Origin of the sequence: Streptomyces sp. NBC_00704 (assembly GCF_036226605.1) — a bacterium.
In the GTDB taxonomy this organism is placed as follows: Bacteria; Actinomycetota; Actinomycetes; order Streptomycetales; family Streptomycetaceae; genus Streptomyces.
Genome location: NZ_CP109000.1, coordinates 6,958,153 through 7,015,823, shown reverse-complemented (window position 1 = coordinate 7,015,823; position 57,671 = coordinate 6,958,153). Strand labels below are relative to the sequence as shown.

Annotated in this window: 42 protein-coding genes and 1 pseudogene (2 of these 43 only partly in view); 23 read left to right on the top strand and 20 right to left on the bottom strand. The window is 73.6% G+C overall.

Features of this window, described 5'->3' with window-relative positions; genetic code table 11:
• Positions 1-177 carry the final stretch of an amidohydrolase family protein gene (locus OG802_RS30430; RefSeq protein ID WP_329415660.1) on the top strand. The gene continues 756 nt to the left of window position 1, outside the view, so only the last 177 of its 933 coding nucleotides appear in the window; its start codon lies off the left edge, out of view; the stop codon is at positions 175-177.
• Between the two features lie 4 nt (positions 178-181).
• Here OG802_RS30430 and OG802_RS30425 read toward each other — a convergent pair whose 3' ends face one another.
• Positions 182-670 (bottom strand): helix-turn-helix domain-containing protein, encoded by a 489-nt coding sequence (locus OG802_RS30425; RefSeq protein WP_329415659.1) that lies wholly within the window; start codon positions 668-670, stop codon positions 182-184.
• Positions 671-807: 137 nt separating this feature from the next.
• Here OG802_RS30425 and OG802_RS30420 point away from each other — a divergent pair, with 137 nt between their 5' ends.
• From OG802_RS30420 to OG802_RS30400, 5 genes are all read left to right on the top strand, one after another.
• Positions 808-1,650, top strand: a complete 843-nt coding sequence (locus OG802_RS30420; RefSeq protein WP_329415658.1) for an alpha/beta fold hydrolase — start codon at positions 808-810, stop codon at positions 1,648-1,650.
• Between the two features lie 592 nt (positions 1,651-2,242).
• Positions 2,243-3,067, top strand: coding sequence for an alpha/beta hydrolase family protein (locus tag OG802_RS30415; RefSeq protein ID WP_329415656.1), 825 nt, complete (start codon positions 2,243-2,245; stop codon positions 3,065-3,067).
• Between the two features lie 196 nt (positions 3,068-3,263).
• Positions 3,264-4,502, top strand: a complete 1,239-nt coding sequence (locus OG802_RS30410; protein WP_329415654.1) for a glycoside hydrolase family 5 protein — start codon at positions 3,264-3,266, stop codon at positions 4,500-4,502.
• Between the two features lie 184 nt (positions 4,503-4,686).
• The gene (locus tag OG802_RS30405) at positions 4,687-4,851 is read left to right on the top strand and encodes a hypothetical protein (RefSeq protein ID WP_443055474.1); all 165 of its coding nucleotides are present in this window, start codon (positions 4,687-4,689) and stop codon (positions 4,849-4,851) included.
• Between the two features lie 151 nt (positions 4,852-5,002).
• Positions 5,003-5,191: a hypothetical protein gene (locus tag OG802_RS30400; RefSeq protein WP_329415652.1), complete on the top strand. Its 189-nt coding sequence runs from the start codon at positions 5,003-5,005 to the stop codon at positions 5,189-5,191.
• A gap of 270 nt (positions 5,192-5,461) precedes the next feature.
• On the opposite strand, the gene OG802_RS30395 is transcribed toward OG802_RS30400, so the two are convergent.
• Together OG802_RS30395 and OG802_RS30390 are read right to left on the bottom strand one after the other, a co-directional pair.
• On the bottom strand, positions 5,462-6,544 hold the full coding sequence (locus OG802_RS30395) for a hypothetical protein (protein ID WP_329415650.1): 1,083 nt from the start codon (positions 6,542-6,544) through the stop codon (positions 5,462-5,464).
• 84 nt (positions 6,545-6,628) lie between these two features.
• Entirely contained in the window at positions 6,629-8,914 is a 2,286-nt protein-coding gene (locus tag OG802_RS30390; RefSeq protein WP_329415648.1) for a CCA tRNA nucleotidyltransferase, read from the bottom strand.
• Positions 8,915-9,216: 302 nt separating this feature from the next.
• Between OG802_RS30390 and OG802_RS30385 the strand changes: the two genes are divergently transcribed.
• Complete coding sequence (locus OG802_RS30385; protein ID WP_329415646.1) at positions 9,217-11,193, top strand: N-6 DNA methylase; 1,977 nt, start codon at positions 9,217-9,219, stop codon at positions 11,191-11,193.
• Between the two features lie 121 nt (positions 11,194-11,314).
• On the opposite strand, the gene OG802_RS30380 is transcribed toward OG802_RS30385, so the two are convergent.
• From OG802_RS30380 to OG802_RS30355, 6 genes are all read right to left on the bottom strand, one after another.
• Positions 11,315-12,193, bottom strand: coding sequence for a carbohydrate ABC transporter permease (locus OG802_RS30380; RefSeq protein WP_443055404.1), 879 nt, complete (start codon positions 12,191-12,193; stop codon positions 11,315-11,317).
• Complete coding sequence (locus tag OG802_RS30375; protein WP_443055403.1) at positions 12,130-13,032, bottom strand: carbohydrate ABC transporter permease; 903 nt, start codon at positions 13,030-13,032, stop codon at positions 12,130-12,132. The genes OG802_RS30380 and OG802_RS30375 overlap by 64 nt, the downstream gene beginning before the upstream one ends.
• Positions 13,033-13,051: 19 nt before the next feature.
• The gene (locus OG802_RS30370; protein ID WP_329415640.1) at positions 13,052-14,278 is read right to left on the bottom strand and encodes a sugar ABC transporter substrate-binding protein; all 1,227 of its coding nucleotides are present in this window, start codon (positions 14,276-14,278) and stop codon (positions 13,052-13,054) included.
• A 375-nt stretch (positions 14,279-14,653) separates the two neighbouring features.
• On the bottom strand, positions 14,654-17,416 hold the full coding sequence (locus OG802_RS30365; protein ID WP_329415637.1) for a helix-turn-helix transcriptional regulator: 2,763 nt from the start codon (positions 17,414-17,416) through the stop codon (positions 14,654-14,656).
• 274 nt (positions 17,417-17,690) lie between these two features.
• Entirely contained in the window at positions 17,691-18,755 is a 1,065-nt protein-coding gene (locus tag OG802_RS30360) for a helix-turn-helix domain-containing protein (RefSeq protein WP_329415634.1), read from the bottom strand.
• 172 nt (positions 18,756-18,927) lie between these two features.
• Positions 18,928-19,764: an alpha/beta fold hydrolase gene (locus tag OG802_RS30355; RefSeq protein ID WP_329415631.1), complete on the bottom strand. Its 837-nt coding sequence runs from the start codon at positions 19,762-19,764 to the stop codon at positions 18,928-18,930.
• 444 nt (positions 19,765-20,208) lie between these two features.
• Between OG802_RS30355 and OG802_RS30350 the strand changes: the two genes are divergently transcribed.
• Both OG802_RS30350 and OG802_RS30345 read left to right on the top strand, forming a co-directional pair.
• Positions 20,209-20,910 (top strand): SDR family oxidoreductase, encoded by a 702-nt coding sequence (locus tag OG802_RS30350; protein ID WP_329415628.1) that lies wholly within the window; start codon positions 20,209-20,211, stop codon positions 20,908-20,910.
• Positions 20,911-20,932: 22 nt separating this feature from the next.
• Entirely contained in the window at positions 20,933-21,832 is a 900-nt protein-coding gene (locus OG802_RS30345) for an alpha/beta fold hydrolase (RefSeq protein ID WP_329415625.1), read from the top strand.
• Between the two features lie 352 nt (positions 21,833-22,184).
• Here the strand turns inward: OG802_RS30345 and OG802_RS30340 are convergent, their stop codons facing one another.
• A complete protein-coding gene (locus OG802_RS30340; protein ID WP_329415622.1) occupies positions 22,185-23,198 on the bottom strand; it encodes a LacI family DNA-binding transcriptional regulator in 1,014 nt (337 codons plus the stop codon).
• Between the two features lie 499 nt (positions 23,199-23,697).
• Between OG802_RS30340 and OG802_RS30335 the strand changes: the two genes are divergently transcribed.
• The 6 genes from OG802_RS30335 (at position 23,698) to OG802_RS30310 (ending at position 29,205) form a co-directional block, all read left to right on the top strand.
• Positions 23,698-24,663, top strand: coding sequence for a glycoside hydrolase family 6 protein (locus OG802_RS30335; protein ID WP_329415620.1), 966 nt, complete (start codon positions 23,698-23,700; stop codon positions 24,661-24,663).
• 392 nt (positions 24,664-25,055) lie between these two features.
• Complete coding sequence (locus tag OG802_RS30330) at positions 25,056-25,226, top strand: hydrophobic protein (RefSeq protein ID WP_329415618.1); 171 nt, start codon at positions 25,056-25,058, stop codon at positions 25,224-25,226.
• A 267-nt stretch (positions 25,227-25,493) separates the two neighbouring features.
• Complete coding sequence (locus tag OG802_RS30325; protein ID WP_329415616.1) at positions 25,494-26,348, top strand: UbiA family prenyltransferase; 855 nt, start codon at positions 25,494-25,496, stop codon at positions 26,346-26,348.
• Between the two features lie 190 nt (positions 26,349-26,538).
• Positions 26,539-27,624: a type III polyketide synthase gene (locus OG802_RS30320; protein WP_329415613.1), complete on the top strand. Its 1,086-nt coding sequence runs from the start codon at positions 26,539-26,541 to the stop codon at positions 27,622-27,624.
• A complete protein-coding gene (locus OG802_RS30315) occupies positions 27,621-28,139 on the top strand; it encodes an isoprenylcysteine carboxyl methyltransferase family protein (protein ID WP_329415609.1) in 519 nt (172 codons plus the stop codon). The genes OG802_RS30320 and OG802_RS30315 overlap by 4 nt, the downstream gene beginning before the upstream one ends.
• A gap of 10 nt (positions 28,140-28,149) precedes the next feature.
• Complete coding sequence (locus OG802_RS30310) at positions 28,150-29,205, top strand: NAD(P)/FAD-dependent oxidoreductase (RefSeq protein ID WP_329415607.1); 1,056 nt, start codon at positions 28,150-28,152, stop codon at positions 29,203-29,205.
• A gap of 527 nt (positions 29,206-29,732) precedes the next feature.
• Here OG802_RS30310 and OG802_RS30305 read toward each other — a convergent pair.
• Positions 29,733-31,634: an ABC transporter ATP-binding protein gene (locus OG802_RS30305; RefSeq protein ID WP_329417535.1), complete on the bottom strand. Its 1,902-nt coding sequence runs from the start codon at positions 31,632-31,634 to the stop codon at positions 29,733-29,735.
• A 354-nt stretch (positions 31,635-31,988) separates the two neighbouring features.
• On the opposite strand from OG802_RS30305, the gene OG802_RS30300 reads away from it, so the two are divergent.
• Positions 31,989-32,888, top strand: coding sequence for a lysylphosphatidylglycerol synthase domain-containing protein (locus tag OG802_RS30300; protein WP_329417533.1), 900 nt, complete (start codon positions 31,989-31,991; stop codon positions 32,886-32,888).
• 251 nt (positions 32,889-33,139) lie between these two features.
• A complete protein-coding gene (locus OG802_RS30295) occupies positions 33,140-34,237 on the top strand; it encodes a mechanosensitive ion channel family protein (RefSeq protein ID WP_329415602.1) in 1,098 nt (365 codons plus the stop codon).
• 16 nt (positions 34,238-34,253) lie between these two features.
• Here the strand turns inward: OG802_RS30295 and OG802_RS30290 are convergent, their stop codons facing one another.
• Positions 34,254-35,795 (bottom strand): M1 family metallopeptidase, encoded by a 1,542-nt coding sequence (locus OG802_RS30290; RefSeq protein WP_329415600.1) that lies wholly within the window; start codon positions 35,793-35,795, stop codon positions 34,254-34,256.
• A 207-nt stretch (positions 35,796-36,002) separates the two neighbouring features.
• Here OG802_RS30290 and OG802_RS30285 point away from each other — a divergent pair, with 207 nt between their 5' ends.
• Positions 36,003-38,222 carry an NADP-dependent isocitrate dehydrogenase gene (locus tag OG802_RS30285; RefSeq protein WP_329415599.1) on the top strand — a complete coding sequence of 740 codons (2,220 nt, stop codon included), beginning with the start codon at positions 36,003-36,005 and terminating at the stop codon, positions 38,220-38,222.
• A gap of 97 nt (positions 38,223-38,319) precedes the next feature.
• Here OG802_RS30285 and OG802_RS30280 read toward each other — a convergent pair whose 3' ends face one another.
• On the bottom strand, positions 38,320-38,661 hold the full coding sequence (locus tag OG802_RS30280) for a DUF5713 family protein (RefSeq protein WP_329415597.1): 342 nt from the start codon (positions 38,659-38,661) through the stop codon (positions 38,320-38,322).
• Positions 38,662-38,748: 87 nt separating this feature from the next.
• Here OG802_RS30280 and OG802_RS30275 point away from each other — a divergent pair, with 87 nt between their 5' ends.
• The gene (locus OG802_RS30275) at positions 38,749-39,546 is read left to right on the top strand and encodes an N-formylglutamate amidohydrolase (protein ID WP_329415595.1); all 798 of its coding nucleotides are present in this window, start codon (positions 38,749-38,751) and stop codon (positions 39,544-39,546) included.
• Positions 39,547-39,631: 85 nt separating this feature from the next.
• Here the strand turns inward: OG802_RS30275 and OG802_RS30270 are convergent, their stop codons facing one another.
• From OG802_RS30270 to OG802_RS30260, 3 genes are all read right to left on the bottom strand, one after another.
• On the bottom strand, positions 39,632-40,156 hold the full coding sequence (locus OG802_RS30270; RefSeq protein ID WP_329415594.1) for a hypothetical protein: 525 nt from the start codon (positions 40,154-40,156) through the stop codon (positions 39,632-39,634).
• A gap of 5 nt (positions 40,157-40,161) precedes the next feature.
• Positions 40,162-40,737, bottom strand: coding sequence for an RNA polymerase sigma factor (locus tag OG802_RS30265; protein WP_329415591.1), 576 nt, complete (start codon positions 40,735-40,737; stop codon positions 40,162-40,164).
• 70 nt (positions 40,738-40,807) lie between these two features.
• Positions 40,808-42,232 (bottom strand): S8/S53 family peptidase, encoded by a 1,425-nt coding sequence (locus OG802_RS30260; protein ID WP_329415589.1) that lies wholly within the window; start codon positions 42,230-42,232, stop codon positions 40,808-40,810.
• A gap of 359 nt (positions 42,233-42,591) precedes the next feature.
• Here OG802_RS30260 and OG802_RS30255 point away from each other — a divergent pair, with 359 nt between their 5' ends.
• Positions 42,592-45,171 (top strand): CHAT domain-containing protein, encoded by a 2,580-nt coding sequence (locus OG802_RS30255; protein ID WP_329417531.1) that lies wholly within the window; start codon positions 42,592-42,594, stop codon positions 45,169-45,171.
• Between the two features lie 106 nt (positions 45,172-45,277).
• Here OG802_RS30255 and OG802_RS30250 read toward each other — a convergent pair whose 3' ends face one another.
• The 3 genes and pseudogenes from OG802_RS30250 to OG802_RS30240 form a co-directional block, all read right to left on the bottom strand.
• The gene (locus tag OG802_RS30250; RefSeq protein WP_329415588.1) at positions 45,278-46,123 is read right to left on the bottom strand and encodes a glutathione S-transferase C-terminal domain-containing protein; all 846 of its coding nucleotides are present in this window, start codon (positions 46,121-46,123) and stop codon (positions 45,278-45,280) included.
• A gap of 663 nt (positions 46,124-46,786) precedes the next feature.
• Entirely contained in the window at positions 46,787-47,716 is a 930-nt protein-coding gene (locus OG802_RS30245; RefSeq protein ID WP_329415587.1) for a carbohydrate kinase family protein, read from the bottom strand.
• Between the two features lie 206 nt (positions 47,717-47,922).
• Positions 47,923-48,585 (bottom strand): annotated as a pseudogene (locus OG802_RS30240) (class II aldolase/adducin family protein); the annotation flags it as partial.
• Positions 48,586-48,643: 58 nt separating this feature from the next.
• Between OG802_RS30240 and OG802_RS30235 the strand changes: the two are divergent.
• Both OG802_RS30235 and OG802_RS30230 read left to right on the top strand, forming a co-directional pair.
• Complete coding sequence (locus OG802_RS30235; RefSeq protein ID WP_329415585.1) at positions 48,644-49,294, top strand: TetR family transcriptional regulator; 651 nt, start codon at positions 48,644-48,646, stop codon at positions 49,292-49,294.
• A 121-nt stretch (positions 49,295-49,415) separates the two neighbouring features.
• On the top strand, positions 49,416-49,751 hold the full coding sequence (locus OG802_RS30230; RefSeq protein WP_329415584.1) for a hypothetical protein: 336 nt from the start codon (positions 49,416-49,418) through the stop codon (positions 49,749-49,751).
• 121 nt (positions 49,752-49,872) lie between these two features.
• Here OG802_RS30230 and OG802_RS30225 read toward each other — a convergent pair whose 3' ends face one another.
• Positions 49,873-51,069: a serine hydrolase domain-containing protein gene (locus OG802_RS30225; RefSeq protein ID WP_329415582.1), complete on the bottom strand. Its 1,197-nt coding sequence runs from the start codon at positions 51,067-51,069 to the stop codon at positions 49,873-49,875.
• Between the two features lie 687 nt (positions 51,070-51,756).
• Here OG802_RS30225 and OG802_RS30220 point away from each other — a divergent pair.
• Positions 51,757-57,671 carry the 5' portion of an SDR family oxidoreductase gene (locus tag OG802_RS30220; protein ID WP_329415579.1) on the top strand. 1,261 nt of this gene lie beyond the right edge of the window, so the window shows 5,915 of its 7,176 coding nt (coding positions 1-5,915); the start codon lies at positions 51,757-51,759; its stop codon lies off the right edge, out of view.

Sequence of the window (57,671 nt, the reverse complement as noted above, 5' to 3'; positions counted from 1 at the left end):
CCCTACGACCAAGTCCTCTCCGTCGCACGCGAGTTGACGGCCCCGCTCACCCCCGCGGAACGCCACCAGGTCTTCACCGCCACCGCGAAGCGGACCTACGGCCTGCCCCGGGTCACGAACGGCCACCCCGTCAACGGCTCCGGACCGCCGGCACCGGGCCTGTTCTCCACGCCGTGACGGCTCACGGCGCCTGACGTCGTCGGGCGGCCTGCTCTCGCGAGGCCCCCGGCCCCGGCCGAGGCGTGAGGTTGCGGGCCAGGACGTCCAGCGCTTCCATGACCTCGGCCAGCCGCCCGGGATCGTCCGACCCCAGGGCCGCGGCGACGGCACCACCGGCGTCGACGGCGCGGACCTGCGCCACCCGCGGGGAGACCTCGGGGTTCGGGCGCACCAGCATCCTGCGCCGGTCGGCCGGGTCGGGGGACGTCTGCACGGAGCCCGCTTCCTTGAGCCGGGCCACGGCCGTCGACACCTGACTCTGCGGCAGACCGGTGCGAGCGGCGATCTCGCCGACGGTGGTGGCCTGTCCGGCGGCGATGTCGCTGGCCACGATGAGCACCGTGCGAGCGCCGCCCGCGTACCGCCCGGCCCCGTCCGGAGGCTCGGGCAGGGCCTCTTCGCCGATCTTCATCAGGGTGCGTCCCAGCAGGAACAGCTCGACTCCGTCCACACCTCCAAGCTACATCGAAACGGATCCATCGAACTCAATCCATCTTTCTTAATGCATCTAGATTGATACATCTGGATCGATGGACTACGTTCGAGCAGGAGCCGACGGACGGGCCGTCGCCCACGAGGGGGATCACCATGTCCACGACCGCGACCACCGGCACGCTCGCCGTCCCCGGCGCGAGGCTTCACTTCCAGATGCGCGGCACCGGCCCGCTGCTGCTGATCTCGCAGAGCGGCGAAGGCGACGCCGACCGCAGCACCGATCTCGTCGCCCGTCTCGCCGACTCCTACGCAGTGGTCACCTACGACCGACGCGGGCTCTCGCGCAGCCGGCTCGACGACCCCGAGCGGGGAGTGACGCTCACCGAGCACGCCGATGACGTCCACCACCTCCTGGCCTCGCTCACGGACAGTCCGGCGCTGATGCTCGGCTGTAGCCTCGGCGCCGTCATCGGCCTGCACGCCGCCACGCGGCACCCCGGGCAGATCGGCGTCCTCATCGCCCACGAACCCGTCGCGCCGCGCCTGCTGCCCGACGCCGAACGCGCCCGCCACGAACACGAACTCGGCGCCCTCCAGGACCTCTATCTCCGCAAGGGCCTCGGCGCCGCCCTCCCGGAGATCGCCCGGACCCTGGGCATCGACCCGGGGAACGGGGACGCCGAACCGGACCTGACAGCCCAGCCGATGAACGCCCGGCGCACAGCCAACTTCGACTTCTTCATCCGGCACGACTTCACGGCGGTCGTCCACGACACGCTCGACGTCGCCGCCCTGCGGAGCACCGGCACACACATCATCCCGGCGGCCGGCCGCACCACACCGCGCACCGTCTTCGACTACCACTGCGCGACCGCCCTCGCGGCGCGACTCGACCGCGAACTTCAGGAACTGCCCGGCGGCCACAACGGGAACACCAGCCACCCGCGGGCCTACGCGACACGCATCCGGGAACTCCTGAAGACCGACGACAGGTGAGGGCGGCAGGTGAGCGGCGGCAGATTGCGAACACACTCGGAAGTCCGCCGACGGCACCATAACGCCCCTCGTCCGCACGCGATTCGTCGAATGCGCGTCGAAGACGACCGAGTTGAGCGCCAATGATTGACAGACCGGCACTCGATCGGGAATCTGACTGTTGCACGTCGCGTGGGAACGTTCCCAGAGGCGAGGAATCCGAAGAGCGAAAGGAATGGCACCTCACCTCTGCACCCCTTCCACGGAATTTCCCTGCACTCCGTCAGCGAGGCCCCGCGATCGGTCGGCGGGCGGACGTGAAGAGCGTATTCCGTGCGGAGTTCACGGTCGGCCGACGGTTACGGGCATGCCGTCCCGCTGTCCCCCGGCTCGCGCAACGCAGTGCAACTCAACGCAGTGCAATGCAAAGCAGTGCAGCACCCCACGGCATCAGCCAGTCACCGCCACCGGGCAGGGTCGCAGCGCCCTCCCCTGTGTGACAGGCCGGCTCGGCCATCCCCCACGGCACCCCACCCCCACACCTGGAGTCCTCATGTCCATGCAACGGCGTAGCTTCCTGGCCCTGAGCGCATTAGGCGCCGCGGGTGCAGGCATGTCCCTGCTCGGTGCAGGCCCGGCACACGCCGGCGTGCGCGCCCCGGCTCCGACGCGGCGATTCGCGGTCGGTGTCCGCCCGTACACCTGGAGCCGCGGCAGCCGCCGGTGGACCACCTACGTCTACTACCCCGCCACCGGTACTCCCGGCGGCTCACCAGTCACCAACGCCCCCGTCGCGCAAGGCGTTTTCCCGGTCTGCGAGTTCATGCACGGCTTCAGCAGCAGCCCGCAGAAGTCCCTGGCCATCATCCGTCCGCTGGCCGAGGCGGGCTTCGTCGTGCCGGCCCCCTACTTCGCCAACCTCAGCGGCCAGGACGTCTACAACGGCAACCAGTCCAAGGACGTCTCCGAGGTCATCACCCGCACCCTCGCCCTGAACACCGCCGCCGACCCGCTCGCGGGCCACCTCGACACGGCGGTCGGCGTCGGCGTCTCCGGCCACTCGATGGGCGGCATGACCACCCACGGCCTGCTGACCGCCTGGCCGGACGCGCGGATCACCGCCGCCGTCCCCATGTCCTGCGTGGACATGGGCAATCCGAGCCCTTCGGTGCACGCCAAGGTCCTCTTCACGCATGGCGACCGGGACACCACCTGCCCCCTCTCCTCGGCCCGCCAGGCCTACCGCGAACTGCCCACCCCCAAGGCCTTCCTCACCTTCAAGGGCGCGGGCCACAGCAACTACTTCGGCGACTCCCGGACGGTCGCAACCATCGTGGACTGGATGCGCTTCAGCCTGCACGGCGACACCGCCGCCCGCGACCGCCTCCGCACCGACGCCAGTTCCAGCACCACCACCTGGGAAGCCGCGCTCGGCTGAGGAACTCCTCGGACCGCCACAGGCGGGTCCGAGGCCATCACGAGCGACTGCGCACGCTCGCAAGACGAGGCGTGCCCCCGGGGCGGGTCGTGCTCCCGGAACGGGCTGTGCGCCCGGGGCGGGGGGTGCTCCCGCGGAACGGACGCACTCCCGGGACGGGCGCATCCTCACGGCTGGAAGAACGAAAGGAAAGCACATGGTTTCATCAGCGGGGAAGATCAGATCCGCGTTCCTCGCCGTCCTGTTGGCACTCACCGCGTCGGCGTACGGCGCGGTACAACAGGCGTCGGCCGATTCCACAGCACAGTCGGGCGCCTCGCAGATCGTGGCCGACATGGGTGCGGGATGGAATCTGGGGAACCAACTCGAGGCCACCGCCAACGGTTATCCCAGCGAGACGGCTTGGGGCCAGCCGACCGTGACGCAGGCCCTCATCGACAAAGTCAGGGCGGCAGGATTCAGGACGATCAGGATCCCGGTCTCGTACCTGGGATCCATCGGAGCCGGCCCGGACTACACGATAAGTCCCTCCTGGCTGACCAGAGTCCAGCAGGTCGTCGACTACGCCTACAACAGGGGCCTGCATGTGCTGATCAACATGCACGGCGACGGCTACAAGAGCGTCAACGGCTCCTGGCTGATCTGTGATTCCTCCTCCCAGACGACGATCAAGGCCAAATACCAGAAGGCTTGGCAGCAGATCGCGAACAAGTTCAGGAACTACGACGACCGGCTGATCCTGGAATCCATGAACGAGGAGTTCGACGGACAGTACGGCAACCCCACCCAACCGTGCTACTCCAACATCAACAGCTACAACCAGATCTTCGTGGACACCGTGCGGAAGACGGGCGGCAACAACGCCTCGAGGTGGCTGCTCGTCGCAGGCTGGAACACCAACATCGACTACACGGCCGGAAACTACGGCTTCACGCTCCCGTCCGACCGGTACCGCGCATCGACCGTCCCCGCCAACGAGCGGCGCATCATGATCTCCGTCCACTATTACGCCCCTTGGGACTTCGCCGGGGAAGAAAGCGGCACCATCACCCAATGGGGACGAGCGGCCACCAACCCGTCGAGGAAATCGACCTGGGGACAGGAAGACTATCTGGACGCGCAGTTGAAGGCGATGTACAACGCCTTCGTCACGAAGGGATACCCGGTGGTCGTCGGTGAATTCGGCGCCATCGACAAGTCGTCCTTCGATTCGTCGAACAACAGGTATCGTGCGGACTTCGCACGGGCCGTCACGGCCACGGCCAGGAAATACGGCGCGGCCCCCGTCTACTGGGACAACGGCGCGACGGACCGCTACGGGTTCGGGCTGTTCGACCGGCGCTCCCTCAAGGTGACGCAGCAGGGCATCATCGACGCCATCATGAGCGGCGTCTCCGGCCGTACCGCGGCCCCGGCCCTCACGCCCGGCGCATAGCCGCATCGGAGCCCCGGCGACGGAGGCGGCCTGCGGTGGGCGCGCGGCCGGCCGAGCGGAGGCAACGCCGGTCGGCGTGAGACCTCGGACTCGTCCGGCTGCGCGCCCCTCGCGGTTCTGGGCCGACGCCGGGCAGTGGCGGCGGCCGGGCAGCGGACCGGATCACCGCCCGGTCCGGCCCGGCTTGACCCTCTTCCTTGTCGAGGGCTCAGAGTTCCGGCGCGCCCGCCGCCGGGCCCGCGACCAAGTGATCTCGGACCTGGGCGCGCCCACGGCCCCACTCGCCATCCGCCGCCCCGACGACGAGAACACCTTCTCGATCCTGATGCCGGTCCGGTTGGAGAACTGAGGACCCGTCCGGGCGATCTCCGTGACGCGGTCGACCGCCTGGACACCTCAATCCGGGAGTCGAGCGGAACCCGGCGCCGGGCCGCGGCGTTGTCAGTCCCCGCCGGTATCGTTCGCGCGTTCACGATCTTGATCTTCAGGGCGGCGGCTCGATGGGTGCCGGCGGATGGGATTACGTCACCGGGTACGACGGCGATGTCGAGGCCGCCTTGGCGACGTTGCGGGCCAGGGTGTTCCAGGAGGAGTACGGCGATGGTGCCCGATACGGAAGCCTGGAGGACCTCTACGAGGACGAGGAGTTCATGGGGAGCGAGGGCACCCACTCAATCCTCGACATCTAAAGGGTTGTTGCCACGGATGACCCGTCGACGCGCTCCCGAGGCACTCGCCGCTGCCGCCGATGAGGCGGTGATCCATGAGGAGCACGAGCAAAGCCTGCTCGGCGAGTGCCGGATGCGGTGGACCGGTCACTACGTCGTCCTCTGCTCCGGCGACAGGCCGACTCGCCTGGGAATCTTCGGATTCTCGGGAGACCAGGACCGACTCGAGGGCCGGCCACCCATCAGCCGTGCGAACAACCCAGCGGGCCGATTCGGTCCGATGGTTCAGTGTCAGCAGGTCAGTTGACCTGAGGCGCCGGGGTCGTCGGCGCCTGTGGAGAGCGAGATCCGCCTGACCTGTCCCGTGTAGTCGCCCACGGCTCCGTCCTCGGTGGCCCCTTCCGAGTAGTAGACGGCGGACGCCCACGGCTCGGCGTCCTTCTTCAGTCCCTGGGTCAGCCTCTTCATCGTCCCCGTACGGAAGCCGATGTGCACACAGCCGCCGTCCAGGTACGACCAGTCCGGGTTGGCGCCCTGCTTCGGTTCCGTCGGCTTCGCGTCGCTGGGCAGCAGGGCGAGCGCGGCCTTCAGCGCCCGGTCCTCGTCGACCTGGGACGAGAAGACGACGTCCACGCTGATGAGGTGGTTCTTCAGCGACGCGGCGGGAGGGAGGGCGGCGCAGACGACCTCGTCCTTCGCCAGGCGGTAGGCCACGGGGTCCGTGTCGGGCATTCCCAGCCGCGGCGCGCACTCCTCGGCCCACGAGACGCGTGGATGGCGTCGGTCCCACCAGGTCACCGGCGAGGCGAGACCCCGGCCGCCGAGATCGTCCTCGGGCGGCCCGCCGAGGGTCTGTACGGGAAGAGCGGCCTCCTTCAACGGTGCGACGTGGGGGCAGAAGTCCGTCCGCAGGAAGTCGGCCATGGCGGCTGCCTGGTCCTCGGTCGCGCCGCCCGCCTCGTCCGCTCGCCGGACGCCTTCCCAGGTCCGGTATCCGACGGCCACGTCGCGGCAGGTGGTGACCTGGAGCGTCGCGAGTCCTCGACGGTCCTCCAGGCCGGTCTCGACGCCCGTTCCGAGACCGTAGTTGTTGGCGTCACCGACCTCGCCGAGCCGTTTGACCAGGGTGTCGTCGATGCCGGCCGCGGTAAGGAAGTCCTCGATCGAGGTGTCGTCGCCGGTCGCCGCGGCCCCGGTCGACGCGGGGTCCGTGTCCGCCCCGTCGGCCGGTGCGGCCGGCTCGGTCCCGCTCGCCTCCTCCGTAGCGGCCGGGGTGTGCGCCGTGGAGGGGTCGGTGTCGCTGCCGCAGCCGCCGACGGCGAGGACGGCGGCGACGAGCAGGGCGGTGCCGGTGGCACGGCGGGGTCGGGGCATGAAGCAACTCCGTGAGCGGTCAGAGGTCAGCGATCAGTGGGGCCGGGGACGGTGGTGTGCCGGCTGGTCGGCGGCCGGCCCGGGTCAGCTGTCGCCCCGGGCTCGCCATTCCAGCAGCGCGTCCTTGGCCGTCTCGAAGTCCATCGGGCCCTTCTCGATGCGGAGGTCTCGCAGATACGCATAGGCGCGTCCGAGTTCGGGCCCGGGACGCATGCCGAGGATGTCCATGATCTGGTGGCCGTTGAGGTCCGGTCGGGCGGCCTGCCGTGCGTCCTCGGTGTCAAGGCGCTCGATGCGTTCCTCCAGGGAGTCGTAGGCGCGGGCGAGCGCACGGGCCTTGCGATGGTCACGGGTGGTGCAGTCGGCACGGGTGAGTCTGTGCAGCCGGTCGAGGAGCGGGCCGGCGTCGCGGACGTAGCGGCGCACGGCGGGGTCGGTCCACTCGTCGTCGAGATAGCCGTGGAACCGGACGTGCAGTTCCACCAGGCGGACGACGTCCGCGATGAGCTGGTCCGGGCAGCGCAGGATCCGCAGTCGCCTGCGGGCCATCTTGGCGCCCACCGCCTCGTGGTGGTGGAAGGTGACCCGGCCGTTGCGTCCGGTACGGCGGGTGCGTGGCGTGCCGATGTCGTGGAGCAGCGCGGCCCAGCGCAGGGTCAGGTCGGGCCCTTGCGTTTCGAGGGCGATGGCCTGGTCCAGGACGGTCAGCGTGTGTTCGTAGATGTCCTTGTGGCGGTGATGCCCCGCGCTCTCGAACCGCAGGGCGGGCAGTTCCGGCAGGACGTGCCCGGCGAGTCCGGTGTCGACCAACAGGCGCAGTCCGGTTTCGGGACGGGCCGCGAGCAGGGTGGCGGTGAGGTCGTCCCGCACCTGTTCGGCGGGGACCTGGGTGACCCGGCTCGCCGCCGCGCGCATCGCGTCCTTCAGTTCCGGGGCCGGTTCGAAGCCGAGCAGGGCGGCGCGGCGGACCACGCGGAGCATCAGCGCCGGGTCGTTGACGGTCGCCGCCCTGGGCTCCCGTGGGGTGCGCAGGACGCGATGCTCCAGGTCCTCGAGGCCGCCGAAGGGGTCCGTCAGGGTCACGTGCGACAGTCCGAGCGCCATGGCGTCCACGGTGAAGTCGCTGCGGCGCAGGTACTTCTCCAGCGCCTTGTGGTGCTCGGCTCGCCGTGCGGGATAGGACCGGTCGTGCGAACGCGCCGGGCGCGGGTGGATCCGCAGGGTGTGGTCGGCGCCGTCCGACTGCTTGCGCAGGGTGACGGGGCGGTCTGCGTCGTCTTCGCGGGCGGGGAGTTCGTGTGCCCAGCCCGCGACGAGCTGCCGTATCCGCCCCGCGTCGGAGTCCGTGACGAAGTCGAGTTCCTGTCCGACGGCGCCCACCAGGGCCCGGCGCACCGACTCCCCGACCAGGCTGAGCGTGAACCCGGCGGCGGTGAAGCGGTGCAGGAGGTCGTCGACGAGCGGCGGGAGCGCCGCCCGTGCGGCCGTCGCCCGGGGATCGACGGGACCCTCCTGCGCGGATCCGGCCGGTCCCTCCGGCGGGGGCGCAACGGCCGGCTGCTGGCGCCGACCTCGTGCCTCGCTCCGTGCGGTCGCCTGCCGGGGAGGCGGAGGCGCCGGCGTCGTGGCCCCCGGCGTGCTCTTGAGACGCAGTGCGTCACCGGCCCGGGCCCGTTCGAGGAACGGCGTGACCAGTCCGAGGTCGCTGAGGCGGCACCGGTCGAGGGTCGTCCACCGAACGTCGTGATCGGGCGACTGCGTGCCGATCGACACCTCTCGTGTGCCATCGCGCGTCTCGCAGCGGAAGCGCAGGGCGTGGCCGGTGGCCTGCACCTCGTAGGGGGCGAGTTCGCTCTCCGGCCCGTAGGCGCGGATCACCGGGCTCTCGCCGGGCGCTGCTTCGAGCCTCCTTCCGTCGTCCTTCCACTGGGAGAACGAACGGCGGACCATCTGTACGTGCAGGAGGCGGCGCCGTCCCCCTTTCGGGCCGAAGCGGATCTCGATCGAGTCGCTGCGGGCCTGGGTCTGCTGGACGTAGGCGACCGTGACGTTCGGACGGCCCTGCCCGCGCAGCCAGTTGACGAGGGCCTCGCCGATGTACAGGTGGTCCGCGCTGCTCTCCCCCACGGCGGTTCGGCGGCACCGCACGGGCGGGCGGTGGGCGAAGTGGGATTTCCTGTCACCGCAGGCGCGCAGGGTCAGCACCTGTCCGCAGCCTCCGAGGAGGACGCCGCAGCTGAACGCGTCGGCGCCGCGCAGGTTGCGCAGGCGTTGCGCGGCTTCCTTCTCGAAGGGGAGGAAGACGGGCCGATGGCCCTGGGATCCTCCCAGGACGGCGGTCTGTACCTTGCGATTGTCCTCTTCGGTCACGGCCGAGGCCATCGTCACGCACCCTCATGTCTCCCGCGAAGGTGCGTCCGTCGCCCCTCGCCCCCGTCGGACCAATGCCGCCTCCCGGCGCCGGGTCCCGCATGCCGTCAGTATCTGCTCCATGCACTTAGTTCACAAGACGGGGTGCGTGAACGCGGGCGTCGCCGTCTTGCGGTGGCGCTCGCTCAGGGTGCCGCAACTACCCGCTGTGAACTCAGTCAATAGGAGTAGTAGCCTTCCCGCATGAACGGCCGCTGGGAACGCCGACCGGGCCGGCCGCCCAGGATCTCGGAGCCTGAACCATGAGTGCCCATGAAGCCGTCCCCGTCAGCCTGGCCGAGATCGCCCGGATCGCCGGTGTCGGCCGGGCCGCCGTGAGCAACTGGCGCCGCCGGCACGACTCCTTCCCCGCCCGCATCGGGGGCACCGACGTCAGCCCGCAGTTCTCGCTGGCCGAGGTCGAGCAGTGGCTGCGCGACAACGGCAGGCACAGGGACGTCGGTGGACGCGAGCTGCTGTGGCCGCGGTTCGAGGCACTCGGCAGCCGGACGGAGTCGGGGCTGGCCATCGCCGCGGCGGGCCGCCGGATGCGCTTCCCCAGGTCGCGCACCACACCGCCCGAACTCTCCGCGCGAGCACGTGATCTGGTGGCCGACGCCGCGAAGGTGGGACGGAGGGAGGGGCCGCGGGAGACCTTCGAGTTCCTGCTGCGACGATGGCTGGAGACCCACGTCCGGCAGCTCAGCACCACGCCGCCGCAACTCGCCGCGTTGATGGCCCGGACTGCCTTCGCCGTCCGCCTCGGCCCGGCAACGGACGTACTGACCCTCCTCGATCCCGCGTGCGGCACCGGGCACCTGGCCGCCGCGGCCGTGCGGGAGTACGAGGGCTCCGGGCTGGAGGTGCTCGCGTGCGAGAAGGACCTGGCACCGGCCGCGTTGACGGCCGGCCGGCTCGAGTTCCTCGCGGAGGACCACGACATCCGGACAGAGATCGTCTGCGCCGACTCGCTGCGGGACGACCCCTTCGCCGGAACGAAGGCCGACATCGCGCTGTGCCACCCTCCGTTCAACGAACGCGACTGGGGCTACGCGGAGCTGGCCACCGACCGGCGCTGGGCGCACGGCCTGCCGTCGCGCACCGAGCCCGAACTGGCCTGGGTGCAGCACCTGTTGGCCCACCTCAAGCCTGGCGGCGCCGCCGTGGTCGTCCTCCCGCCGGCCGTCGCCGCACGCAAGGCGGGCCGCCGTGTCCGCGGCTCCCTGCTGCGCACGGGCACGCTGCGCGCCGTCGTCTCCCTGCCCCCCGGCAGCGCCCGACCACACAGCGTGGCGCTCCAGTTGTGGATCCTGCGCGCGGCACCGGACGGCCCGGCGGCCGCTCCCCCGAGCCAGGAAGCCCTCCTGGTGGACGCCACCCGCTTCGCCTCGGAGGGTGCACGCGAACCCAGCCCCGACTGGGACGGCCTCGGTTCGTTCGTGCTCGCCGCGCTGGCGACCCTCGACCGGCCGGACCGGGAACCGCCGCAGGGCGCGGCACGGGTGCCCCTGCTCGGCCTTCTCGACGACGAGGTGGACGTCACCCCGGGCCGCTACACCGCGGCGGCAGCCGGGCCGTCCCGTGAGGAACTCGCCGCCGGGTGGGACGAGTTCGGGACCCTGCTCATCGATCTGGCCGAACATGCACGGCGGCTGTCCGCCCTCGCGTCGGAGGCCGAAGGCGCGCAGACCGCCACGACGGTGGGCGACCTCGTCACAGCGGGAGCGCTGACACTGCGCACCGGCCGCCAGCCGACGGCACCGGCCGGCGGCGCGGCCGTTCCGCTCCTCACCGTCGCCGATCTCCTGAACGACGGCACACCCGGCGCGACGGTCCCGATCGGCTCGGCCCAGGCCGTCGCCGAGGAGGGCGACGTCGTGGTCGCCGGGGTGGCGCGGGCGTTCCGGGCATGGGTCCACGAGGGACCGCCCCTGGCCCTCGGCCCCCAGCTCTACGTCCTGCGCGTGGCCGTGGGAGAACTGGAGCCCCACTTCCTCGCCGGGTGCCTGAGCGCGCCGGCCAACGGGCGTCAGGCCGGCACCCACGCCTCCAGCTCGTCCAGGGTCGACATCCGGCGTCTCCAGGTCCTCCGGCTTCCCCTGGAGCAGCAGACCGCTTACGCCGAGGCCTTCCGCCGGCTGCGAGTCTTCGAGGCACTGCTCACCGCGGCCGGCTCGGCGGGCGAGGAGCTGGCGAACGACATGAGCGACCGACTCGCGACGGGCGGGCCGACCACCTGACCCGCCTCCGGCGGCCACCGGCTCCGGGGTCAGGGTCGAGGCCGGAGCCGTGCTCGGCCGCTCGTGGCCTGTGTCGGTGCCGAAGTGGACGGCGCGCCGGTCGGGGTGCCGGCCGCGCCCCTCACCTGACGGCTCCGTCGGCGGCGCCTGCGGCGATGCGGCGCTGGGCGAGCACGAGCAGCACGGCCGCCGGTACGGAGGCCAGGACCGCGGTGGCCATGACGGCGTTCCACCGGTTCGTGTGGGCGCCCAGGTAGTCGTAGATCCCCAGTGTGATCGGCCGGACGGTCTCCGTGGTGGTCAGCGTGAGGGCGAAGAGGAAGTCGCTCCAGGCGAGGAGGAAGGTGAAGATCGCGGCGGTGATCAGCGAGTTCGCGCTCATCGGGAGCACCACGGAGCGGAAGGTGCGCCACCTCCCGGCGCCGTCCACGCGCGCGGCCTCGACGGTCTCGCGGGGGATGGTCCGCATGGATGTGCGCAGAACGATGATCGCGAAGGGCACTCCGGCGGTCGAGTCGGCGAGGATCAGGCCCGGGTAGGAGTTGAGGAGACCCAGCTCCTCGTAGGCGCCGTAGAGGGCGTTGGCGACCGCGATGCCCGGCACCGTCTGCGTCACCAGGACGCCGAAGAGCACGACGCCCGCGCCCCGGAGGGGCAGCCAGGCGAGCGCGTAGGCCGCCGGCGCGGCGAGCGCGAGGCTGAACACGACGCTGCCCAGGGCCACGACGAGGCTGGTGACGAGGTTGCGTCCTTGGTCGCCCAGCGCGGTGGCGTAACCGCCGAAGTCCGGGTGGGAGGGGAACCATCCCGTCCGCAGCAGTGCGCTGCCCGCCGGCTGGAGGGAGGCGTTCACCATCCAGTAGAGCGGGAAGAGCATCACCGCGAGCAGGACGATCCCGATGACGGTGGACAGCAGGTCGCGTCCGGGTGCGCGTCTCACCGGATCGCCTCCCAGTCCTGCCGGGCCCGCCGGTTGGCGTGCAGGTAGAGGAAGGCGCATCCGAGCGAGACGACGACGAGCACGTTCCCCAGGGCGGCGCCGCGCCCGAACGCGAACTGCCGGAAGGACAGTTCGTAGGACCGGGTGGCGAGGGTCTCGGTGGCGCCGGCCGGTCCGCCGCCGGTCACCACGAGCACGATGTCCAGCACTTTCAGGGTGTACATCACGCCCAGCACCAGCACGACGCCGGCCACGGGCCGCAGCAGGGGCCAGGTGACATGGCGGAACGTGGCCACGGGACCGGCTCCGTCGATCCTCGCCGCCTCGTACAGCCGCGTCGGAATGTCCTGCAACCCGCCATACAGGATCGCGGTGTTGAAGGGAACGCCCACCCAGATGTTGACGACGATCACCGAGACCAGCGCCTCCGAGGTGCCGGTCAGCCAGGGCACGCCGGACGACACGAGGTGCAGGCCGCGCAGCGCGTCGTTGACGACGCCCGTGTCGGTGTCGAGCATCCGCCTCCACGTCGCCCCGGAGGCGACCAACGGCAGCAGCCACGGAAGCAGCAGGAGCGACCGCAGCACCCCGCCGAGCGGGAAGCGCCGCCGGAAGAACAGCGCGAGGGCCAGCCCCAGCGCGAACTGCCCGGCGAGCGAACCGACGGTGAACAGGGCCGTCGTCAGCAGGGCCTCGGAGAACAGGTCCGACGACAGGACCTCCGCGTAGTTGCGCAGTCCCACGAACGGCGCGGCACCGGTGTAGAACGTGGTGGTCGAGTACTGCTGAAAACTCATCACGACGTTCTTGACGACCGGGTATCCGAAGAACAGCGTGAGGTACACCCCGGCGGGCGCCACGAACATCCAGCGGGCGACCGGCTCCCGCAGGCGCGTCAAGGCCGCGCGCCGGTCCTCGTCAGGGGCTGGTCGCCGTCTGCTGTGCATGTCTGAGCGCTTCCTCCGGTGTCTGCTCGCCCGTCAGCGCGGACTGGATCGCGGTGTAGACGGCGGTCGCGGCCGCGGGCCATCCGACGCCGAGCTGCGCGGAACGGGCCCGGGCCCGTTCGACGCTCTCGACGAAGACCGCCATCGACGGGGTCCGCCGGGCGTACCGGGAGGCCACCGCGGGGCGGGAGGGCACGGTGAAGTTCCGCTCGGCCAGCGCGAGCGTGTGCGCGGGGTCGTTCAGGCAGGCCAGTACCTGTGCGGCCTTCTTCTGCCGGGTCGGCGACGGGCTCCGCGGCACCGTCCACACCTCGCCGCCCAGCGGGGCGACGAGGGTCTGCCCCGTCCGGCGCACGGGGAGGGGAGCCACGCCCCAGTGCAGGTTTTCTGCCTTGTTCAGGGCGGAGATCCGCCAGGGGCCGTTGACCATCATGGCCGTCCTGCCCGCGACGAACTGGTCGTGGACGTCGGCCTGGGTCCAGTTCAGCACCGACCTCGACATGGATCCGCTGCGGACCAGGTCGACCCAGAGCCGGAGCGCCTGCGCGGCCTGCGGGCTGTCCAGCCGCCTCTCGTCCCCGCCGTTGGACCACAGGAACGGCAGGAACTGCCAGGTTCCCTCGAACGACGCGTCGGCGTCGACCGCCATCCCGTAACGCCCCGGGCGGGTCAGTTCGGCAGCGGCCGCCTTCAACTCGTCCCAGGTCCTCGGCACGACGACACCGGCCTCGGCGAGCATGTCCTTGTTGTAGACGAGGGCGACCGTGCTGACGGTGGGCGCCAGCCCGTACACCTTCCCCCGGTAGGTGCCCGCCGACAGGATGCCCTCGGAGAAGCCGCCGGTGTCGATGCCGTAGCGGTCCAGCGGCGTCAGCGCGCCCGTCCCGGCGATCTGCTGCAGGTCGGGGTTGTCCAGCATCAGAAGGTCCGGAAGCGTCCGCGACGACGCCCGCTGCAACACCTTGGGAATCAGCGACGCCGCCGGAACGCTCGTGTGCTCGACCCTCACGCCGACGGTCCTCCCGCAGGCGGAGAGCCGTTCGCCCCAGTCGGCGTGCTCCGTCGCGTCGGAGTAGTAGTCGAGCGCGGTGATGGAGGTGACCCTGCCGCCGGATCCGTCCCCGGCTCCGGCGCCGCAGCCGGCGACCGCGGACACCAGGGCGACGGCCCCCAGGAGAGCCGCTGTCCGCCGCCCCACCGGTCCGCCTCCCCGTCGTCGGCCCGTGCGGCCCGGGCCTCGCCGGACACCCGGGGCGGTCCGGCTTCTCGGGTCTGTCCAACTCCTGGAGTCAGTCCACCTTCTCAGGTCACTCGGGTTATTCGGGGTATTCGGGTTATTCGGGTTACTCATGCTTTCCGGTCGTTCCGGCCCTTCCGGTGGTCCTGGTCTTCTCGCTGTGATCATGGTGGTGGCGCCTTTTCCAGTGACGTCTGCGGCCGGAGGGTCGGTCTCGGGAGAGCCCGGCGGCAGGCCGAGGCCCGAGGCGACCTCGTCAGGGTATGCAGGGCGGAACCGGTCATCGCATCCGCCTCGGTCCCGCGGCGGGCATCGCGTGAACGCAGCGACTTGCCGTCAGCTGCCCCGCAACCCCATGACCAGGTGGGCGAGTTGTACCCGGGAGTTCACGGACAGCTTGCGGAAGGCGGAGGTCAGGTGGGTGTTGACCGTGTGCGGGGAGACGACCAGCAGGTCGGCGGCCGACCGGTTGGTGTGGCCCTCGGCGATGAGGCGCGCGACCTTCTTCTCCGAGACCGTGAGCGCCTCCCACCCCTCCACGGGGCGCCGCCCGGTCACCGCCCTGCGACCGCCCGACCCGGCACGGTCACCGGGCCGAGCAGCGGCGGTACCGCGCCGCACACGCGCCGCCGCCGCGTGGGCGCCCGCCTCGGCGAACGTGGCCTGCGCGTGGGACAGGGCGGCCCTCGCCCGGGGTACACGGCCGGCCGCCAGGAGGGCCCGCCCCAGGTCCGCGCGAGCCGCGGCCCGCGCCAGCGGCCGGGGGCTCCCCTCGAGGAGTTCGACGGAGCGTTCCAGCAGGGCGGGATCGTTCGCGACGAGGCCGGCGGCCTGCGCCGCGACGCCGGCGGCGGTGGGCACGCCGGGGTTGCGTTCGGCGTGGGCCGCGGCCTGCGCGGCCAGGTCCTCGGCGAGCGCGCGGTCCGCGCCGCGCAGGGCCGCGCGTATCGCGGAGTCGACCCACGTGCGCAGCAGCCGCCAGCGCATGAAGGGGCCTTCCTGTTGCACCTGCCGGATCCTGTCGAGGGCGAGCCGGACGTCCCCGTCGGCCTCGGCGTGGACGGCCTCCAGGAAGCGCACCGCGGCGGTGTTGCCCGGGTTCGGCTTGGCCGCCAGTCTCTCCCGCGCCGCGGTCAGGTGCTGCCGGGCCGCTCCCCGGTCGCCTCGCAGAAGGGCGATCCGGGAGCGGATCACGCGGGCGTTCACCTGTTGGACCGGTACCTGTACGTCGTCTTCGAGGCGTTCCATGGTCTCGAGGTCGGCCTCGGCGTCGTCGAGCCTGCCGAGCCCGAGATGCCGGTGGCCTTGTGCCCACAGCAGCATGGCCTGCCGGGGCGCCCCGTCGTGGCCCGTCGCCCGCAGGAGCAGCCGCTCACCGGAGGCGAAGTCGTCCATGTGCGTGCAGGCGACGATCTCTTCGGGCAGGAAGGCGGGATCGACGGCGCTGAGCGCGGTGAAGTGCCGCCGTCCGACGGCGTTCTCCCCCGCGTTGAGCGCGATCTCGCCGAGCGCGGACAGGGCCAGCACGTGCGCCTCCCGGTCGCCTGCCGCGAGGGCGGCGCGCAGCGCGTGCTCGCCCGTCTCGCGGGCCGCGGCGAGATCGTGCCCGCGGGACAGGGCGAGTGCGCGCAGCGCGGTCAGTCTGGCCTCGACCTCGGGGGCGGCGCCGCCGAGCGCGAGGGTCGTTTCGGCGCGGCGGAGCAACTCGTCGGCGAGATCCATGTTCCACAGCGTCCCGCCGAGGGCGGTCTGCAGGCGGCTGAACGCGGCCAGAGGCGGCCGGGCGGCCAGGAGACGGTCCCCGGTCAGCAGCGCCTCGCGGTTCCGGCCGGCCCGGGTCAGGTGGACGATCGCCCGCTCGCCCACCGCGAACCGCGACGGCATCGCCGGCGGCGCCAGTTCCAGGGCGTGCGTCATCAGGTCGGCCGCCAGGCCCGGCGTCACCGGGAGGACGTCGTCGGCGGCCCGGCCGAGGAGGGCCACCGCTTCCTCGTCCCCGGGCAGGGCGCCCTCGAGGATGTGCGGCACCGCGTCGATCGGCCGGTGTCCGGCCAGGACGAGATGGGCGGCGGCCTCCCGGTGCAGAGCCTTCCGGGCCGACGGCGGGATGTCGGCGTAGACGGCCTGGCGCAGCAGGTCGTGCCGGAAGACCAGTCGGTCGCCGTCGTCGTCCAGGATCCCGGCGCGCACCGCCTCGTCCAGCTCCGGGACCAAAACGGAGGGCGCGAGGCCGCAGAGGGCGGCGGCGTCGTGGAAACGGAACACGCGCCCCAGGACGGCTCCCATCCGGAGGAAGCGGAGGGTGCCGGGCCGCAGGGAGCCGAGCCTGCCGCGTACGCCCACCACCAGCCCGGGGGGCACCGGGTCCCCTGAGGCGCCGGCGGTGCGCAGTCCCGCCAGCATCTCCACCGCCAGGAAGGGGTTGCCGCCGGCTCCGTCGAGCAGGTTCCGTACCCGCTCGTCGGCGCCCTCGCCCAGGGCGTCGTCGGCCAACTGCCCGATGGCCGCGCCGGAAAGGGGTCTCAACGGCAGGGTGACCGCCGTGAGTTCGTCCCGTGCAGCGACGACGATCTCCTCGTCCGGCTCGGCGGGGCCCTGCCGCCGGGTCAGCAGCCACAGGACCGGCGAGGTGCGCAGCCGCCTCGGAAGCTGCTTCAGGACGAACCGGCTCAGCGGGTCGGCCCACTGCACGTCGTCCAGGGCGATCAGCACCGGCACCCTCCCGGCCGCGGCTTCGATCGCCGCCGCCAGGCGCTCCACCAGCCTGATGCGCTGATCGTGGCCGCCGACGAGATCGGCGAAGGCGTCCCCGGAGAGCAGCGGCCGGTCGCCGTGCAGGGAGGCCCTCAGCGACGAGAGCGGCACGATGTGGTGCAGTTCGTCGGCCTTGCCCGTGCCGACGGAGTAGCCCGCCGCACGCGCCCTGGCGGCGGCCTCGGTGAGCAGCGCGGTCTTGCCGATCCCGGCCTCGCCGTGGATGAGGACCAGCGCACCGCTCCCGGTGCGGGCCACCGAGGCGATCAGCTCCCCCAGTCGTCCCAGCTCGGCCTCCCGGCCGCGCAGACCGCTCCGCGACAGCGAACCGCCTGACCCCGCCACTCACGCCCCTCCTGCCGCACACCCCGCGTCCACTATCGCAAGGCGCGCGGGCGCACGAGCACGGGGGGCGAGTGACGCCGACCACGCGGCGCGGGCGTCGGCGTCGGGCGTCCGACGTCGGCTGCCGGCGACGGCGTCGCGTTACCCGGCGTCCGGCACCCAGCCCCAGCGGTCAGCGGCCGGCTTCATGAGGCGGGTACGGCTCGCTGGGCGGGGTACGGCCCGGCGGCGTGACGCGGCTGGCGGGGCGGTACGTCTCGGCGAGGCCGGAGGGCTACCGGGGTGCGGCCGGCGCGGGGTGTCGTGCCGGGGGGTGGCCGCCGCGCGCCGAGAGCACGAGGGGTGCGCGCACCGCCGACTCCCGCCACTGTGCGGGGGACATGCCGTAGGCGGCCCGGAACACCCGGCTGAAGTGCGCCGCGCTGACGAAACCCCACTGGTGGGCCACCGCGGCGATGGTCCGGTCGGCGGCCCCGCGGCCCGCCAGCTCACGTCGGCACTCCTGCAGCCGCCGGCGCTGGATCCACCGCCCGACGGTGTCGTCCTCCGACTGGAAGAGCCGGTGCAGGTAACGCACGGAGATGTGGTGGGCCCGGGCGATGGCCTCGGGCGTCAGGTCCGGATCGGCGAGGCGCCGGTCGACGAACGCCTTGATCCTCAGGACCAGCACAGGGGCGGCGCTCTCCGTGTCATCCGGCGCCCCCCGGAGTCGCTCCTCCGCCAGGACGCCGAGGAGGTCGACGACGTGGCGGGCCAGGGCGTCGCCGGTCCGCGACGGACACCGCGCGGCCGTGTCCACGAGCCTGGACAGGAACGGCGACAGCAGCGAGCCCAGCACGGTGTCGGGTCCGGTGCTCGTCCCCGTGAGCCGTCGCAGCGCCTCCTCGCCGACGCCCAGCAGGTGCCGCGGCAGGACGAGGGACTTCGTCCGGTACGGCTCGGGAAACTCCATCCGGATCGGACGCGCCATGTCGCAGAAGGCGAACTCTCCGGGACGCAGGCGGACTTCCCGGCCGTCCTGCTCGATTCCGACGACGCCCTTGGCCACGAGGCTGACGACCACGCGCTCCTCGCCGTCGCCCTGAGCGATCAGCCGCTGACTCCGCCACGCCCGCAGCGGGCCGCCGTCCGCCGTGGCGAGCCGCAGACGTCCCAGCGGGGACGTCCGGATGGTTCCCGAACAGGCCTCGTCCGCAACGGTGATGTCGACGGCGGCGAAGGTCCTGGACAGGGCTTCTCGCCAGTAGGACCGTCTCTGGAGGACGGGAACCGAATCCGTGGCGTAGACGGCGCCCGGGAACTGCGTCCCGGGTTCCGGTGTCGATGATTCCGGCGACATCGTTGCGGCTCCTCGGCAGGTGTGCTTTCCCGACACCGTGCCAAGGAGCGTGAGCGGGCGCATCGCGTGAATCCGTGAGATCGCCCCGGCGGACGGGACCGGCCGCCGGGGCCGTCCATGGGGACGTGCGGGAGCCGGGTCGTCCCGCAGCGGACGACCCGGCCCCGTCCGGTCACTTCGCCAGGAAGGCGAGAAGGGCCGCGTTGACCTCCTCGGCGTGCGTCCACAGCAGGCCGTGCGGGGCGCCCTCGATCTCCACGTAGTCGGCGGACGGAAGCGCCTTGTGGAAGGGCCGCGCGGTGCCCTCGACGGGCAGGATGCGGTCACCGGTGCCGTGCAGGATCAGGGCCGGCACGTCGATGGCGGGGATGTCGGCCCGGAAGTCGGTGTACCAGGTCGACGGCGCGGCGGCGGAGGCGAAGAACCCGCTGCCCGCGGCGACGTTCCAGCTGTTGCGCACGGCCTCCTCGCTGATCCTGACGCCGAGGTTCTCGTCGAGGTTGTAGAAGTCCTGGTAGAAGGCGGTGAAGTACGCGTACCGGTCCGCCTTGACGGCAGCGACTACACCGTCGAAGAACTCCTTCGGGGCGACCCCGTCCGGGTTGTCGTCGCTCTTGAGCAGGCAGGGCTCCAGCGAGGCGAGGAAGGCGACCTTGGCGACGCGGGCGGAACCGTGGCGGGACATGTAGCGGGCGACCTCACCGGTGCCCATGGAGAACCCGACCAGGACGGCGTCCGTCAGGTCGAGGGTCTCCAGGACCGTGTTCAGGTCGGCGGCGAAGGTGTCGTAGTCGTATCCGGTGGTCGGCTGGCTCGACTGCCCGAAACCCCGGCGGTCGTAGGTGATCACGCGGTAGCCGGCGTCGAGCAGCACGGCGCTCTGCCGCTCCCAGGAGTGACCGTCGAGCGGGAAGCCGTGGATGAGGACGACCGGCTGCCCGGTCCCGTGGTCCTCGTAATAGAGGTCGACGGCGGTGGAGTTCTCCTGGCCCACGGTGATGTACGGCATGAGTGGCTACCTCGTTCTGAAAATGATCTGGGAATACGGATTGCGACATGCCGAATGCGTATGCGGAATCCCGGACGCGCGGCACGGAACACCACTCACGCTAGGGCGCACGCCGCGCCGCGACTTGCCCCGCAGCGCACCGCCCCTTGCCTGACGGCGCACGACAGCGCAGGACGGCTCGCGCGCGGGACGGCGCTCGCCGTGGACGTCGGCTGCATCGCGGCACAGCTCCATCACGGCATCGCCGCACGCGAGTTGACGGACGCTGCGCACGCGGCCGGACCGGCCGCCCGGGCAGACGAGCCGGACGGAGATCGGGCACCCCTTCCGGTGGCCGAGCGCGAGCGGCCGGCCCTCCTGGCACTTGCGTGGGGAAACCGATCGGTTTACAGTAGGGACACCGAAGGGAAACCGATCGGTTTCCCGCATTCTGTGGAGGTAGTCATGACCGCTCTGAAGGGCGCGAACGTCTTCGTCACCGGCGGCAGCCGGGGCATCGGCAAGGCACTCGTGGAGGAGCTCTACGCACGCGGCGCCGGCAAGGTGTACGCCACGGCCCGCGACCCGCGCGCCGTGACCCACCCCGACGCCGTCCCGGTGGCTCTGGAGGTCACCGACCCCGCCTCCGTGGCAGCCGCCGCAGCACGGGCCGGGGACGTCACCGTGCTGGTCAACAACGCGGGCGCCTCGGTGGGCGCGTCCTTCCTCGACTCCCCCGTCGACGACGTGCGCCGGGAGTTCGAGACCAACTTCTACGGCCCGCTGCTCCTCGCCCGGGCGTTCGTGCCGGTCATCGAGCGCAACGGCGGCGGCCACCTCCTCAACGTGCACTCCGTGCTCTCGTGGATCGCCCTCGGCGGCTCCTACAGCGCCTCCAAGGCCGCCCTGTGGTCGCAGACCAACTCCCTGCGCCTGGAGCTGCTGCCGCGCGGCATCTCGGTCACCGGGCTGCACGTCGGCTACGTGGACACGGATCTCGCAGCCGGCGTCGACGCCCCCAAGTCCGACCCCCGCGAGGTCGCCGCACTGGCCCTCGACGGCGTCGAGAGCGGAGCGTACGAGGTGCTCGCCGACGACGTCTCCCGGCAGGTCAAGGCCGGTCTCGCCGGGGACCTCGCCGCCCTGTACCCGCAGCTGGCCCAGTAGCGCGGGACAGGGAGCCGACGAGATGTCCGACCACGCGTCACGTCCCGCGCTGCACGTCCCCGGGACCAGCGCCCACACCCTCGCACCCCGCCCCCGTGGCCGCGGCGGCCAGGACGACCGTCCCGGCCACGAGGGGACGCTGCGCTATCTCAAGGCGGGCGCCGGCGCCCCGCTGGTCCTGCTGCACACCGTGCGCACGCAGGCCGAGCACTTCCGCCTCCTCATCCCGCAGGTCGCGGACCACTACACCGTGTATGCACTCGACCTGCCGGGGATGGGGTACTCGGAGATCGTGCCCGGCGCCTCCTACGACGAACCGGCCATGCGCGCGGGCGTCGGACGGCTCCTGACCGAACTCGACCTCCACGACGTCACGCTGGCCGGGGAGTCCATGGGGGCGGTGCTGGCCCTGACCACCGCGGCCGGTCTGCCGGAACGCGTCCGGCGCGTGGTCGCCGTCAACGCGTACGACTTCCCCGGCGGTATCGCCCGCTCGGGCCTCCTGGCCCGCGTGGTGGTCGGCGGCGTCCTCGCGCCGGGAGTGGGCCCGGTCATCGCCGGGGTGGAGCCCAGGGCCGCCCTGCGCAGGATTCTGCGAGGCGGTCTCGTGGACCGGACCGCGCTGCGGGAGGACTACGTGGACGAGCTCCTCCGGGTGGGGAGCCGCCCCGGCTACCCGGCCGTGGCCCGGGCCGTGTACCAGGCCCTGCCCAGCCTCGTCGCGGCCCGCTCCCGCTACCCCGAGGTCCAGGCACCCGTCCACCTCGTCTACGGCGAGCAGGACTGGTCCCGGGCGTCGGACCGGGAGGCCAACCGGAAGCTGCTGCCCGCCGCCGGCTTCACCCAGGTCCCGCAGGCCGGCCACTTCATCGCCCTGGAACGGCCCGACGTACTGGCCGGCCTGCTGACCGCGACCGCGTGACCGCCCCGGCGGCGCTGCGGAGCGGCGGAACACCGCCGACGGCGTCCCGCGCGCGAGCGCTCGTGCCGTACCGTGCCCCGGCGGTCACCGCCTGAGCGGACCGGCCGCGACCCCGGCGCGGTGGATCTCGTCCGCCCGACGGCAGCCGCACCGCCACGCTCAGCGCGGTCGACGGCCCAGCGGCACCGACCGGCGGACCCGACCCTCGGACACCGACCGGCGGATCCGACCCTCGAGCACCGCCTTGGAAGCCCGCGTTCGGACTCGCTTCGGTCCCGATCTGCCTCACGGCGCACGGGCCCGCATGGCAGGGCCGGGTACGTCAGACGCCGGCGCGTCAGGCGCCTGCATGTCACGCGCTGGAGCGGATGACCAGTCGGGTGGGCAGGATCAGCGGGGTGGGGTCCTGGCCGTTGACCAGCGCGGCCAGCATGCGCGCCGTCTCCCGTCCGAGGGCCGTGACGGGCTGATGGACGGTGGTGAGCGGCGGGTCGGCGATGCGGGCGATCTCCAGGTCGTCGAAACCGACCACGGCGACGTCGGCGGGGACCAGCCGGCCGGCCTCGCGCAAGGTGCGCAGCGCACCCGCGGCCATGTTGTCGTTGGCGGCGAACACCCCGTCCACCTCGGGGTGTTCGGCGAGCAGGGCGGCCATGACGGCGGCTCCGCTGGGCTCGGTGAAGTCCCCCTCCCGCGGCGGGAACGGATCGAGTCCGGCCGCCAGCACGGCATCGCGGTACCCGCGGTACCGGGCGCGCCCGGCCTCGGTGTCCATGCGCCCGCAGATCGCGGCGACGCGTGTGCGTCCGCACGCGAGCAGATGATCGGTGGCCTCGCGCGCCCCGCCGACGTTGTCGACGTCCACGTACCAGCGCGGAGCCGGACCGACGGGGCGTCCGCCGAACACGACGGGCATCTCCGCCTCCCGGGCCATCCGGGCGAGCGGATCGCCCTCGCGCAGCGCCATCAGCATGACGCCGTCGGCGCCCCTGGACCGCAACAGCTCCGCCACTCGCGCGCGCCCTCGGTCGGAGGCGGCCAGGCAGAGCATGAGGTGCAGGTCGGCCTCCTCCAGAGCCTCCGCCGCCCCCACGATCACCTGGGCGAAGAACGGATCCGCGAAGATCGACGGATCCTCCCCCGAGACGACCAGGGCGGCCGCTCCCGTCTGACGGGTGGCCAGAGCGCGGGCGCGCGGGTTGGGGACGTAACCGAGCTGCCGGACGGCCCGCTCGACCGCCTCACGCTTGACGCGGCTGACGTGGGGGGCGTTGTTGAGGACGCGGGAGGCCACGGAGCGGGAGACGCCCGCGAGTCCTGCCACCTCGTCGAGCGTCGGCTGTGGACGGGGCTCGGTCGCTGTCATGGGTGTGGGCCTTTCCGTCGCGGCCGGACGAAGCGCCCCAGGGCGCCGAGGTGCGGCGGCCGCGAGGTGCGGTGGTCCCCGAGGTGCGGAGGGCCCGGAGTGCGGAGGGTCCGACCACGGAGGTCCCGGTGCGCGGAGGGTTCCCGAGCCACGGAGGTCCGGGGCACCGGGAGCCCGACGTACGGGACCCGTGCCTGGATGAACCGGGCGGCCGGGAACTGGAAGCGCTTCCAATTCCGGGACTGTAGAGCCTCGTTCCCGCCCTGTGAAGACCTGGCGCTCTTCGCCGCGCACCCCGCGCGGCGGCAACGGCGTTTTCCGCAGGGGTGCTTGACAGTTCCCACGGCCCGCCACACGATACCGACCACACCCCTTGGCTCCCCGTGCCGCTGGAAACGCTTCCAGTGGGAGCGCTCCCAGGGGTCGCACCTCCTCAGCGCGTCGCACGCTCGGGACGATCGTGTGCGGCGCATCCCCGCCAGGAAACCGAGGTTCAGTCATGCGCCGCAGACTCCGCGCCCTCGTGACAGCGTTCTTCGCCCTCCCGCTGGCGCTCGCCGCCGCCCCGTCCGCTCACGCCGCCGACCCGACGACCATGACCAGCGGGTTCTACGTGGATCCCGACTCCAGCGCGAAGCGGTGGGTCGCCGCCAACCCCGGCGACGGCCGGGCCGCCGCGATCAACGCCTCCCTGGCCAACACCCCCGCGGCTCGCTGGTTCGGCTCCTGGAGCGGCACCATCGGCACCGCGACGGGCGCGTACGCGGGCGCCGCGGACAGCCGGGACAAGCTGCCGATCCTCGTCGCGTACAACGTCTACAACCGCGACTACTGCGGCGGGCACTCCGCGGGCGGAGCCGGCTCGCCGTCCGCCTACGCGAACTGGATCGCACAGTTCGCCGGCGGGATCGCCGGACGTCCGGCCGTCGTCCTGCTCGAACCGGACTCCCTCGGGGACTACGGGTGCATGACGCAGGGTCAGATCAACGAACGCCAGGGCATGTTGAGCGGCGCTCTCGCCCAGTTCAAGCGGCAGGCCCCCAACACGTGGGTCTACCTCGACGCCGGCAATCCCGGGTGGGCCGGAGCGGCGACCATGGCCCAGCGCCTCAACGACGCCGGTCTGCGGCAGGCCCACGGGTTCTCCCTCAACATCTCCAACTACTTCACCACCGCCGAGAACACCGCCTACGGCAACGCCGTCAACAGGGAGCTGAGCGCCCGCTACGGCTACACCAAGCCGTTCGTCGTGGACAGCAGCCGTAACGGCAACGGGTCCAACGGCCAGTGGTGCAACCCCGCGGGCCGTCGTATCGGCACCCCCACCCGGACCGGGGGCGGCGCGGAGATGCTCCTGTGGATCAAGACGCCGGGCGAGTCCGACGGCAACTGCGGCGTCGGGGGCGGCTCCTCGGCAGGCCAGTTCCTCCCCGAGGTCGCCTACAAGATGATCTACGGCTACTGATCCACGGCCGGCGGCCCGGCCGGCCGGCGACGTCTGGCGCGACCCAGGCACCTGGCGGCCCCGCCTCGTCGTGGTCCACCTCGGCGCGGCGACGTCCTCCGGGCTGTCACTGGCGCTACTCGGCGCGCGACGACCGGCTCCTCGCCGACCGGCTGACGTCGTTCGTCGCGGGTCTCCCGATCGGCTCGTGACGACGGCGGTCCACCGGCCGCAGGGGGGCCGGTGGACCGCCGTTCCCGGGCTGCCGCCCGCACCCCGTGAGCCGTCCGGGGTGCGGGCGGGAAGCGTGGCGGAACCGGGTCCGGTTCCCGTGGAAGCGGTGAAGAAACCAGGGAAATCGACCGTATGTTCCTGGCATCAGGGGGCACGAGGAGCGTCGGAGGTTGATAACTATGGTTCCCCTGCTTCTCGTTCTTCTTCTGGCCCTGATCCTCTTCGGCGCGGGCTTCGCGCTGAAGGCACTCTGGTGGATCGCCGTCATCGTGCTGGTCGTCTGGCTGCTCGGCTTCGTCATGCGCAGTGTGGACTCCGGCGGCCGCAAGGGCCGCTGGTACCGCTGGTGACGCAGCGCACGACAACCGTTCTGTGGGCCCCGGGATCTCCCGGGGCCCACAGTCGCGTTCCGGGCGGGTGCGCTCCCCGGGACAAACGGTGTAACGACCACCTTGCCGGGCACCAGGGGTCATAGCTGGGGCCCGGTGAAGCAGTGGAACCTGCGCCTCCGATCACCGGGCCCCAGCCCCGCGCTCGGGCCCCGCGGCGGCGGCCGGCGTCCGCCGGATGCCGGAGTGGTTCGTGTGAGCGGGCGGGCGGCGTGGCAGCGATGCTGCATGCCCCTCATGGTCACGCGTGCGCTGCCGGACCGGCCCGGACCGTCCGCCCTGTCCGCCCTGTCCGCGCTGCTCGCCGCCGCCCACGGCGGACCGGCCCTCGCGGTCACCGCGGTCACGGGTCTGCTCGCGGTGCGCGGGGGTCTGCGTCCGCTCGAGGCGGTCGTCGTCACCGCGGCCGTGTTCACCGGCCAGCTCACCATCGGCTGGGGCAACGACCTGCTGGACCGGGGCCGTGACCGCGCGGTCGGCCGCCTCGGCAAACCGCTGGCCGTCGGCAGCCTTCCGGCGGGCCGGGCGGCGCGGGCCCTGGCGGCGGCCGCGGCGGCCTGTCTCGTGCTGTCGGCGCTGGCCGGCTGGCGCACCGCGCTGGTCAACGCCACCCTGGCCACCGGCGCGGGCCACGCCTACAACCTCGGGCTCAAGGCGACCGCGTGGTCCTGGGCGCCGTACGCCTGCGCCTTCGGCGCGTTGCCCTCCCTCGTCACGCTCACCGGCCCCGAGCGGTGCTGGGCGCCGCTGTGGACGACCGGCGCCGGCGCCCTGCTCGGCGTGGGCGCGCATCTGCTGAACGTGCTGCCCGACCTCGCCGACGACGAACGCACCGGCGTCCGCGGTCTCCCGCACCGGATCGGCGAGCGGCGCTCGCGGGTCCTCGCCGCGGTGCTGCTGCCCGCCGCCTCGCTGCTCACCGTGCTCGGCCCGGCGGGGAGGCCGCCGGCGTGGGCCTGGGCGGTCCTCGCGCTGGTGGTCGTCCTGGCCGTGCTCACGCTGGTCGCCCGCGGCCGTGCGCCCTTCCGGGCCGCGATGGCCATCGCCCTGGCCGACGTCGCGCTGCTCGTGGCGGTGGGCTGATGGCTCCTCCGGCCCGCCGCGCCGGCCTCCCCGCGACCGTCCCGCGCCGTCTCGACGTCGACACCCGCGCCGGGCCCGGGCCGGCCCGGCACGTCGCCTCCGCCTCCCCGCCCCGCCCCTCTCCTCCCCGCCCCTCCCCACCGACCCGCCGACCTGCCGACCAGCCGACCAGCCGACCACCGGAGCCAGCATGACCATGCGCGTCCTCAGCGTCCGCGGCGCCCTGCCCGGGCACCGACACCGTCAGGAGGAGATCACCGCGTCCTTCACCGCCGCGCTGGGCGGCGGCGTCGACCGCGCGGTCGTGGAACGGCTCCATCGCAACGTGTGCGTCGAGACCCGGCACACCGTGCTGCCGCTGCACGAGTACGCCCGGCCCGGCGACTTCGGCCGGGCCAACGACGCCTTCATCCGGGCCGGCGTGGAGCTGGGGGCCCGTGCGGTGGTCGACGCGCTCAAGGACGTCGGCCTCACCCCGGCCGACGTCGACTACATCGTGTCCTGCACGGTGACCGGGCTCGCCGTGCCCTCGCTGGAGGCCCGCGTCGCGGCGGAGATCGGGCTGCGGCCCGACGTGGTGCGGCTGCCCCTCGTCGGCCTGGGGTGCGTGGCGGGAGCGGCGGGCGTGGCCCGGCTCGACGACCTGCTGCGCGGACGGCCGGACGGGGTCGCGGTGCTGATGTCGGTCGAGCTGTGCTCGCTGACCCTCCAGCGTGACGACGCGTCGGTCGCCAACCTCGTGGCCGCCGGCCTGTTCGGGGACGGCGCCGCGGCGGTGGTCGCCGTCGGCTCCGGGCACCCCCTCGCGCAGTCCGACGACCCGGCCCGGCCCGAGGTGCTCGCGTCGCGCAGCCGGCTGTATCCCGACTCGGAGCGCATGATGGGCTGGGACGTCGGCTCCGGCGGGCTGCGGATCGTGCTGGACGCCTCCGTCCCCGATCTGGTGCGCCGTCATCTCGGCGACGACGTCCGCGGCTTCCTCGCCGACCACGGACTGACCCGCGACGACGTGCGCTGGTACGTGGCCCACCCCGGCGGTCCCCGGGTGCTGGAGGCGGTGCAGGAGGCCCTGGGAGTGGACCGGGACGCCCTGCGGCTGACCTGGGACTCGCTGCGGCGGATCGGCAACCTGTCCTCCGCGTCCGTGCTGCACGTGCTGGCGGACACGCTCGCCGAGCGGCCGCCCCCGCCCGGTTCCCACGGTCTCATGCTCGCCATGGGGCCGGGGTTCTGTTCCGAGCTGGTGCTCCTGCGCGCACCGGGCGGTGAGCGGTGAACGGTCTGGCCGCGTTCACCGTCCTGGTCGCGGCCGTCGCCCTGGAGCGCGTCGCCGAACTCGTCGTCTCCCGCCGCAACGCCGCGTTCAGCCTGGCGCGGGGCGGCGAGGAGTGCGGGCGGGGGCACTACCCGTTCATGGTGGTCCTGCACACGGGTCTGCTCGCCGGCGCCCTGGTGGAGGCGTGGACCCGCCGCCCGGATCCGGGGGCGGTCCTCGCCTGGACCATGTTCGCGCTCGTCGTGGCCGCGCAGGCGCTGCGCTGGTGGTGCATCGCGACCCTGGGACGGCAGTGGAACACCCGCGTGATCGTCGTTCCGGGCGCCGCGCGCGTGACGGGCGGCCCCTACCGGCTGCTCCCGCACCCCAACTACGTCGCCGTCGTGGTGGAGGGCGTCGCGCTCCCGCTGGTGCACTCGGCGTGGGTGACGGCGGTCGTCTTCACCGCCCTGAACGGGTTCCTGCTCACCGCCCGCATCCGCACCGAGGACGCGGCCCTGACCCGGCTGGCCTGAGGAGGCGCACATGGACCTGCTCGTCGTGGGGGCGGGCCCGGCCGGCCTGGCGACGGCGTTGCACGCCGCCCGGGCCGGGCTCGACGTCACCGTGTGGGAGCGGCGGGACGGAGTCGTCGACAAGGCGTGCGGCGAGGGGCTGATGCCGGGCGCCGTGGCCGCGCTGGCCGCGCTCGGCGTGCATCCGCCGGGGCGCGACCTGCACGGCGTCCGCTACGTCGCCGGGGCGCGCCAGGTCGACGCCGGTTTCCGGGAGGGTCCGGGCCGAGGGGTCCGGCGTACGGCGCTGCACGCCGCGTTGCGCGAGGCGGTGCTGGCCGCGGGCGTCGCGGTCGAGCGGCGCACGGCGCACCTTGTCGAGCAGGACGGTGACGGGGTGCGGGTCGACGGGGTCCGCGCCGGTCACCTCGTCGCCGCCGACGGGCTGCACTCGCCGGTCCGCCGGGCCCTGGGGCTCGACCGGCCGCACCGTGGCCGCCCCCGGTACGGGCTGCGGCGCCACTACGCGATCGCCCCCTGGAGTGATCACGTCGAGGTGCACTGGGCCCGTGACGCGGAGGCGTACGTGACGCCGGTGGCCGACGGTCTCGTGGGCGTCGCGGTGCTCAGCGCCGGCCGCGGCTCCTTCGACGGCCACCTGGCCGCCTTCCCCGGGCTGCGGGAGCGGCTCGCCGGGGCCGGCCCCGCCGGGCCGGTGCGCGGGGCGGGCCCGCTGCGGCAGGAGGCCGGGGCGCGAACCGCCGGCCGCGTGCTGCTGGTCGGCGACGCGGCGGGCTACGTCGACGCGCTGACCGGCGAGGGCGTCGCGCTGGCCCTCGCCCAGGCGGCGGCCGCCGTCCGGGCCGTCGCCGGCGGCGACCTCGCGGCCTACGAGCGGGAGTGGCGGCGGCTCACCCGCCGCTATCGCTGGCTGACCCGCGCGCTGCTGGGCGCGACGCGGGCGCCGACGGCCCGCGCGGCGCTGGTGCCCGTGGCGCAGCAACTGCCGTGGCTGTTCCGCGCGAGCGTCGACGCACTGGCCCGACCGGCCGACCGCCCCGCTTCAGCGCGCCGACCGACCCGATAGGACACGGGCCAGGGGCGCGCACTCAGCCGCTCACGCACCCGACGTCAACCCCACACCCGCCCCGCACCCGCACCGCGCCCGCCCCTTGCCCACACGGCGCTGGCACCCCTTGCGGAGCAACTGCCCGGGCTGTTCCGCTCGAGCGCCGACGCACTGGCCCGACCCGCCGACCGCCCCGCGGCAGCACGCCGACCGACCCGATAGGGCACAGACCGGGGGCGCGCACTCAGCCGCTCACGCACCCGACGTCAACCCCACACCCGCCCCGCACCCGCACCGCGCCCGCCCCTTGCCCACACGGCGCTGGCACCCCTTGCGGAGCAACTGCCCGGGCTGTTCCGCTCGAGCGCCGACGCACTGGCCCGACCGGCCGACCGCCCCGCGGCAGCGCGCCGACCGACCCGATAGGGCACAGACCGGGGGCGCGCACTCAGCCGCTCACACACCCGACCTCAACCCCACACCCGCCCCGCGTGCCCTTGGCCTTGGGGCCGTCCGGCGCGGGCGGGCGGGCGGTGGCGTCGTGTTCAGAGGGCGGCGGCCTCGGTGGCGGGCTCCGCGGCCTGGGCCGTCCCCGGCTGCGCGAACTGCGTGCGGTACAGCTCCGCGTACCGTCCGCCGTCGGCGAGGAGTTCCTCGTGCGTGCCGCGTTCGACGATCCGTCCGGCTTCCACGACGAGGATGAGGTCGGCGGCGCGCACGGTCGACAGACGGTGGGCGATGACGAGCGCGGTGCGGTCCACGAGGGCCTCGGCGAGGGCTTCCTGGACGGCGGCCTCGGAGGTGTTGTCGAGGTGCGCGGTGGCCTCGTCGAGGATGACGACGCGCTGGCCGGCCAGCAGCAGGCGGGCGATGGTCATGCGCTGGCGTTCGCCGCCGGAGAGCCGGTAGCCGCGCTCGCCGACCACGGTGTCGAGGCCGTCGGGCAGGGAGCGGACGAGGTCGTCGAGGCGGGAGCGGCGCAGGGCGTCCCACAGGGCGTCGTCGTCGGCCCCGGGCCGGGCGAGCAGGAGGTTGGCGCGGACGGTGTCGTGGAAGAGGTGGCCGTCCTGGGTGACCATGCCGAGCGTGGCCCGCAGGGAGGCCGCGCTCAGTTCCCGGACGTCGACCCCGCCGATGCGGACGGCGCCCTCGTCGACGTCGTACAGCCGGGGCAGGAGCTGGGCGATGGTGGACTTGCCGGCGCCGGAGGAGCCGACGAGGGCGACGGTCTGCCCGGGATCGGCGCGGAAGGAGAGGCCGTGCAGGACCTCCTCGCCGCCGCGTGTGTCGAGCACCGCGACCTCCTCCAGGGAGGCGAGCGAGACCTTGTCGGCGGACGGGTAGGCGAAGCGGACGTCGTCGAACTCGACGGACACGGGGCCTTCGGGGACCTGGCGGGCGTCCGGCTTGTCCTCGATGAGCGGCTTCAGGTCGAGCACCTCGAAGACCCGCTCGAAGCTGACCAGGGCGCTCATCACCTCCACGCGGGCCCCGGCGAGTGCGGTGAGCGGGGCGTACAGGCGGGTGAGGAGCAGGGCGAGGGCGACGACGGCGCCCGGTTCCAGGGAACCGCTCAGGGCGAGGCGTCCGCCGAGGCCGTAGACGAGGGCGAGGGCCAGGGCGGAGACGAGGGTCAGGGCGGTGAGGAAGACCGACTGGGCGGTGGCCGTGCGGACGCCGATGTCGCGGACGCGGGCCGCTCGGGCCGCGAACTCGGCCGACTCCTCCTCGGGGCGGCCGAACAGTTTGACCAGGGTGGCGCCGGGCGCGGAGAACCGCTCGGTCATGCGGGTGCCCATCGCCGCGTTCAGCGCGGCGGCCTCCCGCTGCATCCCGGCCATCCGGCGGCCCATGCGCCGCGCCGGGATCACGAACACCGGCAGCAGGGCGAGCGCGAGGAGCGTGACCTGCCAGGACAGGGTGAGCATCACGGCGAGGGTGAGGATCAGCGTGACCAGGTTGGACACCACTCCGGAGAGGGTGTTGCTGAAGGCGCGCTGGGCGCCGATCACGTCGTTGTTGAGTCGGGAGACCAGCGCTCCCGTACGGGTACGTGTGAAGAACGCGACCGGCATCCGCTGCACATGATCGAACACGGCTGTGCGCAGATCGAGGATGAGTCCCTCCCCGAGCGTCGCCGAGAGCCTCCTGCCCAGGATGCCGAGGCCCGCTTCCAGTACCGCGATGCCCGCGATGAGCAGCGCCAGCCGGACGACGGTGTCCGCGTCGCCGTGCGACACGATCGCGTCGACGACCCGTCCGGCCAGGACGGGGGTGGCGACGGCGAGCAGCGCGGTCAGCATCCCCAGCACCACGAACAGTGCGATGCGGCGGCGGTGGGGGCGCGCGAAGGCGCCGATGCGGCGAAGTGTGGCCCGGTCGAAGGGGCGGTGTTCCTGCTGGGCGTGCATGACGCTGTACAACTGCGTCATGGCCGTGGCGTCCATGCTCATGGAAGCGACCGTAGAACCTCGAGCTTCGTTGAGGTCAAGGTTTTCCCCACACCGGTTCCCACGCCGGTTCTCACGCCGGGCCCCATGCCGGTTCCCCTGCCGGTCCCCACGCCTGTCCCGACGGCTCCCGACACGCCGGCCCCGAACACGACGGCCTCGAACACGAAGGACCCGATGACAGTACGTAATGCTCCGTCCCCGCTTGCTGTTACGTCCCCCGTTGCCGTCACGTCCCCGCTTCCGCGACCCGTCGTCGGCGCCGCGCGGAGACCGTCGCCGGGTGCGGCGGCGGTCGCGCTCCCGCCGCGCAGGCCGGCCCGGCGGCTGCCGGTGCGCCAGGTGCTGTGTCTGGTGCCCCTGGTGCTCGTCGTCGTGGTGGCGGTGCGGCACCGGTCCGTCCTCGTCGACGGGTTCGCGCAGTTGCGGCGGGCCGAGTGGCCCTGGCTGCTGGCGGCGGTCGGGGCGACCTGCCTCACCTGGGTGGCGGCGGCGGTGACCCGGCAGGGCGCGGTCGTGGAACGGCTGCCCGGACGGCGGCTGCTGGCGACGCAGTTCGCGGCGGGCGCGGCCAACCATCTGCTGCCCACGGGGCTGGGCGCCGGCGCGGTCAACCTGCGGTTCATGACGGTGTGCGGGGTGCCGCTGGCCCGCTCCTCGGCGGCGCTCGCGCTGTACCTGCTGGCCGAGGGCGTCGCCCGGGCGGGCCTGCTGGCGGTGCTGCTGCTGGTCTTCCCCGACGCGCTGCGGCTCGGCTCGCTGCTGCCGGACGGGACGCTGGGCCCGTTGCTCGCCGCCCTCGGCGTGCTGGCGGTGGCGGCTGCGTGCGTGCTCGCCCTGGCGGGGCGGCTGCGGTCGGCGGCGGCCTCCTTCCTGCGCACCGCGCTGGCCGAGGCGCGCTCGGTGCACAGCCGTCCGGCCCGGGTGCTGGCGCTGTGGGGCGGCGCCCTGGCGTTCCCGCTGCTACAGGCGGCCGGTTTCGCGGCGGTGGGACGGGCCCTGGGGCTGCCGGTGCCGGCGGCGCACCTGGCGGTGGTGTATCTCGCGGCGACGGCGGCGGTGGCGCTGGTGCCGACGCCGGGCGGGATCGGTTCGGTGGAGGCCGCGCTGGTGGTGGCGCTGGTGGCCGCGGGCGCCCCGGTGGCGGCCGCGACGGCCGTGGCCCTCGGCTACCGCATCATCACCGTGTGGCTGCCGCTGGTGCCGGGCGCGCTGACGCTGGCGGCGCTGGTCCGCATGAAGATCATCTGAGCCGGGCCGCACAGCGGAACGTCAGCACGTCCGTGAGCTGTGCGATCGCGCCACCGCGGCCGGTTCCTCGGTACGAACTCCCGTGCCGGATACGGCAGGATGAGCGGTCGCGCCTCTCCGCGAGCGAGCCGGAGGGGCGACCGCACATCCCGGAACCGAACAGGTGACATCGTGACGAGACTCCCCATCCGGCTCCCCATCCGGCCGTCGACAGCCCCCGCGTCCAGGCGGCGACTTCCCGGAGGAGAGCGGTGAACCGCACCCTGACCCTCGACGACGGCGTCGTCGCCGGAATCGCCGTGGCCGCCGGCCTGTTGGCCGCGTTCCTGTCCCGGACGCTGCTGCGCTGGCTGGCGAAGCACGCCAAGCGCACCAGGTGGAGCGGCGACGACGTCATGGTGGACGCGCTGCGCACCGTGGTGCCGTGGGCGGCGATCGCGGGCGGCGCGGCGTCCGCGGCGGCGGTGCTGCCGTTGAAGAAGGCCGTCCAGCACACGGTCAACCAGTCCCTGACGGTGCTGCTGATCTTCGTGGTGACCGTGTCGGCGGCGCGGGTCGTCGCCGGGCTCGTGCAGTCGGTGACCTCCTCGCGTTCCGGGGTCGCGGGATCGGCCACGATCTTCGTCAACATCACCCGGATCCTGGTCCTGGCGATCGGCTTCCTGGTGGTGCTCCAGACGCTGGGGATCTCCATAGCGCCGCTGCTCACCGCCCTGGGCGTCGGCGGTCTGGCCGTGGCGCTGGCCCTCCAGGACACCCTCGCGAACCTCTTCGCGGGCATCCACATCCTGGCCTCCAAGACCGTCCAGCCCGGTGACTACATCAAGTTGAGCAGCGGGGAGGAAGGCTACGTCGAGGACATCAACTGGCGTCAGACGACCGTGCGCGCGCTCTCCAACAATCTGGTCGTCATCCCCAACGGCCAGCTCGCCAAGTCGAACATGACCAACTACATGCGTCCCGAGCAGCAGTTGACGGTTCTGGTGCAGGTGGGCGTCGCCTACGACAGCGATCTGGAGCACGTGGAGCGGGTGACGTCGGAGGTGATCGCGGAGGTCATGGCGGGCGTGGACGGCGCCGTGCCGGATCACGAACCCGCCATCCGCTTCCACACGTTCGGCGACTCGCGCATCGGCTTCACCGTCATCCTCGGCGTGGGCGAGTTCAGCGACCAGTACCGGATCAAGCACGAGTTCATCAAGCGCCTGCACCGCCGCTACCGCGAGGAGGGCATCCGGATCCCGGCGCCGGCCCGCACCGTGGCCCTTCAGCAGGGTTCGGTGGTCATCCCGCAGCAGCGCACGGGCGACGGGGTCGTGCAGGGCGAGCGGAGCGCCCTGCACGACTGACGGCGGCGGCTCGCGGTCAGAGCGTGGCCGAGTTGTCGCGCCGGGGCGCGTCCGTGCGGCGGCGCGGTGCGGTGAGGGACGGGGGCACCGGGGTGACCGTCCAGTCCGGATGGCCGGGCATCCTCGGCGTCGTCGTGCCGTACAGCCAGTCGCGCAGGAAGCCGGCGACGTCCTGACCGCAGGTGTGCGAGGCGACGTCGATGTAGTCCTGCGTCGAGGCGGAGGAGTCGCGGTGGCGGGCCAGGAAGGTCCGTTCGACCGTGTGGAAGGCCTCCTCCCCGATGAGCTGGCGCAGGGCGTACAGGACGAGGACGCCGCCGAGGTAGCGCTGGCTGTCGAAGAGGTCGGCCGCGTTCGGCGCGGCGACCGGGCCGGAGGTGGCGCGCCACTGGTCGCCGCGCGCGTAGGTGTCCTTCATCCGGGCCTCCATGGTGGTCAGGCCCAGGGAGTCCGCCCAGCCGCGCTCGTAGCGGTAGAGCAGCCCGTAGAAGTCGGCGTGGCCCTCGTTGAGCCACAGGTCGGCCCAGGTGGCGGGGCTGACGCTGTTGCCGAAGTAGGAGTGGACCAGCTCGTGCATCATGTGCGAGCCGATCTTCGGCTCGGCCTGGAGCAGGAAGTTCGGCTTGTAGAGGGTGAGGGTCTGCGTCTCCAGGCCGGTGAAGTCGAAGGCGTTCGGGTCGTCGGAGTTGCAGGGCAGCAGTCCGTACGTCTCGAAGGGGTAGGCGCCCAGCCGGGCCTCCAGCCACTCGATGTGGCCCGGGGTGAGGGCGAGGGCGGGCTCCAGGGCCTCGGCCCGCGCGGTGGGGACGACGTCGCGCAGGCGCAGCCCGTGCGGTCCGCGGCGCTCCTTGACGACGTAGTCGCCGACGGTGATCTGTACCAGTTCGGTGGCGATAGGCGAGCGGGAGCGGTAGGTGTGGGCGGTGCGGTCGCCGGCCAGTTTCTCGGTGCACACCAGCGTGCCGTTCGCGACGGCGCGCAGGGCCGTGGGCACGGTGACGCGGAACGAGAAGCGCGCCTTGTCCGACGGGTGGTCGTTGCAGGGGAACACGGTGTGCGCCGAGTCCGGCTGGGGGCATATCGCGAACCCGTCCGGCGTGGGCACCCAGGCGGTGTGCGCGAGGGAGCGCCGCGGGTCGGCCGTGTACGTGACGCGGACCGTGACGCGCTCGCGTGCGCGCAGCGCGCGGGCGGGCGTGATCCGCAGCTTCTCGTCGGCCTGCTCGAAGGCGGCGGTGCGGCCGTCGACGCGGACCGTGCGTATGTCGAGGCCGAGGGAGTCGAGGGAGAGGCGGGTGAGGGCCTGCGTGGTGTGCAGTTCCAGGGTCGCCGTGGCGTCGACGAGCGCGGTCGTCGCGTCGTAGGTGAGGTCGAGGTGGTAGGCGGAGACGCGGTAGCCCGCGTTGCCCAGGTTCGGGAAGACGGGGTCCCCGAGGGTCTCGGGCGCCGGAGCGCCGTCGGTCCTCCCGTCCGCGTGGGCGGCGTTGCCCCCCGCCAGGACTGCTGCCGTGCCGATCAGGGCGGCCGCCGGGGCCGTCACTCTGCTGCGATATCTCATGGTCCGCTTTCGCTCGGGCGGCCGGGTGGTCGGTCCGGCCGTCGGTCAGTCGAGGCTCTACCCCCGTTGACCGCGAAAACGGCCGCTTCGGTTGCATGCGGAAGAGCCCTCGGGCGACGCGGCTGTGAGGAGACCCCTGTCGAGCCGGACCCGGGCACGAGATATCTTGATGTCGAGCAATGTTGCAGACGTGGAGCGGAGCACCCGGTGACTGACTCGACCATCATCTATACGCACACTGACGAGGCCCCGGCCCTGGCGACGTATTCCTTCCTGCCGGTGGTCCAGGCGTACGCCTCGCAGGCGGGTGTTCCCGTGGAGACGCGGGACATCTCGCTGGCCGGACGCATCATCGCCGTGTTCCCGGAGTACCTGACCGAGGACCAGCGGATCCCGGACGCGCTGACCGAGCTGGGCGAGCTGGCCAAGACGCCCGAGGCCAACATCATCAAGCTGCCGAACATCTCGGCGTCGATCCCGCAGCTCAAGGCCGCGGTCGCCGAGCTTCAGGCCCAGGGCTACGCGCTGCCGGACTACCCGGACGACCCGAAGACCGACGAGGAGCGGGAGATCCAGGCCCGCTACGACAAGATCAAGGGCTCCGCGGTCAACCCGGTCCTGCGCGAGGGCAACTCCGACCGCCGCGCCCCCGCGTCGGTCAAGAACTACGCCAAGACCCACCCGCACCGCATGGGCGCCTGGTCGTCGGACTCCAAGACGAACGTCGCCACCATGGGCGAGAACGACTTCCGCTCCACCGAGAAGTCCGCCGTGATCTCCGAGGCGGGCTCGCTGCGCATCGAGCTGGTCGCCGCCGACGGCTCCACGACCGTCCTGCGCGAGTCCGTGCCCGTCCAGAAGGACGAGGTCGTCGACGCGTCCGTGCTGCACGTCGCGGCGCTGCGGGAGTTCCTCACCGCGCAGATCGCCCGCGCCAAGGCCGAGGGCGTGCTGTTCTCGGTGCACCTCAAGGCCACGATGATGAAGGTCTCCGACCCGATCATCTTCGGTCACGTGGTCCGCGCGTTCTTCCCGAAGACCTTCGCGCAGTACGGCGCGGCCCTGGCGGCGGCCGGACTGTCCCCCAACGACGGCCTCGGCGGCATCTTCAAGGGCCTGGAGTCGCTGCCCGAGGGCGACGCGATCAAGGCGTCGTTCGACGCGGAGCTGGCCGAGGGCCCGGCCCTGGCGATGGTCGACTCCGACAAGGGCATCACCAACCTGCACGTGCCGTCCGACGTCATCGTCGACGCCTCGATGCCGGCCATGATCCGCACCTCCGGCCACATGTGGGGCCCGGACGGCCAGGAGGCCGACACCCTCGCGGTCCTGCCGGACTCGTCCTACTCGGGCGTGTACCAGGCCGTGGTCGACGACTGCCGCGCCCACGGCGCCTACGACCCCTCGACGATGGGCTCCGTCCCCAACGTCGGTCTGATGGCGCAGAAGGCCGAGGAGTACGGCTCCCACGACAAGACCTTCGAGATCAAGGCCGCCGGCACGGTCCGCCTCGTCGACCAGGCCGGCAACGTGGTCATCGAGCAGGAGGTCGCCGAGGGCGACATCTTCCGCGCCTGCCAGACCAAGGACGCGCCGATCCGCGACTGGGTCAAGCTGGCCGTCACCCGCGCCCGCGCCACCGGCGACCCGGCCGTGTTCTGGCTGGACGAGACGCGCGCCCACGACGCGCAGCTGATCACCAAGGTCAACGCCTACCTGCCGGAGCACGACACCGAGGGCCTGGACATCCGCATCCTGGCTCCGGTCGAGGCCACCAAGCTGTCGGTGGAGCGCATCCGCCGCGGCGAGGACACGATCTCGGTCACGGGCAACGTCCTGCGCGACTACCTCACGGACCTGTTCCCCATCCTGGAGCTGGGCACCAGCGCCAAGATGCTGTCGGTCGTCCCGCTGATGGCGGGCGGCGGCCTGTTCGAGACGGGCGCGGGCGGCTCCGCCCCCAAGCACGTCCAGCAGCTGGTCAAGGAGAACTACCTGCGCTGGGACTCCCTGGGCGAGTTCTTCGCCCTGGTGCCGTCCCTCGAGCAGTTCTCCGAGGCCACCGGCAACACCCGTGCCAAGGTGCTCGCCGACACCCTCGACCGCGCCACCGCGACCTTCCTCAACGAGGACAAGTCCCCGACCCGTCGCGTCGGCGGCATCGACAACCGCGGCAGCCACTTCTACCTGTCCCTGTACTGGGCGCAGGAGCTGGCCCGGCAGACCGACGACGCCGAGCTGGCCAAGGCCTTCGCCCAGCTCGCCGAGACGCTCGCCGCGAACGAGCAGGTCATCGTCGGCGAGCTGAACGCCGTCCAGGGCCGGCCGGCCGACATCGGCGGCTACTACCGGCCCGACCCGGCCAAGGCGGCGGCGGTCATGCGCCCGTCGGCCACCTGGAACGAGGCCCTCGCCTCGCTGAGCTGACCCGAGCGGCCCCGAGCGGCCGCCCGACCGACCGCGCCCCGACCGGCACCGCCCGGCCGGGGCGCGGCCCGTGTCAGCGCCGCCCGCCCGGCGGCGCTCACCAGTCGCGGGTGGCGATCAGCTCCTCCACGTCGGCGTCCTCGAAGCCGTAGGCCCGCGCGACGAAATGGAAGTCCTCGGCTATCTCCTCGCGGGCCACGGTCTCGATGTCGCTGTCCGCCTCCCAGAAGGCGTCCTGCAAGGCGTTGAACTCCTCGGTGGCGGCCCGGGTCAGGGCGTACAGCGCGTCGAGGCCGTCGGGCCGCTCGGCCTCCAGCCGCTCGCACAGCCGCAGCAGGATGTCCCTGCCCCGGTCCACCAGATGATCCGGGTAGTAGCCGTCCCGGTACAGCGCCTTCAGGAACGCGTGTCCCGTGACCTGCTCGTTCGTCGCCGCCATGCCGGTTCCCCGCCCTGTTCGCCGTTGTGCTGTGATGGCGTCTCCGATCATGCACCACACCACTGACAACGCCCCGGGAGCCGTCCGATGACCCCTGCCGCACCGTCCTTCGCGTTCCTGCCGGGCGCCGCCGACTCGCCCGTGATCCTCCATGTGCCGCACTCGGCGCGGGAGATACCCGCCGACGTGCGGGCGGGCATCGTCCTGGACGACGAGGCACTGGAGCGCGAGCTCGACCACATCACCGACTCGCACACGGCGCGGATCGCCCAGGAGGCCGCCCGCACGGCGCCCCTGACGCCCTGGCGGTTCGAGAACCGGCTGTCGCGGCTGGTCGTCGACCCGGAGCGGTTCCCGGACGACCGCGAGGAGATGCTGGCCGTCGGCATGGGCGCCGTCTACACGCGGACCACGCACCGTGAGCCGCTGCGGCCGGACGGCGCCGATCCCGAGCCGCTCGTCGCCCGCTACTTCCGGCCGTACGCGCAGGCCATGACCGACGCCGTGGCCGACCGGCTGGCCGCCGTCGGCCGGGCCGTCGTCATCGACGTGCACTCCTACCCGGCCGAGCCGCTGCCCTACGAACTGCACGGCGAGGGCCCGCGGCCGCCGGTGTGCCTGGGCACCGACGCCTTCCACACCCCGCCGGAGCTGCTCGCCGCCGCACGCGAGGCCTTCGCGGGCCTCGGCGAGACCGGGCTCGACAGCCCGTTCGCGGGCACGTACGTCCCCCTGGAGTACTACGGCAAGGACCCCCGCGTGAGCGCGCTGATGGTGGAGATCCGCCGGGACACCTACATGACCGAGCCGGGCGGCCCGGCCGGACCGGGCCTCCCCCGGCTCGCCTCTGCCCTGGCGGCCCTGGTGACGGCGGCCACCGCCTGACCCGCACCCGGGCCCTCCCCGCACGGGGTCGCGCGGCGTCCCCGGAGCTGCTCCGGGGGCGCCGTGCTTCCGGGCGCGCGCGGGTTCAGGCGCGGAGCCACTCCGTCACCACGACCTCGCCGCCCGTGCGCAGCCGCAGGGCGAACGGGCCGGCGGGCGGTGCGGCGCAGGAGAAGCGGCCCATGTCGTCGGCGGTGAGGACGGCGGTGGCCCGGGGGCCGTGCAGCACCTCGATCGCCGCCGACCGGGGCGGCAGCAGCTGCCCGAGCAGTCCGTCGCCGCTCACCTCGACGTCCACCGTCAGTCCGCCGGAGTGGAAGGTCAGCATCCGCGGCACGTCGGCCGCGCCCCGCACCGGGAGGGCGTCGACCAGCGAGTCGAACGTCAGCTCGGCGATGCGGGCGTCCAGGTCGTGCAGCGCGTAGGCCTCGATGGCGACGCGCCGCAGCTCGGCCGGGACCGGGTCCAGGATGGCGCCGGCCTCGCGCAGCTCCTCCTCCAGCCGGTCGTGGTCCGACTCCTCCTCGGCGAAGGGTGTCTCACCGAACAGGTCGTCCTGTCCCGCACCGCTCACGCCGTGCGCGTCGTTCGTGTCGCTCGCGTCGTTCATGTCGTTCACCGTGCTCCCCGTGCGTCGAGTCGGGCGCGCAGCCGGCGCAGGCATCGCTGGCGCATGGGTCCGATGCTGCCGACGGCGATGCCCAGGGCGGCCGACACCTCCTGGTAGCTGGGCGGCGGCGAGGCGATCAGCACGCGCAGCAACTGGCGGCAGCGCTCGCCGAGCGCCTCGAACTCCTGCCAGAGGAAGCGGACCAGCTCGCTCTGCGCGGCCGCCTCCTCCGAGTCCAGCACCGACTGCTCGGGCGTGCGGTCCTCGCTGGCCCGGTCGAGCAGCTGGGGATCGTCGGTCGGCGTCAGCCGCTTCAGGCCCTTGATCACTTTCAGGCACTCGTTGCGCGCGGTGCTGGCGAGCCATGAACCCGCCTTGTGCGGCTCGCGGATCCGCCCCAGGTGCTGGGCGAACCGGAACCAGACGGTCTGGTAGACCTCGTGCCCGTCGGCGTCCGAGAGCCGGTGTGCGCGCACCACCGACCACACCAGCGGGCTCAGCCCGTCCACCAGCGCTTTCCAGGCCGCCGTGTCACCGTCGACGGCGGACCGGACGAGCGCGCCGACATCACTACGGTCCACGGTCCCACCCCTCGTGTACGGCCTGTCATCGTACGCCGCGGCGGGGCTCGGACCGGACCTCACGCCGGCCTCACGACAGGCCGACCGGGACCGGGCGCCAGGTGGGCGGAAGCAGGGCCGGCACATGCGCTCCCCGCACCTCCGCGAACTCCGCGTGAAGGGCGAGCAGTTCGCGGGCGGCGGCCCGCGGGGCGCTCACCCGGCCCCCGGTCATGTGGGCGGCGACGAGACCGGCGGCCACGGGCGTCGCGAAGGACGTCCCGCTCCAGGAGGCCAGCCCTTCGAACATGACCTGGTCGGGCTTGCCCGGCGCGCTCGCTTGCGCCTCGCTCAACACGCCGGTGTGGCGCGGCGAGCGGCAGGTGCAGGAGTAGGCGAAGCCGTAGCGGCACGCCTCGTAGGTGGAGTGCTGGTACACGTACGGGACGGGGGCGTCGAAGCCGGTGAGGGCGCTGACCAGCCGCTCGCCGGGGGCGTACACCTTCACCCAGGGGCCGTGGTTGCTGAAGCAGGCGCCGAACTCGCCGTCGCCGCGCAGGGCGCCGACCGACAGCACGGCGTCGGCGTGGTCGGGCAGCGAGGCGTAGGCCGCGGGCCAGAAGGGCGCGGCGCTGGCGTTGTTGCCGGCCGCGGCGACCAACAGGGTGTCGTGGCGGCGCAGTTCCTCCATGAACGCGGCGACTCCGAGCAGGCCGTCGAGCCGGCCGTTGGAGGTGCCCGCGGAGAGGCTGATGATGTCGGGCCAGCCGTCCTCGACGGCGTCGAAGAGGCGCTCGCCGAACTCGGACTCCAGGATGGCGCCGGCGTCGTTGAGGGTGCCGCGGACGGTGACGTCGGTGTGCGGGGCGACGGCCGCGACGAGTCCCGCGATGAACGTGCCGTGGCCGACGTACTGCTGGAGGATGCCCTCGTCGTCGGTCTCCCTGACCTGGACGTCGCCCCGGGTGCGGGCCAGCAGGGGGTAGGAGCGGTAGTCGTGGGTCAGCCCGGTGTCGATGACGAGCACGCCGACGCGGCTACCGGGGTCCTCGTCGTCGGGCAACGCGGGTGCGGGGTTGGGGCGTTCGGTGCGCGCGACGGGCACCGGTTCGTCGCCGGGACAGGCGTTGACGGCGATGGACACCACGTGGTTGCGGCTGACCAGGCGGCGTCCCGCGCGGCCCTCGGTCTCGCGCAGCGCGCGCAGCGCTCCGGCCACGGCGTGGTCGCCGGCCCGGCCGCCCTCCCCGGGGTCGCCGACGTGGATGCGGGTGATGCCCGAGCGGTTCGTGTCCGGTCCGGCGCGGCGCACCCGGTCGGGGACCAGGCCCTCGGTCTCGGTGAAGTGCGAGCGGACGGCGTCCTCGACGACCTGGGCCTCCTCGCCGTCGCGGGCGAGGACGACGCCCTTCTCGTAGATGAACTCGGCGGAGTCGTCCGGTCCCATCGCCAACGGGACGTCGGGCAGCGATCGCTGGATCTGCTCGAACTGCTCGTGGAATCGCTGTGGCGCCATGGCGTGTCCTCCCCCTGCGGCCGGTGGTCCTCAGCAGGACCCGCCGGACGGCCGTCTGATACAGGTGGTGCGACGGCGGACGGGGGCCGTGCGGTTGCGTCCGCACGCCTGCCGTTCCTCGTCCCGCGTCCGCCCGCCCCCTCGCACCCCCTCGCGCTCCCCCGCAGCGCCTCACGCCTTGTGACGCTCCGTCATTTTGCGTCCCGTTCCGAAGGACTTGGCCGCGTCGCCGAAAGCGGTTGACGCGACGTCCGATTGTTACGGGTGGATACTGCACCGAACCGGTGTGGCCCGCAGGCCGGAGCACTACCATCCGTTCTGTGACAGCGGGAAACGACTCGGTTCTCGAACTGCTGCCGATGGTGTTCGCCGACCCGGGCGACGCGCTGTCGCGGGCGGAGGGAGTGCTCGGCACCGATCCGACGCCGTTGCACGCCTCCGTCGCCCACCAGGTCATCGGCATCTGGCAGCGGGACTGGGGCGACATGCGTCTCGCCCTCGGCCATCTGCGCCGGGCCCGGGACCTCGCTGCGCGCGCGGACTCCGCCGAGCGGGAGGCGGACGTCCTCGGCACGCTCGGCGTGGCGCTGGTGCACGCGGGCCGCACCCGGCAGGGGCTGGAAGCCTTCGAGCGGGGCGTCGAGCGCGGCTCGGGCCACACGCGCGCGCGGGTGCTCTACCGGCGGGCCTACTCCCGGTGGGTCCTCGGCCACCACCGTGAGGCCCTGGAGGACGTGCGCCGCGCGATCCCCGTGCTGCGCCAGGCGGACGACGTCATCTGGACGGCGCGCGCCCTCACCCTGCGCGCCACCGTGCATCTCGCCCTCGGAGCGGTCGAGCGCGCGGAGGCGGACTTCACGGCCGCCGAGACACTGTGGGACACCACCGGCCAGGAGCACGACAAGGCCGACGCGGTGGAGAGCCGCGGCCTGGCCGCGTTCCGCTCCGGGGACGTCCCGGCCGCGCTGCGACTGCTCGACGAGGCGGAGGAGCGCTACGCCAAACTCGGCACGCCCACCTTCATGCTCGCCATCCGGCGCTGCGAGGTCCTGATGGCGGCCGGTCTGGCCCCCGAGGCGCTGGCCGAGGCGGACGCGGCCATCGGCGTCCTCGACGGCATCGGCGGCCAGTCCACCCGCAAGGCGGAGCTGTTGCTGGCCGCCGCGAAGGCGGCGCGGCTGGCGGGCGATCCCGGCACGGCGATCGCGCGCGCGGCCGTGGCCGAGCGGCTCTTCGCCGGGCAGCGGCGGACCTGGTGGGAGGCGCACGCCCGGCTGGTGCTGATCGAGGCGCGGGCGGCCACCGGCCGCGGCTCGGGCCGGCTGGTCGCGGACGCGGCGCGGCTGGCCGAGCGGCTGGCCGCCTTCCAGGCGCCCGCCGCGCCCGAGGCCTGGCTGCTGGCGGGCCGGATCGCACTGGACCTGAACCGGACCGCGGACGCCGAACGCCATCTGCAGATCGCGGCGCGCAGCCGGCGCAGCGGTCCGCCGCTGGCCCGGCTGACGGGCTGGGCGGCGCAGGCGCTGTGGGCGCGGGCGACGGGCTCGGACCGCGGCGTGCTGGAGGCCTGCCGGCGCGGACTCGACGTCCTCGACGCCCACCGTATGACGCTGGGCGCGTCCGAGCTGCGCGCCCGCGCCACCGCGCAGGGGGCCGAACTGGCCGCGCTGGCCCAGGAGGTGAGTCTGGAGCGGGGCGGGCCGCGGCGGCTGCTGGCGTGGAGCGAACGCTGGCGGGCCACGGCGCTGTCCACGCCGCCCACCCGGCCGCCGGGCGATCCCGCGCTGCTGAGCAGACTGACCGCCTTCCGGGTCATCGCCGCCCGGGCCGAGGCGGCGCGCATGGACGGACGCCCGGTGCCCGCCCTGGAGCGGGAACAGCGGCGGCTGGAACGCGAGATCCGCGCCAGGACCCTGCACAGCCGCGGCGGGGCCGCCTGGGGCGGCGACCGCTTCGGCGGGGACCGGTTCGACGTGGGACGGTTGCTGGAGCGGCTCGGCGAGAGCCGCCTCGTGGAACTGGCCGTGCCGGACGGGCGGGTCCAGGTGCTGGTGTGCGAGGACGGGCGGGTGCGCCGGTTCACGGGCGGGCTGCTCGCCGAGGCGGAGCGGGAGGCCGAGCACGTCCAGGCGGGACTGCGCCGGCTGGCGCATCCCGGCGCGGAGGGCAGGCTGCCGGTGGTGGAGGCGGCGGGGCGGCGGCTGGAGGAGCTGCTGCTGGGCGAAGCGGCCGCGCAGCTGGGCTCCGGCCCGGTCGTGGTGGTGCCGCCGGCCCGGCTGCACCGGGTGCCGTGGGCGCTGCTGCCGTCGCTGCGCGAGCGGGTGCTCAGCGTGTCGCCGTCGGCGAGCGGCTGGCTGCGCGCGCGGGACACACGGCCGCCGCCCGGCGGCCGCCAGGTCCTCGTGCGCGGACCGGGACTGGCGGGCGGCGGGGCGGAGGTGCCGGAGGTCGCGGGCCGCTACGGCGCAGCTGTCGTGCTGGAGCACGAGGAGGCCCGGGTCCCGCGCGTGCTGCGGGAGTTGGACGGCGCCGCGCTGGCCCACATCGCCGCGCACGGCACGTTCCGCGCGGACAGCCCGATGTTCTCGTCACTGCGCATGGCGGACGGCCCGCTCATCGTGCACGACTTCGAGCGGCTGGCCCGCAGCCCGTACCGGATCATCCTCTCCAGCTGCGACACGGCCCGGCTCGCCTCGGTCGGGGCGGACGAACTCCTGGGCCTGGTGACGGCATTGCTGCCGCTGGGCACGGCGGGCGTGGTGGCCAGCAGCGCGCCGGTCAACGACGCGGCGGTCGTCCCGCTGATGCTGGCCCTGCACAAGGGCGTCAGCGCGGGCCTGTCCCTGGCGGAGGCGTTGCGCGACGCGCGGGCCGCGCTGCCGGGGGACGCCCTGCACCAGGCCACGGGCTGGGCGTTCGCGGCGTTCGGCGCGGCCTGAACGGGCGCCCGGGTCAAGCGGGTTGCCCGCCGGGCAGCTCGGCCGGCCACCGGGGACGCGCGGTCGCCCGCGCCGAGGCGCGGGCACGCGCCGCGAGCCGGCGTCGTCAGGGGGTGACCTGCGGCCGCGTGCCGACGTCGTCCGCCGCGGGGTCCGCCATGACGAGGGCCGGGGCGGCGGCGTCCGGGTCGAGGTGCGCGCCGAACGCGGGGTGGGCGGTCAGCCGACGGGCGTAGGCCCACAGGGCGGGATGACCGGCGACGCGCCGCACGGCCTCCGCGTCGAGGTGGTGGCGGTGGACGGTGTCGAGCTGGACCAGTGCGACCCACAACTCGACGTCCGCCGCCGTGATCCGATCGTCGATCAGGTAGGCGTGGGCGTTCATTCCGCTCTCCAGCACGCCGAGGGTGGCGAGCAGCGTGCCGAGGGCGGCCGCGCGCTCGTCGGCGTCGGCGTCGGCCGCTCCGGCCCGCTGGGCGGCCGCCTCGATGCCCTGGGCGCACATCCGCTCCACGGCCTCGATCTGCGACTCCGCGCCGCACGGGTACAGCGTGGCCCGTCCGCCGCCGAACCCGCGGGCGAGGTCGCGGGCGATGTCGGGCCCGTGGCTGCTGACGATGCGTCCCGACCAGTCGTCGCTGAGCAGCGGGGCGAGGGCCGGTCCGGTGTAGTGGTGCGCGCTCGCCTCGTACAGCGGGCGCAGTGCGGAGTGACCGCCGTCGGGGCAGTCGGGGACGGCCGGCAGGAAGGTGACCGGGCAGACCGCGTCCAGGCCGAGGAGGCTGTGCGTGACGGCGACGCGCAGACAGCCGGGGTCGGCCGCCGCCAGGTAGAGGCGGTAGCGGCGCGGCACGGCGTAGTGGCCGCTGCGGGCGTCCCGGCCGATCCGGCCGCGGAAGGCGGGCGCGGGACGGGCGGAAGGGTGTGCGGCGGTCAGCGGTGTGGCGGACATGACTCTCCCCGGGGCGGGGCGCACTGAGGACGTGCGCGCGGCGGATGCGACGTCGAGGCGGCGGGCCCGGTCACGCGCGCCGGGCCCGGCCGCGTCCGAGGGACGTCGCCGGTGCGGCTGGGCGCGGGGAGGAGGCCCGGCTCAGCCCTGGGACCCCATCGCGCTGCACACACGCTGCAGGTCGATGTGGCGGCGGGAGGTGAGAAGGGGCGACGAGCACGCCGTGCGGCTCGCCCGGCCGAAGACCGGCTCCAGTCGCCCCATCCGTTTCCCTACCTGTTCACTAGGATTCCCGGGGACGAGTGTCGATCCGCCCCTGGCCCCCGTCAAGAGGGCGTCCACCAGGTGAGTACGGGCGGCCGGGCGCAGCCGCGGGGCGCGCCGCGAGGAGGGGGAGGTCCGGAGGCCACCGGTCCACGGCAGCGCGAACGGCGGGCCGGGGCGGGCGGAGCACGGCGTGGGCATCGCGGCGGGCCGCGGCGGGGCGGACGGCGCGCGGGGGCGCGGCGGGGCGGACACCGCGGCAAGTCGGCCGCGTCGGGGCGGAAGGCGCGCCGCGCCGCGACGGGGCGGACATCGCGGCGAGTCGGGCGGGCGAAAGGGCGGAGGGCGTAGGCGGCGCCCCTCCCCTTCCCCCTCCCCCTCAGGCCGGCGGCCGTCGGTTCACTGGCGGGGCTTGTGGGTGGCCGCGAACTCGTCGGCGGCCGCGAGGTCGAAGTCGCCGTGGTCGCTGCCGAGTCCCTGCGCCACCAATGCGGCGCACGCGCTGCCGAGGACCGCGGCGTCGCCCGGGGTACGGCCGAGGCTCACGCCGCGCAGGTAGCCGGCCGAGAAGGCGTCGCCGCAGCCGGTGGTGTCGACGACGTCGACGACGAAGGCGGGGACCGGTTCCGCGCCGTCCGCGGTCACCACCAGCGCCCCGTCCCCGCCGCGGGTGACGGCGACGGCGCCCGCACCCGCGCCGAGGAGTCTGCGCGCCGCGGTCAGCAGGTCGCTCTCGCCGGTGAAACCGAGGGCCTGGTCCTCGTTGGGCAGCAGGTGGTCGATGTGGGGCAGGGCCGCCTCGATCTGCTCGAAGCCGCCGAGGACGCCGGGGGCGAGCAGGTCCACGGAGGTGACGACGCCGTGCTCCTTGGCGAAGGACAGGATGCGGGCGGCGACGTCGACGCCGATCAGCTCCGGTCCGCCGAGGTGCAGATGGGTGGCCTCGGCGAGAGCGTCCCAGGGGACGTCGTCGAGGCCGTAGGTGATGTTGGCGCCGAGCAGGTGCAGGGAGGGCCGGTCGCCGTTGGGCCGGATCGGCAGGACGCTCACGGAGGTGGCGGTGTCGGTGCGCCGGACGAGGAACTCGGTGTCGACGCCCGCCTGTTCGAGGAGCCGCAGCAGCATGTCCCCGGTCGGGTCCGAGCCGACGGCGCCCGCGCTGCGTACCCGGGCGCCCAGCTTTGCCAGGGTGAGGGCGGTGCCGCCCGCGGTTCCGGCGGCGGTCATCCGGATGTCGTCGACCAGCGTCGCGCCCTGGCCCTCGGGTATCTCCTGCACGGGCCGGACCAGTACGTCCAGAACGTGCACGCCCATCGTGAAGACCTTCATCGGCTCTCCCCCTTCGTCGGCTCTTGCTGCCGTGCGGATGTCGCGGGCATCGCGGATGTCGCGGGCATCGCGGATGTCGCGGGCATCGCGGATGTCGCGGGCGTCGCGGATGCCGCGGGCGTCGCGGATGTCGCGGATGGCTCCGGCGGTGCGGATGATTCCGGTGGCGCGGGTGACGCGTCCGGCGCCGGTGCCGCGCCCGGTGCGGGCGCGACGCGGTGGGTGGTGCCGTAGTCGCGGGCCAGGGCCGCCTCGATCACGGCGAGTTGCTGCTGCTCGTCGAGGACGCGCGGCCGGCCCATGACGGCCGCGTCCCGGTAGACGCCGCAGGCCCATTCGAGGAGCAGCGCGTTCTCGACCGCGCCGTCGAGGGTCGTCCCGTGGGTGACCGCGCCGTGGTTGGCCATCAGGGCGGCGCTGCGCCCGTCGAGCGCGGCGAGCACCGACGCGGCCAGCTCGGGCGTGCCGAAGGTGGCGTACGGCGCGACCCGGACGCTGCCGCCGAGGGCCAGCATCTGGTAGTGCACGCAGGGGAGTTCGTCGAGCACGCAGGAGACGGCGGTGGCCATCGGGGCGTGGGTGTGGACGATCGCGCCGACGCCGTAGCGGCGGTAGACGCCGAGGTGCAGGTCCAGTTCCGAGGTAGGCCGCAGGTCTCCGTCGACGACGTTGCCGTCGAGGTCGACGACGGTCACCTGTTCCGGGGTGAGGCCGGCGAGGACCGCTCCGGTCGCGGTGATCGCGACCCGGTCGTCGACGCGTACGCTCACGTTCCCGGCCGTGCCGATGAGGAGGCCTTCAGCCCCCAGCCGTCGGCACGCGTCCGCCACGGCGGCCCGCTCCCGACCCGTCGCGCTTGAAGCGGTCATGGGCGCGAAGGTAGCGTAAACGTGAAACAAAGTCACGTTCAGGTTTGGAGGCAGTTCCTTGGTCCAGCCGACGGCCGGCCCCCACGGCGGCGTACCCCTGCGCCGCACTCCCCGGCAGGCCCGCAGCAAGGCGCGTCTGGCGCTGGTGCTCCGGGCCGCCGAACGCATCCTGGTCGACGAGGGCGTGGAGGCGCTCACCACGACACGGGTGGCGGCCGAGGCGAAGGTGTCGGTCGGGTCGCTCTACCAGTACCTCCCGGACCGCGGCGCGATCATCGACGCCCTGGCCTCGGGCTACTTCGCCCGCCTCGAGGGCGTCATGGACGACCTGGCCCGTGCCGCGGCCGCCGGGCGCTGGGACGACCCGGTGGGCGTCCTCGTCGACACCTGCGCGGGCGTCTACCGCACCGAACACGGCTTCCGCGCCCTCTGGTTCGGCAGCGGGCTGACCGAGCGGACCCGGGCCGCCGACCGCGAGCACAAGCGGCGCATGGCCGACGGCGTGCGCCGGGTGCTGCTCGCCCTGGGCGTGGCCCGCGACGACGCGAGGCTGGCGACGGCGTGCCATGCCGCGATCCTCGCCGCCGACGCGCTCGCCCAGGAGGCCTTCCGCCGCACCCCCGAGGGCGACGGCGAACTGCTCGACGAGGCCAAGGCGATGCTGCGCGGCTACCTCGCCGACGTCGTGACCCGGTACGAGCCCCGGTAGGCGGGCACGGGCCATCGGCGCCGGGCCGGGCGAAAGTCGCTCGCCGCCGCGCCGCCCGGTGGATACGGTCGCTCCCCAGGCGGACCGCTTCCGCGGCCGCCGCACCCGGAAGGCGACCCCCGTGACCACCCTGTGGCGTCCCACCGGTCCGGTGGAGCTGGACCTGGTGCGCGACCTGGCCTGGCGCGCCTGGCCTCCGCGCCTTCCCGAGCAGCCGATCTTCTATCCGGTGCTCAACGAGGACTACGCCGTCAGGATCGCCCAGGACTGGAACGTCAAGCACGACGGCGCGGGGTACGTGACCCGGTTCGAGGTCGACTCGGCGTTCCTGCGCAGGTACCCGGTGCGGCGGGCGGGCGGCCGCACGATCCTGGAACTGTGGGTGCCCGCCGAGGAGTTGCCCGAGTTCAACGCGCACATCGTGGGCGAGATCGAGGTCGTCCACGAGTTCCGGTGACGCTCGCGGGCGGTCGCCGACGGCGCTCTGGTTCGCGGCCGACGCCCGGCGCGACGACGTCCGGGGCCGTCGCCCCGGACGCGGTGCGCGCCGGACGCGGTGCGCGCCGGACGCACCCCGGTCAGCCGGCGAGCGGGTGCTGCGGGTCCAGCAGCGCGGCGATCCGCTCGGTGATCACCTGCGAGTTGTTGCCGCCGGGCGCGTTCGGGCCGACCGTCGTGGACACCGCGATGGACAGCCGCTTGTGCGGCTCGTACGCCATGACGGCCGCGTAGCCGAAGAAGGACGGGTTCTGCAGCACCCAGCTGTTCTTGACGAGGACGCCCACGCCGAAGTGGAACTTCTTCGTCATGGGCAGGCACACCGTCGCGGGACAGGCGGCGGTGGCGTGGCCGAGACCGACCGTGCCCGGGTTCAGCTGCGTGCGGAAGGCGCTCTTCGAGAGCAGTTCGCCCGAGCCGATGCCCTGGCCTGAGCGGGCCAGGTCGCAGACGTCCTGGGTGATGACGGCTCCCGGCGCGGTGGTCCAGGAGGGGTTGAAGTACGTGGACTCCTCGTAGAAGCCGCGTTCCTCGTCGTAGGCGTGCAGCACGGGCTGCGGGATCTCCGCGGTGTCGTTGCTGCGGGTGTTGCGCAGGTCCAGGGGGCGCAGGACGCGCTGCCTCAGCAGGCGGGCGAGCGGGGTGCCGGAGATCTTCTCCAGGACATGGCCGAGCAGGACGAAGTTGGCATGCGAGTAGCTCCAGTTGGTGCCGGGCTCGTACCAGAGGGGGTGGCGCAGGGAGAACCCGACGAGCTCCTTCGGGGTCCAGTGCTGCCAGGGGTCGGCGTACAGCTTCTTCAGGAAGGCCGGGTCGGTGACGTAGTCGTGCAGGCCCGAGGTGGAGTCGCCGAGCATGCGCAGGGTGATCTCGTCGCCGTGCGGCAGGTCGGGCAGCCAGCGCGAGACCGGGGCGTCGAGGTCCACCTTGTGCTCCTCGACGAGCTGGAGCAGCACGGTGCCCATGAAGGCGATGCCGACCGAGCCGGTGCGGAAGTGCATGGCGGGGGTCGCGGGCACGCCCGTCATGGACTCGCCGACGGCCCCCGTCACCAGTTCGCGCCCGTCGACGGTGACCCTGACGAGGGCGGCCTTGAGGCCGAGCTGCTTCTTGGCCCGGCGGACGATGTCGAGGACCTTGCGCGCCTGGGCGTCGGGGCTGCGGGTGGCGGCGCAGGCACGGTCGGGGTGGCCGGGACCGGCGGCGGCGACCGCCGTCTGCAGGGTCGAGGCGAGGAGAGCGGCGGCGCACAGCAGCGCCGTACGAGTACGCGTCATACGCGCACTATGGGCTGATCTTCACAACGGTACGGGCACTGACACTCGGACACCGGGGGCCCGGGGCCGGACAGAACCCGTACGGAGGAGTGCCGCCGTCCCCGCGCCGAGGGGCCGCGTCGCTGCCGCGCGGTCAAACCGGTCGACGACCTCCCGAGGACCGGCCTGACCGCGCAGTCATCGCAGTCTTGGCGGCTGCCCGGCCGGCGTCAAGACCCGTCCCGGTGGGTGGGCGGCGGGCGACGCGGCGAGCAGGGGGCTCTTCCGGTCACTCCGCAGGTGTCCTTCCGGTCACTCCGGGACGTCACACGGATTTTTCCCGGCCACCGGATCGACGCCGGCGGCAGGCGTCCGTTCGGGGACATGCGGTCCAAAGGAACCCAAATCTGACGGTCACTCATGTTCCGCTGAGATGAGCCGGGGGTGAACATGCCTGCCGGCGACGGGAATTGATCCGTTTTCCTCCCCCCTGGCCCTTCACTCTCGTCTGACCGAATCACTACGGCCGGTCACCGGCCGATGGTTCGAACGTTGACCAGTGAGTAACAAGACCACTACCTTTCAACGCGTTTCGAGCACGCGCTACAGAACGGCGTTCCGGGTGAACCTCTCCCCGCCGGAACGCGGTGAGCCGCCTTTGCTGTCCCGAACCCCCCACCGTGCAGTCTCACCTTGATTCGGAGAATCATGACGTCCGCTGTGCGTTCCGAGGACATGATCATCGGCATCACTCCGTTCGGCGAGCCCGACGCCGGGCTCGCCCTGGCCGTCGGCCGGTCCGGCGGTCTCGGAGTGCTGGACCTCGGACCCGGTGACCGAAGATCGCGCGAGGCCCTGGCCCGGCTGCGGCGCGCCTGCCCGGGCGGGTTCGGCGTCCGCGTCGACGCGCACTGCCGGCTCACCCCCGCCGACCTGGATCCGGACGGCCCCCACACCGTGATCCTCGCCGTCGGCGCGGCGTCCGGGACCGCCTGGCCGGTCGACGTGCTCGCGGCGCGCGTGCGGGTGCTCGTCGAGGTCACCGACCTGGCGGGCGCACGGGACGCGGTACGCGCCGGAGCGCACGGTCTGATCGCCCGCGGCGCCGAGTGCGGCGGCCGCGTCGGCGCCCTGAACACCTTCGTCCTGCTCCAGCAGCTCCTCGCGGCGCCCGAGGTGACCGTACCGGTGTGGGCGTGCGGCGGCATCGGCCCCCGGACGGCCGCCGCCGCGACGGCGGGCGGCGCGGCCGGGGTCGTCCTGGACGGACAGCTCGCCCTGCTCGCCGAGTCGTCCCTGCCCGAGCCGGCCGCCGCCGCGCTGCGCACCCTCGACGGCTCGGAGACCGTCGTGGTGGCCGGTCACCGGGTTCTGCTGCGGCGCGGCCCGGACGCCCCGCGGCTCGCCGAGGACGCCGGACCGCGGGAGGCGGCGGCACTGCTCGGCGCGCGGGACCCGCGCACCCAGCTGCTCCCGGTGGGCCAGGACGGCTTCCTCGCCGCCCGGTTCGCCGAGCGGTGGGGCGACGCCCGGCGCACGGTCCGCGCGCTGCGGGAGGCGATGCTGGACGCCGTCCACGACGACTCGGCCGCGCGGGCGCTGCGGCCCGGCTCGCCGATGAGCCGGGCGCTCGGCACCCGGCTCCCCGTCGCACAGGGGCCGATGACCAGGGTGAGCGACGGCCCCGCGTTCGCCGCGGCGGTGGCGGCGGACGGCGCGCTGCCCTTTCTGGCCCTGGCGCTGGCCGACGGCGCACGGACCCGGACGATGCTGGCCGAGACGCGCGACGCGGTGGCCGGCCGGCCGTGGGGCGTGGGCGTCCTCGGCTTCGCGCCGGAGGACGTGCGCGCGGCCCAGCTGGAGGCCGTACGGCAGCTGCGGCCGACGCACGCGATCATCGCGGGCGGACGCCCGTCGCAGGCGCGCGCCCTGGAGCAGGACGGCGTCCGCACCTTTCTGCACGTGCCCTCGCCGGGGTTGCTGCGGCAGTTCCTGGAGGCCGGGGCGCGCCGGTTCGTGTTCGAGGGCTCGGAGTGCGGCGGGCACGTCGGCCCGCGCGGCAGCTTCGCGCTCTGGGAGGCCCAACTCGCCGTGCTGGAGGACTACTTCGAGGGCCGTCCGGCGGACGGCGTCGAGGTGTTCTTCGCCGGCGGGGTGCACGACGAGCGGTCGGCGGCGATGGTCGCCGCGCTCGCCGCGCCGCTGACCGCCCGCGGTGCGGCCGTCGGCCTGCTGATGGGCACCGCCTACCTGTTCACCGACGAGGCCGTGTCCTGCGGGGCGATCCGGCCGCTGTTCCGGCGGCAGGTCATGGACGCGGAGGCCACCACGCTGCTGGAGTCCGCGCCGGGGCACGCGACGCGGTGCGTGCCCAGCCCGTTCGCCGCGGACTTCCGCGACCAGGAGGCCCGGCTGCGCGCCGAGGGCGTGCCCGACCGGCGGATCTGGGAGGAACTGGAGCGGCTCAACGTCGGCCGGCTGCGCCTGGCCAGCAAGGGCGTGACCCGCGACGGCGACGGCGCGCTCGTCCCCGTCGACGAGCGGCGCCAGCTCGCCGAGGGGATGTTCATGGCGGGCGAGGTGGCCGTGCTGCGCTCGGCCGCCACCACGCTCGCCGCCCTGCACGAGTCGGTGACCACGGGCGCGGCCGGGCACCTCGCCCGCCGGGCGGCGCGGACGGCCCCCGCCGAGGACACGCCCGCGCCCGCCGCGCCCGCTCCGCTCGACATCGCCGTCGTCGGCATGGCGTGCATGTTCCCCGGGGCCCCCGACCTGCCCGCGTTCTGGGCGAACGTCGTCGGCGGCGTGGACGCGGTGGGCGAGGTGCCCGCCGAGCGCTGGGACCCGGCCGTCCACCACGGCGCGTCCACCCCTTCCAAGTGGGGCGGGTTCCTCCCCCGCATCCCCTTCGACCCGCTGCGCTACGGCATCCCGCCGGCCTCCCTCGGCCACGTCGAACCGGTGCAGCTGCTGTCCCTGGAGGCCGCCCGGCGCGCCCTGGAGGACGCCGGATACGGCGACGGCGGGCGGGACTTCGACCGCTCCCGCACCTCCGTGGTGTTCGGCGCGGAGGCGGGCAGCGACCTGTCGAACGCGGCCACGCTGCGCGCGGTGCTGCCCTCGTACTACGGCCGCGTTCCCGAGGCCCTGGACGAGCAGCTCCCGCGGCTGACCGAGGACTCCTTCCCCGGCATGCTCGCCAACGTCATCTCCGGCCGCGTCGCCAACCGGCTCGACCTGGGCGGCGCCAACTACACCGTCGACGCGGCCTGCGCCTCCTCGCTGGCCGCCGTGGACGTCGCCTGCAAGGAACTGGCCGGCGGCACGTCCGACGTGGTCCTGTGCGGCGGTGCCGACCTGCACAACGGCATCAACGACTACGTCCTGTTCTCCTCGGTGCACGCCCTCTCCCCGACCGGCCGCTCCCGCGCCTTCGACGGCTCGGCGGACGGCATCGCGCTCGGCGAGGGCGTCGCCTGCCTGGTCCTGAAGCGGCTCGCGGACGCCGAACGGGACGGCGACCGCGTCTACGGGGTCATCAAGGGACTCGGCGCGTCCAGCGACGGCCGCTCCCTCGGACTGACCGCGCCCCGGCCCGAGGGCCAGCGCTCGGCCCTGGAACGCGCCTACCGCAACGCGGGCGTCTCCCCGGCCGACGTCGGGCTGGTCGAGGCGCACGGCACGGGCACCGTCGTCGGCGACCGCACCGAACTGCGCGTCCTCAGCGAGGTGTTCGCCGAGGCCGGGGCCAGGCCGGGCGGCTGCGCGCTCGGCTCGGTGAAGTCGCAGATCGGGCACACCAAGTGCGCCGCCGGACTCGCCGGGCTCATCAAGACGCTGCTGGCCCTGCACACCGGCGTCCGGCCGCCCACCCTGCACGTCGAGTCGCCCAACCCGGCCTGGGACGCGGACGCCAGCCCCTTCGCCTTCCACGCCGAGGCCCGCCCGTGGGCGGCGCCCGCGCCCGAACGGATCGCCGGGGTCAGCGCGTTCGGCTTCGGCGGCACCAACTTCCATGTGGTGCTGGCCGCTCACGCGGGCGGCGTGCCACCGGTGCGGGGGCTCGACGCCTGGCCGGGCGAGCTGTTCGTCTTCCGCGGACGGGACGAGGCCTCGGCCCGCCGCTCGATGGAGGAGCTGCTGAAGGCCGCCCGGGCGCCGGGCCGGCCCTGGCGGCTCCGCGACCTCGCGCTGGGCGCGGCCCGGCGGTCGGACGCGAGCACGGACCCGGCCCGGATCGCCCTCGTGGCGACGGACGTCGACGACCTGGTGGACAAGCTGCTCCGGGCCACCGCCGGTCCCGCGGATCCGTCGGCTCCCGGCGAGCACGCGGGCCCCGGCGGGCGCGCCGCGACGGACGGCGTCCACCGGGCCCCGTCCGCCGCCACGGACGGGAACACGGACCGGGACGGGAACAGGGAAGGGGACGGCGTCTCGCAGGACGCCAAGGTCGCCTTCCTCTTCCCCGGCCAGGGCAGCCAGCGCACCGGCATGCTCGCCGACCTGTTCGTCGCCTTCCCCGAGCTGCGCCCCTACCTGGAGCTGGGCCGCGCCCACGCGGACGCCCTGTATCCGCCGGCCGCGTTCGACGACGCCGTGCGCGAGAGGCAGAACGCCGCGCTGACCGACACCCGCGTGGCGCAGCCCGCGCTCGGCGTCGCCGGGCTCGCCGCGCACGCCGTGCTCACCGCGGCCGGCGTGCAGCCGGACATGGCCGCCGGACATAGCTACGGCGAGCTGGTGGCCCTGTGCGCGGCGGGCGCGCTCACCCCCGAGACGCTGCTGGAACTCAGCGCCGAGCGGGCGGCGGCGATCCTGCGGGCGGCGGAGTCCGCCGGGGCCGCGGACGGCGACGCAAGCGGCGGGGCCGACCCCGGGACCATGGCGGCGGTGTCGGCCGGCGCCGAGGAGGTGACCCGAGCGCTCCGGGCGTCGGGCGCACCGGAAGGCGTCGTCGTCGCCAACCGCAACGCGCCCGGCCAGACGGTGATCTCGGGCCCCACTGAGGCCGTCGCCGAAGCCGTCCGGCTGCTGCGCGCGGCGGGGCACGGAGCCAAGCGCATCCCCGTCGCCTGCGCGTTCCACAGCCCCATGGTGGCCGCCGCGGGCGACGCGTTCGCCGAGGCGCTCGCGGCCCGCCCGGTGCACGCGCCCGAGATCCCGGTGTGGTCCAACCGCACGGCCGCCCCCTACCCGGCCGACGGCGACGCCGTGCGCGCCGGGCTCGCCGCCCAGATCGGCGCCCCGGTCGCCTTCGTGGAGCAGATCGAGGCCATGTACGAGGCGGGAGCACGCGTCTTCGTCGAGGCCGGTCCGGGCTCGGTGCTGACCGGGCTGACGGGCCGGATCCTCGGCCACCGGCCGCACACCGCGGTGGCCTGCGAGCCCCGGCCCGGCAGCGGACTGCTCGGCTGGCTCGACGCGCTGGCACGGCTCGCCGTCGCGGGGCTGCCGGTGCGCGCCGGATGGCTGCTGCGCGGCCGTGACGCGGTGGACGCACTGCGCGCTCCGGAGCCGAAACGCCCCGGCTGGACGGTCGACGGCCAGCTGGTGCGCACCGCCGACGGCGCCCTCCTGCCCGGTGCGCTCGCGCCGGCCCGACGCGTCGAGGCCCCCACCGGCACCACCGGCCTCACCGGCCTCACCGACCCCACCGAGAGGACAGCGACGACTGTGACGACGAACCCCCCGCACGGCGTCCCGTCCGACCGGGACGCGCTCGTCTCCGAGTTCCTGCGCACCAGCCGCGAGATGATCGCCGCCCAGCGCGACGTGCTGATGACCTACTTGGGCGCGGACCCCGGCGCACGGCTCGCCCCGCCCGCCGCTCCGGCTTCTGCCCCTGTTCCGGCTCCGCAGGTGATCCGCGCCGTCGGTGAACTCCCGTCTCCGGGACCGGAGTCGGCGGCCGGGGTCCCGGCGGCCGGGGTCCCGGCGGCCGGGGTCCCGGCGGCCGCCGTCGGCGAGCCGGCCGCGGTGGAGCCCACCGGGGAGAGTGCGGGGGCGGTCGACGTGCAGCGGGTCGTGCTGGAGATCATCAGCGAGCGCACCGGCTACCCCGTCGACATGATCGAGCCCGACCTCGATCTGGAGGCGGACCTCAGCATCGACTCCATCAAGCGGGCCGAGATCGCGGGCGAACTGGCCCGGCGTCTGGGCGCGGGGGCCGACGCCGACGTCGCGGCCCTCGACGACGACGCGCTGGAGGAGCTGGCCAAGGCGCGGACCGCCGCCGCGGTGACCGCCTGGCTGACCGCCCGGCTGGGCGACCCGGCCGCGAACCCGGCCGTGAACGCCGCTGAGGAACCGGACCCGGAACCCGCGGCGGGTCCCGGGCCGGAGCACGAACCGGAACTCGGGCCGGAGCACGGGCCGGAGCACGGGCCGGAGCACGGGCCGGACGCCGTCACCGGGGAGGCGCCCGGACGGCGGCTCCTGCGGCCGGTCCTGCTCGACGAGCGGCCCGACGCCGCCGCCGACCCGGCGGCCGCACTCGCCGGCACGCGCTGGACCGTCCTCGGCGACGCCCCCGAGGCCGTCGCCCGGCTGGCGTCCCACGGCGCCGACGTCGTCGTACGCGCCCACGACCACGTCCTGACGCAGGCGGACGGGCCGGTGGACGG

Excerpts from the sequence above, each read along its gene's own strand:
- OG802_RS30420 (WP_329415658.1), top strand. The coding sequence starts at position 808 with ATGTCCACGACCGCGACCACCGGCACGCTCGCCGTCCCCGGCGCGAGG.
- OG802_RS30415 (WP_329415656.1), top strand. The coding sequence starts at position 2,243 with ATGTCCCTGCTCGGTGCAGGCCCGGCACACGCCGGCGTGCGCGCCCCG.
- OG802_RS30410 (WP_329415654.1), top strand. The coding sequence starts at position 3,264 with ATGGTTTCATCAGCGGGGAAGATCAGATCCGCGTTCCTCGCCGTCCTG.
- OG802_RS30400 (WP_329415652.1), top strand. The coding sequence starts at position 5,003 with ATGGGTGCCGGCGGATGGGATTACGTCACCGGGTACGACGGCGATGTC.
- OG802_RS30395 (WP_329415650.1), bottom strand. The coding sequence starts at position 6,544 with ATGCCCCGACCCCGCCGTGCCACCGGCACCGCCCTGCTCGTCGCCGCC.
- OG802_RS30385 (WP_329415646.1), top strand. The coding sequence starts at position 9,217 with ATGAGTGCCCATGAAGCCGTCCCCGTCAGCCTGGCCGAGATCGCCCGG.
- OG802_RS30380 (WP_443055404.1), bottom strand. The coding sequence starts at position 12,193 with ATGCGCCTTCCTCTACCTGCACGCCAACCGGCGGGCCCGGCAGGACTG.
- OG802_RS30360 (WP_329415634.1), bottom strand. The coding sequence starts at position 18,755 with ATGTCGCCGGAATCATCGACACCGGAACCCGGGACGCAGTTCCCGGGC.
- OG802_RS30355 (WP_329415631.1), bottom strand. The coding sequence starts at position 19,764 with ATGCCGTACATCACCGTGGGCCAGGAGAACTCCACCGCCGTCGACCTC.
- OG802_RS30350 (WP_329415628.1), top strand. The coding sequence starts at position 20,209 with ATGACCGCTCTGAAGGGCGCGAACGTCTTCGTCACCGGCGGCAGCCGG.
- OG802_RS30345 (WP_329415625.1), top strand. The coding sequence starts at position 20,933 with ATGTCCGACCACGCGTCACGTCCCGCGCTGCACGTCCCCGGGACCAGC.
- OG802_RS30340 (WP_329415622.1), bottom strand. The coding sequence starts at position 23,198 with ATGACAGCGACCGAGCCCCGTCCACAGCCGACGCTCGACGAGGTGGCA.
- OG802_RS30335 (WP_329415620.1), top strand. The coding sequence starts at position 23,698 with ATGCGCCGCAGACTCCGCGCCCTCGTGACAGCGTTCTTCGCCCTCCCG.
- OG802_RS30330 (WP_329415618.1), top strand. The coding sequence starts at position 25,056 with ATGGTTCCCCTGCTTCTCGTTCTTCTTCTGGCCCTGATCCTCTTCGGC.
- OG802_RS30325 (WP_329415616.1), top strand. The coding sequence starts at position 25,494 with ATGCCCCTCATGGTCACGCGTGCGCTGCCGGACCGGCCCGGACCGTCC.
- OG802_RS30320 (WP_329415613.1), top strand. The coding sequence starts at position 26,539 with ATGACCATGCGCGTCCTCAGCGTCCGCGGCGCCCTGCCCGGGCACCGA.
- OG802_RS30310 (WP_329415607.1), top strand. The coding sequence starts at position 28,150 with ATGGACCTGCTCGTCGTGGGGGCGGGCCCGGCCGGCCTGGCGACGGCG.
- OG802_RS30305 (WP_329417535.1), bottom strand. The coding sequence starts at position 31,634 with ATGGACGCCACGGCCATGACGCAGTTGTACAGCGTCATGCACGCCCAG.
- OG802_RS30290 (WP_329415600.1), bottom strand. The coding sequence starts at position 35,795 with ATGAGATATCGCAGCAGAGTGACGGCCCCGGCGGCCGCCCTGATCGGC.
- OG802_RS30280 (WP_329415597.1), bottom strand. The coding sequence starts at position 38,661 with ATGGCGGCGACGAACGAGCAGGTCACGGGACACGCGTTCCTGAAGGCG.
- OG802_RS30275 (WP_329415595.1), top strand. The coding sequence starts at position 38,749 with ATGACCCCTGCCGCACCGTCCTTCGCGTTCCTGCCGGGCGCCGCCGAC.
- OG802_RS30270 (WP_329415594.1), bottom strand. The coding sequence starts at position 40,156 with ATGAACGACGCGAGCGACACGAACGACGCGCACGGCGTGAGCGGTGCG.
- OG802_RS30260 (WP_329415589.1), bottom strand. The coding sequence starts at position 42,232 with ATGGCGCCACAGCGATTCCACGAGCAGTTCGAGCAGATCCAGCGATCG.
- OG802_RS30255 (WP_329417531.1), top strand. The coding sequence starts at position 42,592 with ATGGTGTTCGCCGACCCGGGCGACGCGCTGTCGCGGGCGGAGGGAGTG.
- OG802_RS30250 (WP_329415588.1), bottom strand. The coding sequence starts at position 46,123 with ATGTCCGCCACACCGCTGACCGCCGCACACCCTTCCGCCCGTCCCGCG.
- OG802_RS30245 (WP_329415587.1), bottom strand. The coding sequence starts at position 47,716 with ATGAAGGTCTTCACGATGGGCGTGCACGTTCTGGACGTACTGGTCCGG.
- OG802_RS30225 (WP_329415582.1), bottom strand. The coding sequence starts at position 51,069 with ATGACGCGTACTCGTACGGCGCTGCTGTGCGCCGCCGCTCTCCTCGCC.